We start from the raw sequence: 42,243 nt of genomic DNA, 5'->3' as shown, positions 1-42,243 counted from the left end.
ACCTCACAAACAAGCAGCAAAAGATTTAGCGAAAGCTAACCGAATGCGGAGCGGTAGTTCAGTCGGTTAGAATACCGGCCTGTCACGCCGGGGGTCGCGGGTTCGAGTCCCGTCCGCTCCGCCACTACTTAAAAAGCCCAGTCTAACGACTGGGCTTTTTTTCGTTTCCGATACCGCACTCCTTTTCCCTCTCATCAACACCGCTATCATCCGATCATCGCCCCTGAGAGAGGTTGCCGCTATAATGGCCGCCCTCAAGCAAGGTGGTGGTATGAAAGCAGAGTATCTACAGCGATTCGGGGGCATTGCCCGTCTTTATGGCCAGCGTGCCCTTGGCTCTTTCAGCCAGGCGAAAGTCTGCGTGGTCGGGATCGGTGGCGTCGGCTCCTGGGCGGCCGAGGCGCTGGCTCGGGCCGGCATCAACCAGATCACCCTGATCGACATGGATGATATCTGCATCACCAACACCAATCGCCAGATCCATGCCATGCAGGGCACCGTCGGCCGTCTCAAGACGGAGGTGATGGCCGAGCGTATCCGTGCCATCAACCCGGATTGCGAGGTGATCGAGGTGGATGACTTCGTCACCGCCGACAACCTGGGCGAGCATATCAAGCGGGAGTTTGACTATGTGGTGGATGCCATCGACTCGGTCAAGGCCAAGGTGGCGCTGATTGCCTTCTGCAAGCGCAACAAGATCCCGGTGATCGTGGCGGGCGGTGCCGGCGGGCAGATGGACCCGACCCAGATCACCGTGGCCGACCTGGCCAAGACCATTCAGGATCCGCTGGCCGCCAAGGTGCGCTCCGACCTGCGCCGACTGCACAACTTCAGCAAGAATCCGGCGCGCAAATTCGGGGTGGAGTGTGTCTTCTCAACCGAGCAGCTGAGTTATCCGGATGGCAATGGCGGCACCTGCCAGGCCAAGGCGGCCAGCGACGGCAATATGAAGATGGATTGCGCCTCCGGCTTCGGTGCCGTGACGCCGGTGACGGCCACCTTTGGCTTGGTCGCGGCTTCCCGGGTATTGAAGAAGATTGCAGAGCGGGGAGCCCGTGCCGAGAAAGAGGCCGGGAATGAAGACACAGGGTCGATTGGCGCAGCCTGATCGACCACTGGACAAGGCTGGTTAGACGGCCAGCCCCCGGATTGCCAACACGATAGCTCTGAGCCCGTTGCCCCGCGACGGGCTCAAGTGTTTCTCCAGCCCCAGTTCGGTGAAATAGTCCTCCATGTCGAAGGAGTGGATCGTCGCTGCGGGTTGGTGGTTGAGTGCGGCCAGCACGATGACAATCAGACCGCGCACGATGCGGGCATCGGAATCGCAAGCAAAGTGCCAGTTACCATCCTCACCTTTCTCCCCTTTCAACCAAGCCTGGCTCTCACACCCCTTGAGGCGAAATGCCTCCTGCTGCCATTCGCCGGGCAGTGCAGGCAGCAGTTTGCCGAGCTGGATGATGAGTCGGTACTGGTTCTCCCAGCCGTTTGCTGCCGCAAACTGCTGACGGATGCTATTTGCGTCGGGCTCAACGCCTATCCGGGTGTAGGTTGCGAGGCTGTTCATTGGATTGTCTGCCTTAGAAGAAGTCACGGAGTTTGTGCAGGGCGGCCAGCAGGGCGTCGACATCGTCCCGATTGTTGTAGCAGGCCAGCGAGGCGCGCATCGTGCCGCCGATACCGAGCGATTCCATCAGCGGCATGGCGCAGTGATGGCCGACCCGCAGGGCTATGCCCTGCATGTCGAGCAGGGTGGCGGCGTCCTGTGGGTGGATATCCTCCAGCAGGAAGGAGATGGCGCCGGCGCGCTGACCGGGTTCGCCGACCAGACGCAGCCCTGGCACCTGTTGCAGTCCGGCAACCAGATAGTCGGTCAGCGCCGCTTCATGGCTGGCCAATGAATCCTTGTCCTGCTCCATCATAAAGCCGATGGCTGCGGCCAGGCCGATGGCGCCGGCAATATGGGGGGTGCCTGCCTCGAATTTGAAGGGCAGGGTGTTGAAGGTGGTGCCGCTGAAGCTGACCCTGTCTATCATCTCGCCGCCGGCCTGCCAGGGGGGCATCCGCTCCAATAGCTCAGTGCGGCCCCACAGCACGCCGATCCCGGTCGGGCCATAGAGCTTGTGGCCGGAGAAGGCGTAGAAGTCGCAGCCGATAGCCTGCACATCCACCTCGAGATGGGCCACCGCCTGGGCGCCGTCGATGAGGCTCAGGGCCCCGACCGCCTTGGCCGCTGCCACCATCTCTTTGACTGGATTGACGGTGCCAAGGGCATTGGAGACGTGAGCCACGCTCACCAGTCGGGTACGTGGTCCCAGCATGGCCAGATAGGCAGCCATGTCGAGATCGCCCCGCTCATCGAGAGGGACGACCCGGATCACGGCGCCGGTGCGTTGGGCGATCAGCTGCCAGGGGACGATATTGGCGTGATGCTCCAGGGTGCTGAGCACGATTTCATCCCCCGCCCTCAGCTCGCTCATACCCCAGCTCTGGGCCACCAGATTGATCGCCTCCGTGGTGCCACGGGTCCATATCACTTCGTGGCTGCGAGGGGCATTGATAAAGCGGGCAACCGTCTTGCGGGCATCTTCGAAGGCGCGTGTGGCCCGGCCGCTCAGGGCATGGGCGGCGCGGTGCACGTTGGCATTGTCGGCCCGATAGTAGTGATTGATCGCATCCAGCACGGCTTGCGGTTTCTGGGTGGTGGCGGCGTTGTCCAGATAGACCAGAGGGTGGCCGTTCACCTCCTGCGCCAAGGCTGGAAACTGGCTGCGCAGCCGAGCGTGCTGTTGCTGGTTCATGCTCCCCTCATATCATCTGGAAAAGTCGGCCATGATCCGGAAAATGGCGGCCAAACACAAGGCGCAGTGGCGGGATATTGCCTGCGGTTTCGGCTGCCTGCGGGATCTCTGTTACAATGCCGCCCCTCATCATAAGCCAAGAGATCCGGCCCATGAAGCTCAACCCCAATCAGAACGAAGCGGTCAAGTTTGTCTCCGGCCCTTGCCTGGTGCTGGCGGGTGCCGGATCGGGCAAGACCCGCGTCATCACCAACAAGATTGCCTATCTGGTACAGCAGTGCGGCTACAGCGCGCGCAACATCGCCGCCGTCACTTTCACCAACAAGGCCGCGCGGGAGATGAAGGAGCGGGTCGGCCAGACCCTGGGTCGCAAGGAGGCGCGGGGGCTGATGGTCTCCACTTTCCACACTCTGGGGCTCGAGATCATCCGCCGAGAGCACAAGAGCCTGAACCTCAAGGCCAACTTCTCCCTGTTCGACGATACCGACCAGCTGGCGCTGCTGAAAGAGCTGACCGAGGCGGAGCTCGACAACGACAAGGACAAGCTCTCGGCCCTTATCAGCCAGATCTCCAACTGGAAGAACGACCTCATCCTGCCGGCTCGCGCCATGCGCATCGCCCGAGGCCCGGAAGAAGTGTTGCTGGCCCAGCTCTATGAGCGCTATCACCGCCAGATGGTGGCCTACAACGCGCTGGATTTTGACGATCTCATCGTGATGCCGACCCTGTTGCTCAAGAGCAACGAGGAGGTACGCACCCGCTGGCAGAACAAGATCCGTTATCTGCTGGTCGACGAATATCAGGACACCAACACCAGCCAGTACGAGCTGGTGAAGCAGATTGTCGGCGAGCGGGCCCGTTTTACCGTGGTGGGAGACGATGACCAGTCCATCTACTCCTGGCGTGGTGCCAAGCCGCAGAACCTGGTGCTGCTGAACGAGGATTTTCCCAGCCTCAAGCTCATCAAGCTGGAGCAAAACTACCGCTCCAAGCGGCGCATCCTCAAGTGTGCCAACATCCTGATCGCCAACAACCCCCACGTCTACGACAAGGCGCTCTTTTCCGAGCTGGACGAGGGGGTGAAGCTCAAGGTGCTGTTTGCCAAGAATGAGGAGCACGAGGCGGAGCGTATCGCCGCCGAGCTGATGGGCCACAAGTTCATGAACCGCACCCGGTTCAAAGACTACGCGATCCTCTATCGGGGCAACCATCAGTCGCGCATCTTCGAGAAGGCGCTGATGACCAACCGCATTCCCTACCGTATCTCGGGTGGCACCTCGTTTTTCTCCCGCACCGAGATCAAGGACATCATGGCCTATCTCAAGCTGCTGGTGAACCCGGATGAGGACACCGCCTTCCTGCGGGTGGTCAACTTGCCGCGCCGCGAGATAGGCCCCACCACCCTCGAAAAACTGGGCCAGTACGCCAACCAGCGTGGCAAGAGCCTGTTTGCCGCCAGTTTCGAGCTGGGGCTGGAGCAACACCTCTCCGGACGCGGTCTATCCGCCCTGCAGGCCTTCACCAACTGGCTGGTGAGGCTTGGCGATCAGGCGCTGCGCGGCAATCCGGTGGCGGCGGTACGGGACATGATCAAGGAGATCCATTACGAGGAGTGGCTCTATGAGACCTCCCCCAGTCCGAAGGCGGCGGAGATGCGGATGCAAAACGTCTCCACCCTTTATCGCTGGATCAGCGAGATGCTGGAAGGGGATGAGCTGGAGGAGTCGATGACGCTGGCTCAGGTGGTTACCCGGCTCACCCTGCGGGACATGATGGAGCGTAACGAAGGGGAGGATGAGGCGGATCAGGTGCAGCTGATGACATTGCACGCCTCCAAGGGACTGGAGTTTCCCTATGTCTACATGGTGGGCATGGAGGAGGGGCTGCTGCCCCACCAGACCAGCATCGACGAGGACAACGTGGAGGAGGAGCGACGCCTCGCCTACGTGGGGATCACTCGGGCCCAGACCGAACTGACCTTTACTCTCTGCAAGGAGCGCCGCCAGTTTGGCGAGTCGGTGCGGCCGGAGCCGAGCCGCTTCCTGCTGGAGCTGCCCCAGGATGACCTGGAGTGGGAAAACCAGAAGAAGGTGACGGCCGAGGAGCGCCAGCAGAAGGGGCAGGTTGGTGTCGCCAACCTGCGGGCCCTGTTCAAGAAGGATTGAGGTCGGAAGGCTTGGTCTCTCGAGAAGCCTGACCCAGCAGAGGGGGAATATCGGCTCCCGGCAGCGGGGGCGAGATGTGGCGCCCCTGCCCGAGGGCGCAGCCAAGCTCGATGAGCTTTTGCAACTGCTGCTGATTTTCGATCCCCTCGACCACCAGGGTGAAGTCGAGGTCCTGGCAGATGTCCCGCATGGCGCGGATAAGCGCCAGATCCTTGGGGGAGTTCAACATGCGATGGGTGAAGCTGTCGTCCACCTTGATGTAATCCACCGGGAAGTGAAACAGGGCGTTGAGGGAAGAGAAGCCGGTGCCGAAGTCATCCAGGCTGACCTGGATCCCTTTCGCCCTCAGTTCATGCAGGGCAGTGAGGGAGTCGGCACTCTGCCGGGAGAGCTCGCGTTCGTTGAACTCAAAGATGAAACATGCGGGGATGACACCCTCCTCCTCCATGATGGTGAGCAGTTGCATGATCTGCTCGTGGCTGGCCAGGTGCTTGCCGGAGAGGTTGATGGCTATCCTGAAACGACCGACCCCGGAGGCGGGTTGCCAAAGCTTCAGTTGCTGGCAGGTGCGCTTGAGGATCTGGCGGTCCAGATCCTGAATGAGGCCGCACTGTTCCGCCAGAGGAATGAAGTCGAATGCATCCTTGAGCTCCCCTTCCTCCGTTATCCAGCGCGCCATGACCTCCAGTCCGACCAGGCGGCTGTCACACAGCCTGATCACTGGCTGGAAGTAGGGCACAATCCGCCCTTCCCGCAAGGCTCTGAAGAGCCGCTCTTCCGGTGACCCCGCCTGTTCGGTACAGGCCTCCGAATACATGACGATGCGGCTGCGGCCGTTGCGCTTGGCCTGGTACATGGCGAGGTCTGCCTGGTGCAGCAGTTCACTGACATCGGCCGTTTGCTCCGTCACGCTGGCGACCCCCAGACTGACGGTGATGGTCAGTTCGTTGCCCTGGAGCCGGAACGGATGGCCGATACGGCCAATCAGGCGATTGAGCACGGGGCTGATGTCCTCTTCCCGCTGGCTGTTGTCCAGATAGATGACGAATTCGTCCCCTCCGAGCCTCGCCACCATGTCATTTTGCCGGATGCAGCCTTGCAGCCTGCTGCCCAGCTCCTGCAGCAACTGATCGCCAGCACTGTGGCCCAGGGCGTCATTGACCTGCTTGAAGTGATCCACATCGACGAAAATCAGGGTGAAGCCGGCTGTCTGGTAACGGCGGTAGCGGGTCATGGCATGATGCAGGTGATTCATCAGCAGCGCCCGGTTTGGCAACTGGGTCAGCGGGTCGTGCAGGGCATTGAACTGGAGCCGCCGCTCCAGCTCCTGATGATGCTTGAGCCGTTTCTGCAACCTCAAGTTGGTTTGGCGCAGCTGTTGGAGTCGCTGGTTGATGGACTCCTCCGAGTTGAGCTCATCGAGTTGCTGTCGCACCCTTTTGAGCTCCAGCAACAGGGTCAGCTGATGGCGCAGGAAATCGAGGAACAGCCTGTCATCGGTTTCCAGAGGCCGGGTCATGTTGAGGATGAGGTGGGCAAAATATTGCTGCTGCTGGCGCAGGGGCAGGCTGTACCAGTAAAGCCCCTCTTCATGGCGCTCTACGCTGTTGGTGCTGTGGCACATGGCCCGAATGATGTCATCGTCGTATGTCAGGTGTGGTGGATAGAGTCGCTCCAGTCGCTGGTTTTCCAGCCGGATCAGCAACATGTCGCTGACCGAGAGCATCTGGCGCAACACAGCTTCCAACTGGGCAAACAGGGCATGCTGAGGCAGGTTGTGAGCCAGGCGCATCACTCGGCCGATCTTCTCGATTTTCTCCTGCCACTGGGGATCCCGCTGCATGAGAGGGGAAGCCTGCCCCGCCAGCTGGGTACCGGTCTGGGTTTCGTGCAGGCGTTTGGCCAGGCACTCCAGCAGCAGCCTCAGGGTGGGTGCCTGATCCGGGGTGCTGCGTGCCAGCAACCACTGCACGTCGATATGCTCCACAGGCTGCACGCACCAGCCCTGACCTTCATCGAGCCGGGTGAGCTGTTCGGTGAGGCGAGGTTCTTCCCGTCCCAATTGTTGCTTGAACACGTCGGGAAGCTGATAGGTGTAGCGCCAGTTCAGCCCCCCGTCGGCCAGCCCCAGCATGGCGAAATGTTGCAGAGGGCAGAGTGTGTCCAGCATACCGACCAGTCGGGCGTAATCCTCGGGGGAGGCAATGCCGGGGGCGGGAAAATCCATGATGGAGGAGACGACCGCCAGCAAGGAGTGCGAGTCTGGCGGTGTGGTGGGCTGAACTGACATGCAACACTCCCGAAAAAACTTACCTTCAAGCGTAGTCGGAAGTGATGGGATTGAAAGGGCTGCAAGAGGAGCCCTTTCAATTACTTAGAGCTTGTCGATCATGTAGTGAATGGCGTTCTCGATCTCTTCGTCACTGCAGGTGGCGCAGGTCCCCCGCGGTGGCATCATGCCAGCCTTGCCGGTGAAGCCTTCGATGGCGTGTTTGCGCAAGGTGTCGAATCCCTGGGCGATGCGTGGCTCCCAGGCGGCCTTGTCACCTCGCTTGGGGGCGCCAGCGGCACCGGTATCATGGCAGGCGAAGCAGGCACCCTTGAACACGGTCTCGCCGTCACGTGGGCCGGAGGAGGCTGCCGCAGGCGCGGCCGCCGCGGTCGCAATGCCTTCCAGATCCTTGGCGGTATAAACCTGGCCAACCGGGGCAATACGCTCGGCGATGGCCTCTGTCGACATGTCATCGGCGGCAAGGACGGCGCCGGACAGAGTGGCGGCCACCATCCCGGCAGCCAGCAAATAGCTCAGTTTTTTCAACACGCTCATGTACTCCCAGCAGGCTCTTATTATCCCCAGAAAACGACGGGATTATAACCGAATAGTTACAGCCATTTAAACGCTTGTGTGTGAAGTGTTAAGCAATCTGCAAACAAAGTGGCAGAGCGGGAAGGGGTGATGCCAAATAAAAAAACCCGGCATACGCCGGGTGTAGTGAGGCTGAACAAAATAGGGCGCGCTGATTGCCCAGGCGCCCCTCGCGTGTCCTCAATCCCAGTTCAGGATCACCTTGCCGGACTTGCCCGAGCCCATGGCTTCGAAGCCCTGCTGGAAGTCATCGATATGGAAATGGTGGGTGATGATGGGGCTGAGATCCAGGCCAGACTGGATGAGGCTTGCCATCTTGTACCAGGTTTCGAACATTTCGCGGCCGTAGATCCCCTTGATGAAGAGTCCCTTGAAGATCACCTTGCCCCAGTCGATGGCCATGGTGGAGGGAGGAATGCCGAGCATGGCGATTTTGCCGCCGTGGTTCATCTTGTCGATCATGTCCTGGAAGGCGCTGGGTACCCCGGACATCTCCAGCCCCACATCGAACCCTTCGGTCATGCCGAGATCTTCCATGACATCGGAGAGCTTCTCTTTGGCCACGTTGACGGCACGGGTGGCGCCCATCTTGCGGGCCAGTTCCAGCCGGTATTCGTTGACGTCGGTGATCACCACGTGACGGGCGCCAACGTGACGGCAGACGGCAGCGGCCATGATGCCGATGGGGCCTGCGCCGGTGATGAGCACGTCTTCACCCACCAGATCGAAGGAGAGGGCGGTGTGCACGGCGTTGCCGAACGGATCGAAGATGGCGGCCAGCTCATCGGGGATGTTGTCCGGCAGCTTGAAGGCGTTGAAGGCCGGGATCACCAGGTATTCGGCGAAGGAACCCGGGCGGTTCACACCCACACCAATGGTGTTGCGGCACAGGTGGGTGCGACCGGCACGGCAGTTGCGGCAGTGGCCGCAGGTGATGTGGCCTTCGCCGGAGACGCGATCGCCGATGGAGAAGCCGCGCACTTCCTGGCCGACGGCGACCACCTCTCCCACATACTCGTGCCCCACCACCATGGGGACGGGAATGGTCTTCTGGGCCCACTCGTCCCAGTTGTAGATGTGCATGTCGGTGCCGCAGATGGCGGTCTTGCGGATCTTGATGAGCAGATCGTTGTGGCCGAGCTCGGGAGCCGGGACATCAGTCATCCAGATGCCGACTTCGGATTTGAGTTTGGAGAGTGCTTTCATGACAGATTCCTCACGGCGCCATGCCGGGTACAGAGGGTAATAAAATGGGGCCCAACCTTGGCCCCCGTTTTAATCAGCCAGCCATGTGATCAAATCACACCGAGCTCGCGACCGATGCGAATGAAGGCATCGATCGCCTTGTCCAGTTGCTCCCGGGTATGGGCGGCGGACATCTGGGTCCGGATGCGCGCCTGACCCTTGGGTACCACGGGGAAGGAGAAGCCCACCACGTAGATACCGGCGTCCAGCATGCGGCTCGCCATCTCGGCGGCCAGTTTGGCATCCCCCAGCATGACCGGAATGATGGCGTGATCGGCACCGGCCAGGATAAAGCCGGCGGCGCTCATGCGCTCGCGGAAGTAGGCACTGTTCTCCTTGAGGCGGGCACGCAGGTCGTGACCCTCGGCCAGCATGTCGATCACCTTGATGGTGGCCGAGACGATGGAGGGTGCCAGGGAGTTGGAGAAGAGGTAGGGACGGGAGCGCTGACGCAACCAGTCGATCACCTCTTTCTTGCCGGATGTGTAGCCACCGGACGCGCCACCCAGCGCCTTGCCCAGAGTACCGGTGATGATGTCGACCCGTTCCATCACCTCGCAGTATTCGTGGGTGCCGCGGCCGTTCTCGCCGATGAAGCCGACGGCGTGGGAGTCATCCACCATCACCAGCGCATCGTACTTGTCGGCCAGATCGCAGATGGATTTGAGGTCGGCGATGACGCCATCCATGGAGAAGACGCCGTCGGTGGCGATCAGCTTGAAGCGGGCGCCGTCGGCATCGGCCTGCTTGAGCTGGGCTTCCAGTTCGGCCATGTCGTTGTTGGCGTAGCGATAGCGCCTGGCCTTGCACAACCGCACCCCATCGATGATGGAGGCATGGTTGAGGGCGTCGGAGATGATGGCGTCTTCGGCACCGAAAAGGGTCTCGAACAGACCGCCGTTGGCGTCGAAGCAGGAGGAGTAGAGGATGCTGTCTTCGGTGCCGAGGAAGGCGGACAGCTTCTGCTCCAGTTCCTTGTGTTGGTCCTGGGTACCACAGATGAAGCGGACGGAGGCCATGCCGAAGCCGTGGCTCTCGAGCCCCTGATGGGCGGCGGCAATCAGGTCGGGGTGGTTGGCCAACCCCAGGTAGTTGTTGGCACAGAAGTTCAGTACCTGCTCGCCACCCACCGCAATCTGGGCCTGCTGGGCCGAGGTGATGATGCGCTCCTGCTTGTATAGCCCTTCCGCCTTGACCTGTTCGAGCTGTTCGGTCAGGTGACGATAGAATCCGTTAGACATCCTCGGTCCTCATTGCTGTATCGACTGTGTTATCAGGATCCCGGGCCGTGCAACCCGCACAGTTCGGCGTCGTCACGGTCGCGACGAAACGCCGACAGACCCTAGAATGGGCAACATTTTACTGTAATCCCTGCGTATAAATTCAAATTTTTATGCTGATAATCAACAATTGTGAAACAGATCTCACCCGGCTGGTTGGGCCAGTTGGTGATAATGTTGCTCCAGTTGATGTATCTGGGGGGCCACCTGTGGCTGCACGTAGGGGCGCAGCAAAAACAGCACCCGCAAGACCCCCTGGTAGAGCAGGGGTTTGGTGATGCGGGTGGCCGGGGCCTGGGCGATCTGGAATGGGATCCAGCAGGTGACGACCATCTTGATGGTCTGGCCGAGATCCGGCAGGTCTTCATCGCTGACGGCGATGATGCCGCCTTCGCGCAGGCTTCTGAGCAGCGTCTCCACGGTGGCACGGAGCTGCTCCTGTGCCTTGAGGTATTTCTGCTGCAGCAGCTCGTCGCGACTCAGGATGTCCGGCAGATTCGCGTAGAAGAAGCGGAACTGCCACATCAAATAGAAGATGGCATCCAGGTAGCCCATCAGATCCTCCAGCCGGATCGCGCTGCTGCGGATCGGAGTGAAGCTGTCGCTCAGGTGGCGGGCGTACTGATCGAAGATGGAGTGGATGATGTCTTCTTTGTTTCTGAAGTGGTAGTAAAGGTTGCCCGGGCTGATGCCAAGGTGTGCGGCAATGTGGTTGGTGGTGATGTTGCGCTCGCCCTGATCGTTGAACAGCTCGGTGGCGCTGTGGATGATCCTGTCTCTGGTCTTCATCGCTGGTCCCTCTGCCGGGCCCGAAGGGGAAAAGTCATCGAGGTCGAATCCCCTTGCGGCCCGTGATAAACTTTTCGGCAATTTCAAATTGGCCCACTATACACAGCTTTAACAGGCAGTCACACGGGGCCACAACGTACGCGAGGCAAACTCCATGATCGTAGTAACTGGCGGTGCTGGCTTTATCGGCAGCAATCTGGTCAAGCAGCTGAACGCTCAAGGACGGACCGATATCGTGGTCATCGATGACCTGACCGACGGCACCAAGTTCGTCAACCTGGTCGACCTCACCATCGCCGATTACATGGACAAGGACGAGTTCCAGGCGCGGATCGTCTCCGGTGACGAATTCGAGGAGTGGGATGACGGCATCGAGGTGATCTTCCACGAAGGCGCCTGCTCCGCGACCACCGAGTGGAACGGCAAGTTCATCATGGAGGTCAACTACGAGTACTCCAAGGATCTGTTCCACTACTGCATCGAGCGGGAAATCCCCTTCATCTACGCCTCTTCCGCCGCGACCTATGGCGGGCGCAACGACAACTTCATCGAAGATCCCCGGTTCGAGCAGCCCCTCAACGTCTACGGCTACTCCAAGCAGCTGTTCGATCAGTACGTGCGTCGCTGGATGCCGGAGATCAACTCCCAGGTGGTGGGTCTCAAGTACTTCAACGTCTATGGTCCCCGCGAGCAGCACAAGGGCTCCATGGCGTCCGTGGCCTTCCACCTCAATACCCAGGTGAAGCAGGGTGACAATCCCAAGCTGTTCGAGGGCTGTGACGGCTTCCCGGATGGCGGCCAGATGCGCGACTTCATCTACGTGGACGACGTCTGCAAGGTGAACCTCTGGTTCTGGCAGAATCCGCAGCACTCCGGCATCTTCAACTGCGGCACCGGCCGGGCTGAGCCGTTCCAGAACGTGGCGGAAGCCGTGATCAGGCATCACCAGAAAGGCGCCATCGAATACATTCCCTTCCCGGATCACCTCAAGGGTCGCTACCAGAGCTTCACCCAGGCGGATCTCACCAAGTTGCGCGGCGTCGGCTATGACGGCGAGTTCAAGACTGTGGCCGAAGGCGTGGCCGATTACATGGCCTGGTTGAACCGATGAACGCTCCGGCAAATGTGGTTGCGCCGGGTAGTGTATTGCAGATCTGCCTTTCTCAGGGTTGGGGGGGGTTGGAGATGTACCCTATCCGGGTCGGCAAGGGGCTGGTAGAGCGAGGTTGGCGTGTGTTCGGGTTGGCACTGGCAGGTAGTCGAGTTGCCTCAGATATGAAGGCCGCTGGTTTTGAGGTGTTTGAGGCGGCATCACGCAATCAGGCCATCTTGCGCCTGCCTGCGCTGCTGCGCTGGATGAAGCAAAGCGGCATCCAGATCGTGCACTGCCACAAGTCCAGCGATCTGCTGTTGGCCGCATTACTTGGCACTATTTCCTCGTTTCGCCTCATTTTCACCGAGCATATGGGCTCAAAACGACCTAAGAAGGATCCGTTGCATCGCTGGATCTACGGCAAGGTCGATAGGGTGCTCTCCATCAGCGACGAGACACTGAGGCGCAATCGCGCCGCCTTGCCGCTCCCCGCAGAGCGTATTCAGCGGCTGTGGCTGGGCACCGAGTTGACCTCTTGCGAGGAAGAGCCAGCCCTTATTCGCGGTGAGCTGGGTATTCCCACTGGCCCGCTGATCGGGATGGTCGGCCGTTTCAGTCCCGGCAAGGGGCAGCGTGAGCTGCTTGAGGCCTTTGCCCTGCTGCGTACCGAATTCCCCGACCTTCAACTGCTGCTGGTGGGGGGGACGCTTGCCACCGAGGGGGCTGATGAGCCCTTCGTCACTGAGCTGGAGTGCGACATTACCCAGCGGCAACTCGGTGGTGTCGTGCATTTTTCCGGCTTCCGGCGAGATACCGCCCGTATGTTGCAGGCGATGGATGTGGTGGTCATTCCTTCTCATAACGAGGCATTTGGCCTCACCGTGATCGAGGCGATGGCCGCCGGTAAACCGATCGTCGGGGCCACTACCGGTGCCGTGCCAGAGGTGCTTGGTGGTGTGGGTTTATTGGCCGAGCCATTGCAACCGCAAGTTATCGCTGCGCAGATCAAGGTACTGCTGCGAGATCCTGAATTAAGTGATCGCCTGGGGAAATTGGCTCGCGAGCGGGCCGAGCAAGAATTTGATATGTCTCAGCATCTGAAAGCCTTGTGTATGCACTATCGGCAAAGATGACTTTTCTAGGAATACACTTTCATGATATTGGCGAGCCCTATTATTTTGCCGTTGCGTATAAATATTCTTCACAACCTGGTTCAGGTGTCTGCATTTTTATTTGGCGCATTAGCATTAACCATTCCCAGTGGGTATTCCTACGGGCCTGCTATATTACTACTAGCAAGTATCACAGTTTGTTGGCGGCCATTTTATTGGGTGAATATGCCAAGGGAAGTAAAAATATTGGCATTGATTTTTTTCGCTTACGTTTTTGTGCAAGGCCTCTCTATATGGCTGGATGATGGCAAGTTACGTGAATTCGATCGTCCCAGTCGTGTCCTAATGGCGGCAATTACCTTACCTTTGCTCTCTCGGTATCCTGTTCGTCTCGTTAGCCTGATTTTTGGGGTTGCAGTGGGGGCTTGTATTGCTGGCTCCATCGCGATTTACGATAAGTTCTATCTAGGAATGGAAAGAGCATTTGGCGATATCATGCCTATTCAGGCTGGCAACATCAGCATGGCACCTGGCTCCCGGTCGCCATGTTCGAGAAGCACCTCAAGCTGATGAAGTGGCTGGGCTACGAGACGCTGACATTTGCCGACCTGGCGGAGAACGGGTTCATCCACCGGCTGCAGTACGGCAAGAAGTACCTGATGATCACCGTGGACGACGGCTATCGGGACAACCTCACCCGCATGCTGCCGCTGCTGGAAAAGTATGGCTACAAGGCGGTGGTCTATGTGGTGACCGGTGAGGATCACAATCGCTGGGATGTGGAGCACCCGACCCACCCCGATACCCCGGTGACCCTGATGACCCCGGAGGAGATCAAGGCGCTGGTGGCCTCCGGTCATGTGGAGATCGGGGGCCATACCCTGACTCACCCCCGCCTGAGTACGCTCCCCCCAGAGGAGCAGGCCCACCAGATCCAGGCCAACAAGGCCTGGCTGGAGCAGCTGCTCGGCCATCCCCTGATCTCGTTTGCCTATCCTTACGGGGATCTGAACGACAGTGCAAAATCCCAGGCCGTTGCCGCCGGTTATCGCTATGCTGTGGCCACCAACAGCGGCCCCAGAGCCATGCACCGGGATCCGTTCCAGATCCGCCGGATCGCCATCTTCCCCCGCACAGACATGTTCGGTCTGTGGCGCAAGATCCGTGGCAACTATGTCTTCCGAAAAACCTGACAGGGAATACACCTTGCTCCGTATGACAGATCATGACTCATCGACGAGTGACTATTTTCTCCGCATCTTTCACGGCCAGGCGTTCGGCAACTTCATCTTCCTGAATATTCTGGGTTACACCCTGTTCAAGGATTCAATTCAGCTGATCGCCGACGTCTGCCAGTCCATCATAGTGTTGGCCACCCTGATGGCCTTCTATGTGGAGAGGGCCTTCTTTACAAGGAACAGGATCTTTCAACTGCTCTGTCTGGCCTTGGTGGTACAGAGCCTGAGCTGGGTCGCATCCAGACAGTTCGTGCCCGACTATGCCCTCAAATACCCTTCTGTGAAGTCGATGGCATACCTCTTCTTCTTCCTTGGTCTCGCCTACTGGCTGAAGGGGGACCCGCGCCGCATCGTCATCACCCTGCTGACCTTCTGCCTCGGTGTCATTTTCACCTTTGCCTATCACTCCTCCTTCTTCTCCATCGTCGAGACAGGTCTTGATGGGGCCAGGGTAGATTTCAATTACCGCAATGCACAGCACGGCTCCCTGATCGCGGGTGCCTGCTTCCTGTTTTTTGTGCTCTTGTTGCTTACCTCGAAATTCAGGAAGCTGTCGCTGGGCAATGCCGGGATCCTGCTCGGCATCCTGTTGTTCGGGGTCTTCTCCGTCATTCTGCAGTCCCGTCAGTCCTGGCTGGCGATCTCGGCTTCGCTGGCCATCCTCCCCTTGCTGGGGGGAGGAGAGCACTGGCCAAGGCGCAAGGTGGTGTTGACCTACGCCATCTTGCTGATGACCATGCTGGCGCTTTATCAGGTTTCGTTCATCCGGGAGCGGTTGCTGGCCGGCTTCGTGCATCAGGGGGATGTGCATGCCATCCTGACGGGTAACTGGAACGAGGTACGGGACTTCAGCATCGGGGTGCGATTGAAGACCTGGCTGGAGGCCATCCAGTGGTTCCTGGCTCACCCCTTCTTCGGGACAGGCTATGGTAGCCAGTCGTTGGTGATCACCCTCTCCAAGACGCTGCCTGACTACATTACCCGGGAGTTTCGTCACCTGCACAACTCCAACATGGAAACACTGGTGTGCTGGGGGGTAGCCGGTTTCCTGGTGTTGTATGGCACGCTCTTCTCGGTGCTCCGCCAGGTGCTGTGCTGTCCGGTTTCGTCCCGTTTCATCAAGATGCTGGCCATCTCCTTCATCCTCTATTGGCTCATCATCAACAACTTCGAATCATTCTTCTACATGCGTTCCGGGCAGTGGGTATTCAGCGTCTTCATGGGCGCCATCTACTCGACCGCATTGCATTGGGAACTGAACAGGCTTGGAAAGGAAGGTCATGAAAATTTACGTCATTAGTCTGGACAGGGCTGTCGAGCGGCGCAGTCGTGTCGAGTCTGTGCTCTCTGCCAGAGGCATCCCCTTCGAATTTTTCAGCGCAGTGAACGGCTTTGAGGGGCTGCCCGAGCGGCTGCAGGCCCTGCCGGATGATCAGCACAGGATCCGGTTTCGCAGCAGACCGCTGACGCCCGGGGAAAAGGGGTGCTATGCCAGCCACTATCTGCTGTGGGAGAAGTGTGTCGAGCTCGACGAGCCCATCCTCATCCTGGAAGACGATTTCCTGCCCACCCAGTATTTTGAAGAGGTGGTGGGTACCCTGCCGAAGATCCACGAACAGTACGAGTACGTGAAGGTGGAACCCCAGATCGGTACCGCCACGGCCCTGACTACAGTGGACAACATGCAGCTCATGTTCTGGCACAACAACTCGTGCTGGACCACGGGATACAGCATCTCTCCCCAAGGGGCCCGCCGGTTGCTGGCCCACAGCCAGCGGTGGCTCTGTTCGGTCGACAACTTCATCGGTGAGTCCTATCGCACCGGGCTCATCTGTACCGGCCTGATTCCCTATGCCATCTACAGTCCGCGGGACATGGGCAGCGACATCCAGAATCAGGTCGTGCTGAAGAAAGTTCCGCTGGGATTCAAGTTGACCCGTGAACTCTATCGCTTCTACCGCTTCGTCAGGATGGCCCTGTGGAACATGAAACAGGCGGGGGGCAAGGCATGAGTGCGACCAACAGAACCATTCACGCCATCTGGCTCGGCAGCCGCTTGCCTCCTCTGGCGCACGTGTGTATCGATGACTGGCGCAAGCAGGGTTACGACTACAAGCTCTGGCTGGACACGGATCCGCAGGTCAAACGCTGGATACAGGAGTGCACCTTTGCCCGGGAGTGCTACCGGCGAGGCCTGCTGGCCTTCGTGACCGATTACCTGCGGCTCAAGATCCTCGCTCAGGAAGGGGGTCTGTATCTGGATACCGATGTTACCATCAACCAGGATCCCTTCCCGCTCTTCGAGTCCGTGGCCTTTGGCGTTGGCTACGAATCCGATCGGCTGATCGGCACCGCGGTCATCTACGCCAGACAAGATTCGGCCATGCTGTCCGAACTGGTGCGCTTCTATGAACAGGAGATCATGTCCTCTCCCATGTACATGGGGCCGGAGATAATGACACACCTGGTCTCGGAGAAGCTGGCATCATCAGGGGATACCGCCCTGATCGCCCCCGAGCACTATTTCTACAACTACCAGGGGGAGGCGATTCATTTCGAGCCGGCGGCAGAGCGCTACATGACCCACTGGTTCCAGCACAGCTGGAAACGCTCATCCGGTCTTGTGTTCCTGCGTGCCAAGGCCAAAGGCTGGTCAGGGTATCTCTATGAATGGCAGAAGGAGTTCTTCCGCCTGCGCAAATGACGGCGATATGGCATCACCGTGCTAGACAGTGGGCAGGGGAGCCATGTCTCCATCTGCCTGCTTGCCGGTGACGGGTGTGACTTGACTCCAAAGCTGATCCAGCTGCATCTGTACCTCGCGCACTTCCTGCTGCGGATCCTGACGACCCGTGTCGACGAAGCGATAACGGGGATGAGAGACGGGATTGGCAATGGCGGAGTGTCCGAGGGGAGAGACGATGGTGAGCAGGGGGATATCCAGCGCCTGCGCCATGTGGCGCGGTCCGGTGTCATTGCCGACGAAAAGCTGGCAATGGGCGAAGAGCCCCACCAGCTCCCGTACCGAGCGGGTCTGAACATGGTCAAACACGCTGGCCTGCAGCGCTTCTGGCAGCAGCGGCTTCAGCCCCCGGTTGTACTCCTCTTCCCCCGGTCCGCAATAGACCAGTATCTGGGCATTGTGCTCCTCGATGAGCCACTGGGCGACTTTGGCGAAGCAGTCGATGGGCCAGCGCTTGTAGTGACCGAGGGAGTTCACTCCCATGGCGATGAGTGGCCGGGTCGGGTCGACGCCAGCGGCCAGCAGGGTCTCGCGCCCCCGTTGTCTCTCCCCGTCGCTGAGCCAGAGATAGTAGTTGCGATCCTCCCTGGCGAGGCCGAGGGGCTTGAGCAGTGAAAATCGGTCGTCCACCAGGGTGCTGTTGCCCTGATGCTCGGTGTCATGGCGAAAGCGCACGATGCGGTTGTGGCCCAGGCGCCATGGGAAAGAGTCGAAGCCGATCCGCAGGCGGGCGCCGGAGAAGAGGCAGGTGAGCAGGCCTATCATCTGGCCCTGGCTGTTGATCACCACATCGTAGCGCTCGCGGCGAATGCCCAGCAGCAAATCCTTCATGTAGCGCCACTCGTTGCGGCGCGCCTTCTCGATGACGATCAACCGATCGATGTTGGGGTTTCCCTCTGCCATGCCCGCGCAGTAATCCATGACCAGATAGTGAACTTCCCCGGCAGGGTCGTGCTGCTTGAGGTTGTTGCACAGTGAGGTGGAGATCAGCACATCTCCTATCTGTTTGGTTTGTACTACCAGGTATTTCATGGAAAGGGCCTCGAGCGAGGTCGGGTTGAACGTCAGCGCATCAGCATATCGTACTCCCCTGTCAGATGCTACCGCTATGGGGTGAAAATCCGATCCAACGCACTGTGTTTGCACATATTTTCGACGTTGTTCGGGCTGGTGGGGCCCGGCTGGCAGTGCGGGAAGATGAGCGGGGGCATGGCACCGCTGGCCATGCCCCCGATGGGGAAGAGTGATCAGCGTACGATGAGGCCGAGCAGGATCCCCACCACACCGAAGTCGGCATCGCTGAAGGTGGTGTTGGCAAAGCCGAGATCCCCCAGTACCGGCAGCAGGAACACCGGCAGGAAGGTGATCAGCAGGCCGTTGGCGAAGGCACCGAGTAGAGCGCCGCGACGGCCGCCGGTGGCATTGCCGAACACCCCGGCCGCTGCACCGACGAAGAAGTGCGGCACGACGCCTGGAATGATGACGGTGAGCCCCAGCAGGTAGAGCAGCACCATGCCCACCAGACCGGCGGCGAAGCTCGACAGGAAGCCGATCAGCACCGCATTGGGGGCATAGGGGAAGACGATGGGGCAGTCGAGCGCCGGCTTGGCGTTGGGCACCAGCTTGTCGGAGATCCCCTTGAAGGCCGGCACGATTTCGGCGATGACCATCCGCACCCCCTGCAGGATGACGTAGACACCGGCGGCGAAGGTGATGGACTGCATCAGGGAGAACATGAACCAGTGCTTGCCCTTGGCGACGCTGGCGACGAACTCGGGGCCGGCGAAGGCGGAGGTGATGAGGAAGATGATGCCCATGGTGAAGGAGATGGCCACCGGGGTATCGCGCAGGAACAGCAGGCTCTTGGGCACCTGCACCTCTTCGCTGCTGTGGGCCTTGTTGCCGAATTTGGCGCCGATCCAGCCGGCCAGCACGTAGGAGCAGGTGGAGAAGTGGCCGAGTGCCACGTCATCGGAGCCGGTGATCTGCTTCATGTAGGGGTGGGCGAGGGCCGGGAACAGCACCATGGTGACGCCGACCACCAGGCTGCCCACCGCGATGAGCGGGATGCCGCTCATACCGCCGGCGGAGAGGATGGCTGCCACCATCATCGACATGAACAGGGTGTGGTGACCGGTCAGGAAGATGAATTTCCACGGGGTGAGCCGGGCGATCAGGATGTTCACCAGCATGGCGAAGAACATGATCATCGCCATCTCCTTGCCGAATGACTGCTGGGCGATGGAGACGATCGCCTCGTTGTTGGGGACGACCCCCTTGATGCCGAAGGCGTGCTGGAAGATGGTGGCGAAGTCGCCAAGGGAGTTCACCACCAGGGTGGCGCCAGCCCCCAGGATGACGAAGCCCATGATGGTCTTGACCGTGCCCTTGATGCACTCGGTCACCGGTTTCTTCTGGGCGATCAGGCCGATGAGGGCGATGAGGCCAACCAGCACGGCCGGCTCCGACAGCACGTCAAACATCAGAAAATTGAAAAATTCCATGGTCAGCTCCAAGCAGATGGAAGCGGCGGCTCACCAGCCGCCCAGACAGTCACAAAGGGGTTAGAGTGCGCCCAGCTCGTGCAGGGCGATGGCGAGTTTTTCTTTCATGGCGGCCTTGTCGACCATGTTGTCCAGCGATACCAGCCGACCGTTGACACCCATGCTGACCAGCTGTTCGGCGATGTCGCGGGTGGCGACAAAGATCTCGGCGCTCTCGCTGCCGGCGGAGGCGAGATCCCGGTGATCCACCTCGGCCGTCACGGCCAGCTCCTTGAGAATGCTCTTGATGCTCATCTCCATCATCAGGCTGGTGCCCAGGCCGTGTCCGCATACAACCAGAATTTTCATGCTCTCTTCCTCTGTCGGGCGCAGGGCGCCGCTCAATAACGCGCCAGGATGCGCAGGATGTCGTCTTTGCTGGTGGCCGCCATGATGGCCGCCACGTCTTCTTCATTCATGAACAGCTCGGCAAGCTGAGCGATGGTCTCCACGTGGGAGTTGCTGTCGCTGGCGGCCAGGGTGACCAGCAGCCGCACCGGGTCGTTGCCCTCGGAGCCGAAGTTGACCCCCTCCTTCAGCACGGTCAGCGCCAGTCCCAACCGGTTGACGCCGTCTTCCGGGCGGGCGTGGGGCATGGCCAGGCCCGGTCCCAGCACGTAGTAGGGGCCGAGCTCCTCGTGGGAGCGATAGAGCGCCGCCACATAGGAAGGCTCTATGGTGCCGTTGGCCAGCAGGGGGGCGGTGGCCAGCTCGATGGCGTGGCGCCAGTCGCGGGCGCCCGCTTCGATGGAAATGACCTCCTCGGTCAGCAATTGGGTCAGCATGGCAGTGTCCGGGCTGGATAGGATGGCGCCAATCTAGCGATCTTGCCTCTTGATAACTGTGAGCTTGATCGCGAAAGTTAGCGCTACCAGATAGCGCTAACATTGATCTGTGATAGCGCTATCATTTCTCTCACAGAAGGGATTCATCCTGCCCCTTATCGGCCTCAAAGAAGGTAAAATCCGGTTTGAGCAAATAGTCAGTGCCCCGCTTTTGCCTTAAAGTGAATGCCCGTATGCCGAGGAAGGGAAAGGATGTCAGAAGCGAAAAAACGCCGCAGCACGGGTCGGGTGACCCTCAACGACGTGGCCCAGTTGGCTGGCGTGGGAGCCATGACGGTGTCGCGCGCCCTGCGCACCCCCGAGCTGGTGTCCGACAAGATGCGCGAGCGCATCGAGGCGGCGGTGGATGAACTCGGCTATATCCCCAATCGGGCGGCGGGGGCGCTGGCTTCCGCCACTTCCCAGACCATAGTGGTCATCGTCCCCAGCCTGGCGGAGCGCGCCTGCGGTGATATGATTGCCGGGCTGCAGCAGACCCTGCTCGCCGAGGGCTATCAGATCATGCTGGGGGATGCCCAGCACCTGAAGCAGCAGGAGGCCAGCCTGCTCAGCAATTTCCTGCAGCACAATCCGGCCGCCGTGGTGTTGTTTGGGGGGGATCCCGGGGAGGTCATCCGGCAGCGCCTGCAGGCGGCCCGCTTGCCGGTGGTGGAGGTGGGAGCTATGGCGCGCCATCCCATCGACATGAACGTCGGGGTCTCCAACTTCGATGCCGGTTATCAGCTGACCCGCCACCTCATCGAGCGCGGTCATCGCAACATCGGCTTTCTCTGTGCCCGCCAGGAGCAGTGGATGCTGCAGCAGCGCATGCAGGGCTGGCAGAAGGCGCTGCTGGACAACTACCTCTCCCCGGACGCCATCATCAATACCTCTGAGCTGCCGAGTTTTAGCACGGGGGCGGCCATGCTGGGGGAGTTTCTGCTGCGCTGGCCCGAACTGGATGCGCTGATCTGCGTCAACGACGAGCTGGCGGCCGGGGTGCTGTTCGAATGCCAGCGCCGCCATCTGAGCGTGCCGGGCAAGCTCGCCATCGCCGGTTTCGACGATCTGGATGTGGCGCGCGCCTGTCATCCTGCGCTGACTTCGGTCAGGATCCCCTATCACCAGATGGGCAGGGAGGCGGCGGAGCTGATCCTGCGCCAACTGGCGGGAGAGGAGGTGGCCGGCATGAGCCTCGCCCTGGATTTTCAATTGCAAAAGCGCCAGAGCACCTGACGAGCGATGCCACGACAGGGCGAGGCAAGCATGTTCAAGGCGTTGTGACCGAAGACCAGGTCGGTGCACCGTCGCCCTGCGCGGGAACTGCCAGCCGACGTGTTCGCCCGGTCTGTCACCGGGTTGGATCAGAGCGTGGATGCCACCGGAGCCATGACTCCAGGTGGCTGGCTGCACCTTGGTAAAGCTCTGATCGGAACCACTGGCGAGCCCCATTATTCTGGATAGACTTTGTAGGCCGGTGCACTATCCAAGGAGAATGAGCATGGGTACGCAGACGCCTGATTTCGATCTCGATGATGACTGGGAGCCGGAATCTTGGGAAGACGAGCTGGAGGAGCTGGATGACGAGAGCTGGCAGGACTATGACCCTCTCGACGATCAGTGACTCCCTGTAACGCCTGAGGGCGGGCCTGGTGCCCGCCCGATTTTTTGTGTGGCGAGGGGGGCAGCCCTTGGTGAGAACGGGGCGGGCTGGTTAGAATGAACTGCTCAAATGACGCTGTACAAGGCAGGCAGCGGCTCAACAACGATTCCAACGACGCCAAGGATGAATATGCGCTCACTCGTCATCATGTTTTGTGCCGCCCTGCTCGGGGGCTGTGTTTCCAACTCCGACGACCCTTGCGAGAAGGTGTGGAGCGACGTGGGAGAGGCGGACGGCAAGCTCGGTTTTGCTGGCGATCGGGTGGCTTTTCACCAGACCCAGTGCGGGGAAAAAGTGGACGTTGCCCTTTGGGAGCTGGGTCGCCAGAAGGGGCTGGCCTGGTATTGCCGACCCGAGCATCTCTATCTGGCAGGACGGTCGGGAGAGGAGTATCGCGGCGTCTGTCCCAACGACGTGCAGGCCCGTCGCCTGTTTGAACAGGGTCGCCATGGCTGGACTGATCAATAAATCAGTCTTCCTCTCTCTTCTGAAATATTGCGTGAACCTCTTCGTGAGAAGAGGGACCTACCCTTCTTTATGCTTCAGCCGCAGCGGCTGGCACAGGTAATCCTTGTCATTGGCGCTGCGGGCACACTTGCCACACACGAATTTGGGTTTGCGCACAATCTTGCGCAGCGTCTTGAGATCGGCGGGGATCTCGTGACGGCGCCACTCACACAGCGTCTTGTGACCCATGACGTCCTCGACAGTGAATGCAACGGGTGAGAGGGGCAGGACCCCTCCCGGTGTGGTTACTGGTACAGGTATTTGGTGAAGATGAGCTCGCGGACCGCCTTCTTGCCCGTCTCCTTGACCAGCAGTTCGTTGACCTTGGCCTCACACTCCTTGCGCAGCTCTTCCCGGTTCACCAGGGACTTGATCTGTGCGCCCGTCTTGCTGCCAATCAGCCGGATGATGGCGTCGCGGATCAGGGGGTCGTGCTGCTCCAGCAACTTGAGGTCGGCAGCATCCGTGGCCATCAGCTCTACCGTCACCCGTACATAGCCGAGGGTTTTGCCGTCGCCAAGGTAGTTGGTGATGATGTCCGGATCCAGAGCGTGATAGGCGAATCCCGGCTGGACGGCGGAGGAGGCGGGATCGGTGGCCTCTTCCTCATTGGCGAAGGCCTGTATATTCAAGAGGGTACACCCCAGGGACAGCAGCAGAATTCTGAAGATCTTCATCTGGATGGCTCGGCAGCGACGGATGCCCCATTTTTGATGCTGCCATCGGGGCCGTCAAGCACGGATGTTCTTACAATTCGCCATTGATTTACGGATAATAAACCGGTTTTTAACCTGACAACGGAAATCTCCGGATGGTGAAGCTGTGAAGTCCGAGTTGACTGTTCCCCTCGTCCAGCTCGTCCCGTGGCGGGCGCCTGCAGAGTGCGAACCGCCCGAGGCGCTGCGTCCCTGGTTGCTGGAGGCCGATTCCATGACCCGGCGCCTGCGTCGTTACAATCATCACCTCTCGGTGCAACTGCTCGGCAATCGCGCCGTGTCGCTGACGGTGGACGAGCAGGCGCTGGTGGCGGTGTCGGCCCCCGTGGGCATGTGCCGCGAGGTGATCCTGCACGGTGATGGCGGGCCTGCCATCCTGGGTTGGACCCTGTTTGCCGAAGCGGCCTTGCAGGGGGGCGGTTTGCAGGATCTGGGAGAGCAGCCGCTGGGAGAGCGCATTTTCGGTGAGGCACCGGCGCGGCGGGATCACCTGCAACTGGCATGTTTCGAGATAGCGAGCAATCCCTGGTGTCCGGCCGCTACCGTCTGGGGGCGTCGTTCTCGCCTGTTTCTGGGGCAATGGCCACTGCTGGTCCATGAACTTTTCCTGCCCTCGCTATCGTCTCATTCGTTGCCATCGGATAAGGAGCTGGAGTGAAGCTGTTAACCAAGGAGCGGGGACTGGCCTATGCGCAGTTGGCCCGCATCGACAAGCCCATCGGTACCCTGCTGCTGCTGTGGCCGACCCTGTGGGCGCTCTGTCTGGCGGCTGGTGGCCTGCCTGACCCCTGGATCCTGACCGTGTTCGTGGTGGGCGTCTTTCTGATGCGCTCCGCCGGCTGTGTCATCAATGACTATGCGGATCGCAACTTCGACGGTCATGTGAAACGCACCGCCGGGCGACCGCTGCCCATGGGGCGGGTCGCCGAGCGGGAAGTGCTGGTGCTGTTCGCCGTGCTGGCGCTTCTCTCGTTCGCCCTGGTGCTGACGTTGAACCCGCTCACCATCAGCCTGTCCTTTGCCGGTCTGCTGCTGGCGGTCTGCTACCCCTTCATGAAGCGCTTCATCCCCATCCCCCAGCTGGTGCTCGGCATGGCCTTCTCCTGGTCCATTCCCATGGCCTATGCGGCCCAGGCCAATGCCCTGCCGCCGGAAGCCTGGCTGTTGTTTCTTGCCAATTTGCTGTGGACCATCGCCTATGACACCGAATACGCCATGGTGGACAGGGATGACGACCTCAAGCTCGGCCTGAAATCGAGCGCCATCCTGTTCGGCCGCCACGACAAGCGGATCATCGGCGCGCTGCAACTGGCGACCCTGCTGATCCTGCTGGGGGTCGGGCAGCTGATGGGGTTGGGATCCGGTTATTACTGGGGGCTGCTGGGGGCGGCGGCGCTGTTCGTCTACCAGCAGCGACTGATCCGGGAGCGGCAGCGGGAAGCCTGCTTCCAGGCGTTTCTCAACAACAACTATGTGGGGGCGCTGGTGCTGCTCGGGGTGATGGTTCACTACCTCTAACCCGCCCCCTTCCTTGATGAAAAAAGGCCGCATTATGCGGCCTTTTTGTTGACGGTTCGACGGTGATCAGAGCCGGTTGCCCGCCTGGATGGTGCGGCGGATCTTGTTGCTGAGCAGCGGCACTATGTTGTCGGCCAGCGCCTGGAAGCGGCCGAGATCCGGCTTGCAGCCCGGATCCAGATAGCCTTCGCTGCGCAGGGTGTGGATCAGGGTGCTGAACAGCTTCTGGTCGAAGAACTCGGGGGCGTTGATGCCGTGCAGGGTGCCGAGGCGCTCCGCCATCATCAGGCCGTCCGCTTCCAGTTGCTCCGCCTCGATGTGGGGCTGGGCCAGCATGCGGGTCAGCACGATGGCGTAGCGTTGCAGGGTCTCCTGAATGCTTTCGGCCAAGAGCAGCAGGCGCATCTGGTTGCCGGGGTTGACCCAGTAGCCGCCGTCGCGTGCCTCGACCAGTTGCTGGCGCAACAGCTCGGCCAGCAGGGCATCGATCAGTTCAGGCAGCTCGTCCTCTTCATAGCGCAGGAAGAGTTCGGTCTTGAGCAGGGGGTAGATGTCGACACAGCGGGCGACGATCTCGCTGCGGGAGATCCCCTCGCACCGCTCGATCAGGGCCGCCACCAGGGAGGGCATGGCGAACAGGTGCAGTATGTTGTTGCGGTAGTAGGTGAGCAGGATCGCCTGATAGCGGTCCAGGCTGATGATCTGGCCCAGCTTGTCCTCGCTCACCTCGAACTTGTTGAGCTCCATCGCCTGCTCCAGCAGGGTCCTGGCGTCCTCGCCCGGCATGGTGCTGTGCGGGCTGTAGGGCACCTGCTTGAGCAGGTCCAGATAGGTGTTGAGCTGGGCCTGGAGTTCGTCCCGGGTCAGGGCGTGGCGCTCGGCGGCCAGCAGGGCCAGGGCACTCAGGGTCAGGCCGTTGACGGCGGCGGCATCGTTGATGCGGGTCATCAGCAGCTCGGCCAACTGGTTGACGGTGGAGGCCATCCACTCGGGACGTTCCTCCCGGCCGATGCTCTCCTTCCAGGTGGGTACATGTTCGCCGAGGTAGCTGTTGAGGGTCAGCGGTTCGCCGAAATTGACGAAGCCACGGCCATAGTTGCGCAGCTTGCGCAGGATGCCGAGCACCTGCAGGAAGCTCTCCTTCTCCTTGCGGCTCCCCTTGAGTTCGTTGTGGTAGGTGTTCACCTCCATCACGTGCTCGTAGCCGAGGTAGACGGGGACCAGGGTCACCGGCCTGTCCAGCCCGCGCATCATGGCCTGCAGGGTCATGGCCAGCATGCCGGTCTTGGGGGGCAGCAGGCGACCGGTACGCGAACGCCCACCCTCGGTGAAGAACTCCACCGAGTAGCCCTTGGCGAACAGCAGGTTGAGGTACTCCCGGAATACCGTGCTGTAGAGCGGATTGCCCTTGAAGGTGCGGCGGATGAAGAAGGCGCCGCCGTGGCGGAAGATGGGGCCCGCCGGCCAGAAGTTGAGGTTGATGCCCGCCGCGATGTGGGGCGGCACCATGCCCTGGTGGTAGATGACGTAGGAGAGCAGCAGGTAATCCATGTGGCTGCGATGGCAGGGGACGTAGACGATCTCGTGCCCTTCCTGGGCCAGCTGACGCACCTGCTCTGCTCCGTTGACCGAGAGGCCGCGATAGAGCTTGTTCCACAGCCAGCCGAGGAAGCTTTCGCCGAGGCGGATCAACCGATAGGAGAAATTGGAGGCGATCTCGTCCATGTAGCCGTGGGCACGCTTTTGCGCCTTCTCCAGGCTGATCCCTTCCCGTCTGGCCTCCTCCTCGATGGCCTGCTGGATCACGCTCGAATCCAGCAGTTGCTTGAACAGCAGGTTGCGGTTCGGCAACTTGGGCCCGGTGGCGGCCAGCTGCTGGCGGCTGAAGTGGGTGCGGGCCACCCGCGCCAGCTTGTGTGCGATGGCCTCGTCGGTGCCGTGCTTGTCCGCCATGTAGCGCAGGGAGAGGGGCGGGGAGAAGCGCACCAGGTTCTCGCGCCCTTTCAGGATCACGATCAGCGCCTTCTTCAGGCGGTTTGGCGCCAGGCTGCTGATGATGTTCCAGCCGGAGGCCTCCTCGCCTTCCCGGCCCGGGGCGCGGCCCCAGAACAGGGTGACGGGTACTACCTGGATGTCCAGCGCCGGATCCTGCTTGTGCAGGTCCAGCAGCTGGTGGAACTCCTGCAGGAAGGGGAGCGGCTTGTTGCGCGTGCCGAACAGGGGAGGCGGACGATCCAGACAGACGTAGCGTGGCAGCAGTTGACCGTTCAGCTCCAGCGGCGTGAAGGGGCCGGGCAGGCCGAGATCCTCGCAGCACTGTTGCAGGGTCATCAGGTCGGTGATCGAACTGGTCTTCAAGGCATAGACGATGGGTCTGGCCGGATCCAGCTTGAGCTCGGTGATGGGGTTTTCCGGCAGGCTCTTGTGATTGACCAAGCCGCTGACCGGCCATTGCAGGATGGCTCTGGAAATCTTCTGTCCAAGGGACATGTGCGTCTGCTCTCCAAAAAAATGCGGCGTGAGCATAGCAAATCACCGACTGCTTGTCGCCGAGAGGTACGATGAGTCGGCACTTCAGGGCGGGGGGAGGGACAAATGTGCGTCGGGTCGCGACAAATGCCAGTTGCGCCTTGCCTTGGCCCCAGCACTGTATATACTGCCAGTGTGCTGTATAAAAAGACAGGTGCCCATGCTATGAAACCCCTTACCCCTCGCCAGGCTGAAGTACTCGAGCTCATCAAGGCGAACATGAACGAGACCGGCATGCCGCCGACTCGCGCCGAGATTGCCCAGAAGCTTGGCTTCAAGTCGGCCAACGCGGCCGAAGAACATCTGAAGGCCCTGGCCAAAAAAGGGGTCATCGAGATCATGCCGGGCACGTCCCGCGGCATTCGTCTGCTGCTCGAAGAAGAGGACGTGCAGCCTGAAGAAAACGGCCTGCCACTGATTGGCAAGGTGGCGGCCGGGGAACCCATCCTGGCTCAGGAACACATCGAGAGCCACTACCAGGTGGATCCCGCCCTGTTCCACCCGCGGGCAGACTTCCTGCTGCGGGTGCAGGGCATGAGCATGAAGAACATCGGCATCATGGACGGGGACCTGCTGGCGGTACACAAGACCCAGGAGGTACGCAACGGCCAGGTCGTTGTGGCACGTCTGGACGAGGACGTCACCGTCAAGCGCTTCCAGCGCAAGGGCAGCCAGGTGTGGCTGCTGCCGGAAAACGAAGAGCTCTCCCCCATCGAGGTGGATCTCGCCAGTCAGCACCTCACCATAGAGGGCCTGGCGGTCGGCGTGATCCGCAACGCCGACTGGATGTAAGCATCCGATGCGATGAAGAGGCCTCCTGCGGGAGGCCTCTTCATTTTCATCTGCCGATGGCATCTCCCTCCCCACCTTTTCGCTTCTCCTTCCTGTGCACACAGTCTCGCCGCACGACATGCATTTCGGATATATCCTTTGATAAGGCCCCTGTCATGGTCGGTGATCAGGGAAGGGGGAGTCGCACCGGGCAGTACGCCATGGCAGGGATGCATGATCGCCGGGTCGGTGCGCAGAAGGGAGAGTCGCCTCAGACTGGGGACTCGTACAGTCAGTACGCTGCCGTGGTTGGTTCGTCGTTGGGGACAAAGAGACCCGTCAGCGTGACCTGTTGAGCAAGGAGGACAGGTATGGCTTCAAGCTCGCCGTGGGATCCGGTGCCGGCCGCAGCGCCCGCATCTTCCATCACCCGATTCATCAAGGGCAGTCGGATGACATGGTTCTATGCGCTCTGGGTCTATCACAAGGGAGATGGCTGGACCATCTGGCTTGGGTGCCCCAAAGACAAGATTGTCCGCCTGGTTCGTCTGTTTCGCCGTCATCACGACATCGGATTGCCGGATGAGCCCTGGACTGCCCCCGTCATCCCGCTGCGCGTCCCCCTGAGACGTGCCCAGCCGCAGCACAGGCTGCGGCCCTGATCCCTCTTCCTGTACAGACAAGAGCCCCGCCAGAGCGGGGCTCTTGTTTTGGCGCCGATGCTGCTGATCCATGGCACAGACGCTTTCCCGCCGGGATGCAAGACTAGCCAGCGGCGGGGGCGGGCGGGTTACAATGACCCCTACCGGTTTTGCCCCCTGGGCTTCTAACATAAGCAAGGCTTTGTTTTATATGGTTAAACCACGCTTTTACCTGCTGCTGTTGCTGTTTATCGGCGCCATTGCGGCGGCTTATTACTGGAGTCAGCCCGCGGTGCCGGAACAGGCCGATTACTACCCGGCGGGGCGAGACATCAACCCGTTTACCCTCACGGATGCGGATGCACAGCCCTTTACCCCTGCCAACCTGACGGGACACTGGAGCTTTCTGTTCATCGGCTACACCTACTGCCCGGATGTCTGTCCGACCACGCTGGCGGATCTGCGCAGCGTCTATCCGGCGTTGAAGAAGATAGCCCCCACTAGCCAGGTGGTATTCATCTCGGCGGATCCCCAGCGGGATGACAGCGCCCGCCTGAAAAGCTATACCGCCTTCTTCGAGCCCGAGTTCAAGGCGGCGACAGCACCTCACAGTGCCCTCTTTCCTCTGGTCCGCAATCTGGGGCTGGTCTATTCCATCGTGGAAGGGGATCGCAAGGACTACCTGATCGACCACTCCGCCTCCATCGTGCTGATCAACCCCGAGGGGAAGCTGGTGGCCACCTTCCGACCCAAAGTGGCACCGGGTGAGGTGCCCCACGTGGACATGCAGGCCATGGTGGCCGACTTCGCGCGCATTGTGCGGCTGGCTGGCGAGTGATCCCGGCGCGCACCATGCTGATTCCCGCCTGGCTGAAGGATCCTCGCCGCCACAGAGCCGTCTTCGCCCTGGCCCTGCCCATGGTGTTCTCCAACGTCACCACGCCCTTGCTGGGGCTGGTGGATACCTGGGTGATCGGTCATCTTGGCCAGGCCTGGTTTCTCGGCGGCGTCTCGGTCGGTGCGACCTTCATCAATCTGCTGTTCTGGTTGCTTGGCTTCCTGCGCATGTCCACCACAGGGCTGACCGCCCAGGCTCAGGGTGCAGCCCATGCCGAAGGGCAGCTCGACACCCTGGCGCGGGCCCTGGGCTTGGCGATCGGACTGGGCATGGTGCTGTTGCTCCTGTTGTTGCCGTTCCTGCCAGCCATCATCGCCCTCGGCGGCGGCTCTTCCGAGGTACAGACCTATGCCGGTCAATATGTGTCGGTGCGGGTCTGGAGCGCCCCGGTGGCCTTGTGCAATCTGGTCATCATGGGGTGGTTGCTGGGCATGCAGGATGCACGCAGTCCCATGCTGCTGCTGATCCTGGGCAATCTCGTCAACATGGTGCTGGATGCCTGGTTCGTGCTGGGATTGGGCTGGCAGGTGAAAGGGGTGGCCGCAGCTTCCCTGCTGGCGGATTACAGCACGCTCGGGGTGGGGTTCTGGCTGGTGAGCCGGCATCTGCGCCGACTTGATCCCGGGGTGTGGCACAACGCCTGGCAGCGCTGGCGCCAGTGGCCGGCCCTGCTGCGGCTGCTCGCCCTGAACCGGGATATTTTCATCCGCTCCCTCTGCCTGCAACTCTGCTTCGTGTTCATGACTCTGCAGGGGGCCAGGCTGGGGGATGTGGCGGTGGCCGCCAATGCGGTGCTGCTCAATTTCCTGATGCTGATTTCCTACGGGCTGGATGGATTTGCCTATGCGGTGGAAGCCATGGTAGGGCGTGCCATCGGGCGGCGTGATCGGCCGCTGCTGCGGGAGGCCATCGTCCTCAATCTGGGCTGGGCGCTGCTGATCGCCCTGGCATTCACCCTCTCGTTTGCCCTGGGGGGACACTGGCTCATCCGCCACATTACCGACATACCGGCGGTGATCGCCGAGGCGCAACGTCAGCTCCCCTGGCTGGTGGCCATGCCGCTGCTGGCGGTCTGGTGCTTCCTGCTGGACGGAGTCTTTATCGGCGCCACCCGGGCCCGGGAGATGCGCAACAGCATGCTGGTGGCGGTGTTTGCCGGCTTCTTTCCCATCTGGTGGTTCTGCCAGGGATGGGGTGTGGCGGCCCTGTGGGCCGCCATGAGTGCCTTGATGGCCGGTCGTGGCCTGACGCTGGGCTGGCTCTGCTGGCGACTGGAGCGTGATGGACGGCTGCTGGCGGGGCAGGGGGCGGCGCAGTCAGTCTGAATCCTGGCCGTCTTGCCAATATCGTCAGCGGTCAGAGCGAGCCTGAATAGTCGAACTGTCGCCAGCTCTCGTAGACGAACACCGCGACGGCGTTGGCCAGATTCATGCTGCGGCTCTGGGGCAGCATGGGGATGCGCAGCCGCTGCTCGAATGGCAGGCTCTCGATGATCTCCATGGGCAGGCCTCGGCTCTCGGGCCCGAACAGCAGGGCGTCACCGGGGGCAAACCGGGCCGCCGAGTGGGCGGTGCGTCCCTTGGTGGTGCAGGCAAAGACCCGTTGGGGGGCGACGGCCGTCAGAAACGCCTCATAGTCAGGCCAGCGCTTGACGTCGGCAAACTCGTGATAGTCGAGCCCGGCCCGCTTGACCCGTTTGTCATCCCACTCGAACCCCAGGGGCTCTATCAGGTGCAACCGGTAGCCGGTATTGGCGCAGAGGCGAATGATGTTGCCGGTGTTGGGGGGGATTTCCGGTTGGTAGAGCACGATATCGAGCATGGAAGGATCCTGGGCTGGTGCGAAACGGGCGCCAGCATACCCAGCACCCGTGCCGATGAAAAGGGGGAGGTCAGGGCATGGGCAGACGGATGGTGATGACCAGTCCGGTCGGCTGATTGCTGCTGGCCCGGATGGTCCCCCCATGACGCTGGATCGCCTCGGCGGCGATGGCAAGGCCGAGACCCGTGCCCCCGGTCTTGGCGTTGCGGGCATCGTCCACCCGAAAGAAGGGCAGGAACAACCGGGGCTGCTGCTCCACCGGCACGCCCGGGCCGTCATCCCGTATGGTCATCACCCATTCCCGTCCCTCCCGGTACCAGTCCACCTTGATGAACTCGCGGGCATACTTGAGGGCGTTGCGCAGGGGATTTTCCAGGGCGCGCGCCAGCAGCTCCGGCCACATGGTGAGGGATTCGGCGGGCAGGGAAGGGAGCCTGAGCTGTTTGCCGTTCTGGTTTGCCTCGAACATGGCATCGTCCAGGATGGGCTCCAGCAGCTCCGCCAGGGGCAGCGTCACCGGCGCCTCCACATGTTGCTGCACCCGCGACAGATCCAGCAGATCCCCTATCAGCTTGTCGAGCCGGGCTATCTCCCCTTCGATGCGCGCCAGCTCGGCGCTGTCCCCCTGCTTGCGGCGGATCAGCGCCTGTGCGAGCTGGATGCGGGTCAGGGGGCTGCGCAGCTCGTGGGAGATGTCGGAGAGCAACTGCTTCTGCTTCTGGATCATGTCCTTGAGGGTGTCGACCATGCGACTGACATGTTCGGCCAGCTGGCCTATCTCGTCGCGCCGCCCCAGGTTGGGGATCTGTATTTCCAGGTTGCCCTGGGCGAGTTGGGAGACCGACTGCTGCAACTGCAGTATGGGGCGGGTCAGGCGCCAGGCGAGCAACAGACAGAGCGGGGTGCTGACCAGCATGGCGATGCCCAGGATCTGGATGGGGTGATCCAGGATCTGGATGAAGAGGAACAGGTAGGAGTTTTCGACGTTCAGACCGAAATAGACGTGATAGGTCTGGCCGTGATGGACCATCTGGAAGGGGCCGGCGATGGCGCGCTGGTGTTCGCTGCCCAGCATGGGCTTGGCCGGGTTGTCCGAGTCGAGCATGAAACGGATCACGAACTTGCTCAGCCGGGTGCTGGACTGCATCTGCCCCTTGGCATCGCGTAGATAGATGTTGTCCACCGGCAAGAGGCCCGCGGCATCGATGGCCTTGGCCAGATCGAAATCCTGCTCGGGATCCGCGCCCCGTTGCAGCGCCGCCAGGTTGTTGTTGAGACGGGTGATCTCGTGGGCCGGCAGCGGGATGATGTTGCGGGGGTCCAGGGTGGGGAGGATTACCACCGCGGCCACGACCAGCAGCAGGATGAACCAGAACCAGAGGAAGATCTGGGTGGAAAGGCCGTTGAAGGTGCGGGCCGATTTCATGCCTGCTCCAGCCACAGGTAGCCTCGTCCCCGCACCGTCTTGAAGCGGGGCTGGCCGTCAGCCCGCTCCGGCAGCTTCTTGCGCAGGTTGCTCAGGTGCATGTCGATGGCCCGATCGAAGGGTTCGAGCTTCTTGCCCAGCACCTGTTCGGAGAGCAGGCCCTTGCTGACGATCTGGCCCGGATTGCGCAGCAGGCACTCCAGCAGGCCGAACTCGGTGGCGGTGAGTTCCAGCAACTGATCGTCGCAGCGAGCCTGTTGCAGGCCGGGTTGCAGCACCAGATCCATGAATCTCAGCTCGTCCGGGGCTCCGCGCTGGGGAGCCTGGCTCTGGGTTCGACGCAGGATGGCGCGCACCCGGGCCAGCAGCTCCCTGTCGTCGAACGGCTTGGCGAGATAGTCGTCGGCACCGGCCTCCAGCCCGTTGACCCGATCCTGGCTGTCGCCACGGGCGGTCAGCATCAACACCGGGGTGTCGTGGGTCTTGCGCAGCCGGGTCAGCATCGCGAAACCGTTGAGTCTGGGCATCATGACGTCCAGCAGCACCAGGTCGAATGCCTGTTCTGCCAGTCGCTGCAATCCCTCTTCCCCATCCTCGGCGACGGTGACCTCAAACCCCTCCAGGGTCAGGATTTCGGTGAGCAGCTGGGTCAGTTCGAGATCGTCGTCGACCAGGAGTATTTTGTTCATCTGGGAGTCACTCTGTTGATTTTGCACGCCAAACTGACGTCCGGGTCAGGGTATAATAAGTTTTTACGCGTCGGAGGAAAGCCGGTTTTGAGCCACCAACACTATTCCCGCTGGGTCACCCTGGCCAGCATGGCCGCTGTGACCACCGCCACCCTGCTCATTCTGGGCAAACTGATCGCCTGGCTGATGACGGATTCATCCAGCCTGCTGGCATCCCTGACCGATTCCTTCATGGACATCAGCGCCTCTCTCATCAATCTGCTGGCCATCCGTTATGCGCTGGCCCCTGCCGACGAAGAGCATCGCTTCGGCCACGGCAAGGCGGAGTCCCTGGCGGGTCTGGTGCAGTCGGCCTTTATCTCGGGGTCCGCCCTGCTGCTGGTGATGCACGGCATCTCGTCGATGCTGAATCAGGTGCCCGTGGTACGCCTGGAGGCGGGGATCTGGGTCAGTGTCGGCTCCATCGTGCTGACTCTGCTGCTGGTGAGTTTCCAGGGCTTTGTCATCCGCAAGACCAACAGTGTGGCCATCAAGGCCGACATGCTGCACTACCGTTCCGACCTGCTGCTCAATGGCGGCGTGCTGGTGGCACTGGTGCTGGCGGGGCAGGGGTGGTACTGGGCCGACGGCCTGTTTGCCATTCTGATCGGTCTGTTCCTGGTGTGGGGGGCTGTCCATATCGGCTACGAATCGGTGCAGGCCCTGCTCGATCGTCAGTTGCCAGAGGAGGAACAAGCGAGAATAATGGCCCTCTGCTGCGCCGTAGAGGGGGTGCATGGCGTACATGACCTGCGTACCCGCCAATCCGGGCCGACTCGTTTCGTGCAGTTGCATCTGGAACTCGATGATCAACTGCCTCTGGTCAGGGCTCATCAGATAGCCGACGAGGCTGAACTGGCCGTCCGCCAGGCCTTCGAGCGGATGGATGTGATCATTCACATGGACCCCATCTCGGTGCTGGCAAAAGAACGACAAAGCACTCACCCTGAACAACTGTAGGCTGCAACATGGATGATCTGGTTGCCAGAACCTGGCAAAAAATTCAGCAGGAAGCGCAGAGCATGGCGGCCCAGGAGCCCATGCTGGCCAGCTTCTTTCATTCCACCATTCTCAATCACCGGGATTTGCGCTCGGCGCTCAGCTTCCAGCTCGCCAACAAGCTCGACAGCACCACCATGCCTGCCATCGCCTTGCGGGAAGTGATCGAGCTGGCCCTGCGCAGCGAACCCGAGCTGCTGGCCGCAGTGGCCGCCGACATCTGCGCGGTGCAGGATCGCGACCCGGCGGTCGACCTCTTCTCCACCCCGCTGCTCTACCTCAAGGGATTCCATGCTCTTCAGGGGTATCGGGTGGCCAACTGGCTGTGGCGTCAGGGACGCCGTGCCCTGGCGCTCTATCTGCAAAACCAGATCTCCGTGGTGTTCGGCGTGGATGTACACCCGGCCGCCCGCATCGGCAAGGGCATCATGTTTGACCATGCCACCGGTATCGTGGTCGGGGAAACCGCCGTCATCGAGAACGACGTCTCCATCCTGCAGAGTGTGACTCTGGGGGGGACCGGCAAGGAGAGTGGTGATCGTCACCCCAAAATCCGGGAAGGGGTGATGATAGGGGCGGGGGCCAAGGTGCTCGGCAACATCGAGGTGGGCGTCGGCGCCAAGATCGGTGCCGGCAGCGTGGTGATCAACCCGGTGCCGCCTCACACCACGGTCGCTGGCGTGCCTGCCAGGATTGTGGGCCGCCCCGAGTGCGACAAACCTTCCCTGGACATGGATCAGTGCCTCTGATCCCCTGACCGAGGCCGTTGTATGGTCAAGCGCTGGTCAGGCTTTCTGATCCTGGGGATGTGGCTGCTCAACCTGCTGCACCTTTATCTGGACTTCTCCCCCTGGCCCGCCGCCATCGCGGCCTGGGCCGCCTCCCTGCTCACCTGGCCCTGGCTGGTGGGGGCCGCACGGCGCCAGGCGCTGGCCCTCTACGGCGCGGCGCTCCTGCTGCTGCTCTTTTCCTGGTGGCGAGGGGCCAGCCTCAGCCCCGGTGACTGGCTCTTGCCGAACATCAACATGCTGACCATGTTTGCCGCAGTGAGCACCCTCAATCTGGCTACCTCCGGCCTCTTGACCGGCACCGCCTCCTGGTCCGGTCGCAAGGGGCTGTGGAGCACCATGGCCAGCCTCAATCTGCTGGGGGCCGTCATCAATCTTTCGGTGCTCTTCATCATCGGCGATCGGCTGGAGCGCAACGGGACGCTGGAGCGGCGTCAGGTCATGGTGCTGAGCCGGATCTTCTGTGCGGCTGCGTTTTGGTCCCCCTTCTTCGTCGCCATGGCGGTGGCCCTCACCTATGCACCGGGTCTGCAACTGGGCAGCATACTGCCTTTTGGCATACTGGCGGCCTTGCTGGCCATGGGGCTGACAGCCTGGCAGGTAGAGCGGCTCGGCGTGGAGACCTTTGAAGGCTATCCGCTGCGGCTCCAGACCCTGGGGCTACCGGTGACCCTGGCACTGCTGGTGCTGGTGATCCACCGTTTCTGGCCCGGACTCAGCATTCTGGCGGTGATCGCCCTGGTGGCGCCCTTGCTGGCCTTGCTGTTCATGCCGCAAGCGGGGCGAGGGGCTGCTCTCAAGCGCCAGGTGGTGGAGCGCTTCCCGGCCATCGGTGGCCAGCTGGTGCTGTTTCTGGGGGCCGGCCTGCTGGCGGCTGGCATCAACAGCGCGCTGTCAGTACTGGACTTTGGCAGTGGCCACGGCCTGCCGCTGTTCAACCACTTCGGCTGGCTGGAAGCCTGCCTGACCCTGCTGCTGATCTTCCTGGTGGCCATAGTGGGTGTGCATCCTCTCATCAGCATCTCGGGGGTGGCGCCGCTGCTCTGGCCGCTGGCACCGGATCCCAGCCTGCTTGGCATGTGCTTCCTCATGGGGTGGGGGCTGGCGACCGGGACGAGCCCGCTCTCCGGCTCCAATCTGGCGCTGGCGTCCCGCTACAACCTGAGCGCCGGGCTGCTGCTGCGCTGGAACCTGCTCTACGGCCTGTTGATGTACGCCGTGGCCTGTCTGATGATGGGGGGCTTCATCGCTTTGCATGGCTGATGACGGCATCGGCAGGAGGGCGGGTTATGCCACGGCGGACGCCCGGGATCGAGGTTCCTGCTGCCTGCGAGAAAAACCGACGCATATTTAAGCAATACCGGGCCGCAGGGCGCATTTTGCAACGTGCTGGCTTGTTTGTGCCGAGCGCATCAGGGTATGCTGGCTCCACGCGCTTGAATCGCCCTCTGTGGGGCATCGCAATTGAACATACAGGTATGCATATGTCACTAGAAGTCCTTGAGCAACTCGAATCCAAAGTACAATCCGCCGTCGACAACATCTCCTTGCTGAAGATGGAGCTGGACGAGCTGAAAGAGCAGAACAGCAAGCTGCAAGACGAAAACCACCAACTGCGCAACGAGCACGTTGCCTGGCAAGAGCGTCTGCGTGCCCTGCTGGGCAAGATGGACCAGATGGGCGATGCCATCTGAACCCGTCTAGACTGACCGGAATGAAAGCGGGCCGCTCCTTGAGCGGCCCGCTTGTTTTGGTCTGCCGGGCAATCAGAGTGCCAGCAGCTGTTTGACGGTCTTCTCGATGCCGTCCGCCGCCTCCACAATATTGTTGGCCAGCATGTAGGCAGGAGTGGAGATGACCTTGCGCTCCTGATCCACCACGAATTCGCTCACCGGGCAGTCGAGATGACTGCCACCCATGGCTTCGATGGCGTTGGCGGCGCCCTCGTCGTTGCCAATGGTGGCCAGGGTGCCGGCGCCATAGATGAGCGGGATCATGGCCGGTGCGATGCAGATGTAGGCGGCCGGTTTGCCTGCTCTGGCAAAGCTCTGGCAGGCCTTCAGCACATCCGGCTGGATACGGCACTCTGCTCCCTTGATGGCGAAGTCACACAGGTTCTTGGCGGCGCCGAAGCCGCCCGGCACCAGCAGGGCGTCGAAGTCGGCTGCATCCAGTTCAGCCACATCCCTGATCTGGCCGCGGCAGATGCGGGCCGCCTCGACCAGCACGTTGCGGCTCTCTCCCTCGCTGACCTCGCCGGTCAGGTGATTGATGACATGAAGCTGAGGGACATTGGGGGCGAAGCATTGAACGGATGCTCCCTGACGGGCCAGCGCCAGCAGGCTGATGACGGCCTCGTGGATTTCGGCGCCGTCAAACACGCCACAACCACTCAAGATCACGGCCACTTTTTTCATGACAGACTCCTCGTTGTTGAAAATGTGAGCCAGGGTAGATTGTTGTACTTTTGTATGGTTATCGTTCGACCTCCGCTGGTCAAGTCATCTCCCTGTGCTAGGATTGTTTCGTTTTGGATCCTGCCTCAGTACCCCCCTTGAATTTTTTTCCACATTGATCGAGATCATGATACGTGCGTCATGTTGAGTTTTCATGTTCTCAACGCAATGTTTTAAAAGATATTTTTTGTTTTAATCCACAGATTTGTCACGGCCGTGATGCAATGGTGCCATTTTTGAGCACAGAGTTATCCACAGCAATATGCCCCACCGGTGCGCCGGGGTGATGGTGGGAGTCCCCTTGGTGTGGTGCGGGCCCTGTGGCATCCTAGCGGCTGTTTATTCTTGGCAGGACGATTTTCATGGCCTCTAGCAATCCTCTTATTCTGGTCGACGGCTCTTCATATCTTTACCGCGCCTTCTTTGCCTCGCAGCAGGCCGATCTGCGCACCTCGACCGGCTTGCCTAGCGGCGCCGTCCGTGTCATGGCCAACATGATGCGCAGCCTTCGCAAGCAGTACCCCGACTGCCACGTGGCCGTGGTGTTCGACGCCAAGGGCAAGACCTTCCGTGACGACATCTATCCCGAATACAAGGCAACACGCGCCAGCATGCCGGACGATCTGCGCAGCCAGGTCGCCCCTATCCACCAGATGATCAAGGCAATGGGTTTCCCCTTCCTGATGGTCGAAGGGGTGGAGGCCGACGACGTGATCGGCACCCTGGCCCGTCAGGCGACCGAGAAACAGCTGCCTGTGCTCATCAGCACCGGCGACAAGGACATGGCGCAGCTGGTCTCCGACCATGTCACCCTGATCGACACCATGAAGGATGTGAAGACCGATCGGGAAGGGGTGATCGAGAAGTTCGGCGTACCGCCCGAGCTCATCATCGATTACCTGGCGCTGATGGGGGACAAGGTGGACAACATTCCCGGCATGACAGGTGTCGGCGAGAAGACCGCACTGGCCCTGTTGCAGGGGATAGGCAGCATCGACGAGATTGCCGCCAACCTCGACAAGGTGGCGGCGCTCGGCTTCCGCGGCTCCAAGGCGTTCGCCGACAAGTTCCGCGAGCAGGAAGAGCAGGTGCGCCTCTCCTATGTGCTGGCGACCATCAAGACCGACGTGGCGCTGGAACAGAGTCTGGAAGAGTTGCAGCTTGGCCCCATCGACAGGGAGGCTTTGCTGGCGGTCTACCGCGAGTACGAGCTGCGCAACCTGATCAAAGAGTTGGAGTCCGGCGGCGCTGAGGAGAGTGACGCCGAGGGTGATGATGAAGGTGCCGCCCCGGCAGTCACCATCAAAACCGACTATCGCTGCATCCTGGATGAGGCCGAATTCGATGAGTGGCTGGCACGGTTGCAGGCGGCGCCGCTGTTTGCCTTCGACACCGAGACCACCAGTCTCGACTATATGGAAGCGCGCGTCGTGGGCGTCTCCTTTGCCATCGAGCCGGGCAAGGCGGCCTACGTGCCCTTCGGCCACGACTATCTGGGGGCGCCGGTACAGCTGACCGAGGCCGTGGTGCTGGGCAAGCTCAAACCGCTGCTGGAAGATCCGACCCGTCTCAAGGTGGGGCAGAACCTCAAGTACGATCGCAACGTGCTGCTCAATCATGGTATCGAGCTGCAGGGCATCGCCTACGACACCATGCTCGAATCCTATGTGCTCAACTCCACCGCCAGCCGCCACGACATGGATTCCCTGGCTCGCAGATATCTGAATGCCGAAACCATCTCGTTCGAAGAGATCGCCGGCAAGGGGGTCAAGCAGCTCACCTTCAATCAGATCGAGCTGGAGCAGGCGGCTCCTTACGCGGCGGAAGATGCCGACATCACCCTGCGTCTGCATCAGGCACTGTGGGGCAAGCTCTCTGCCGAGCCGGGCCTTGCCAAGGTGTTCAGCGAGATCGAACTGCCGCTGCTGCCGGTGCTGGCGCGGATGGAGCGACTCGGTACCACCATCGAGCCCAAGCTGCTGCATCAGCAGAGCCAGGAGATCGAAGTGCGTCTGGCAGAGCTGGAGAAGCAGGCCCACGAGCTGGCCGGGCAGGAGTTCAATCTCTCCTCGCCCAAGCAGCTGGGTGAAATCCTCTTCACCAAGCTGGGGCTGCCGATCATCAAAAAGACCCCCAAGGGAGCGCCATCCACTGCGGAAGAGGTGCTGGCCGAGCTGGCGGAGACCTATGAGCTGCCGCGTCTGCTGATGGAGCACCGTGGCCTGGCCAAGCTCAAGTCCACCTACACCGACAAGCTGCCGCTGATGATCAAGCCGCAGACCGGGCGGGTGCACACCTCCTATCACCAGGCGGTGGCGGCGACCGGTCGACTGTCGTCCACCGACCCCAACCTGCAGAACATTCCGGTGCGCAACGAACAGGGGCGCCGCATTCGGCAGGCCTTCATTCCGTGCGCCGGTTACAAGCTGGTGGCGGCGGATTACTCCCAGATCGAGCTGCGCATCATGGCCCACCTCTCCGGTGACAAAGGGCTGCTGACCGCCTTTGCCGAGGGCAAGGACATCCACAAGGCGACCGCCGCCGAGGTATTCGGCGTCGCGCTCGATGCGGTGACCAGCGACATGCGTCGCAGCGCCAAGGCGATCAACTTTGGTCTCATCTATGGCATGAGTGCCTTCGGTCTGGCCAAGCAGCTGGGGATCGGTCGCGCCGAAGCGCAGAAGTACATGGATCTCTACTTCGAGCGCTACCCGGGGGTGCTGGAGTACATGGAGCGCACCCGCCAGCAGGCGGACGCCCAGGGCTATGTCGAAACCCTGTTTGGCCGTCGCCTCTATCTGCCGGATATCAAGTCTCGCAACGCGGGCCTGCGCAAGGCTGCCGAACGGGCCGCCATCAACGCCCCCATGCAGGGCACCGCTGCCGACATCATCAAGCGGGCCATGATCAATGTGGATGGCTGGATCCGCGGGATTGAAGACGAGTCGATCCGCATGTTGATGCAGGTGCACGATGAACTGGTGTTCGAGATCCGCGAAGAGAAGCTGGAAGAGTACATCGCCCTCATCAAGGAGAAGATGTCGTGTGCGGCCGAACTGGATGTGCCGCTGGTGGTGGAAGTGGGCACTGGTGTCAACTGGGATCAGGCCCACTGATCCTGACCACAGTGATTGGCTAGCTATATAAGCAGAGAAGCCCGGCATCATGCCGGGCTTCCTGTTTGTGGCTGCAGGGTCAGGCCTCTTGCAGGTATTCATCCTTGAGCAGCACATAATTGTCGGCCGAGGTCTTCAGGAAGGCGATCTCGGCCGGCTTGAGAGGGCGGGCCTGCTTGACGGGATTGCCCATATAAAGAAAGCCGGCCTCGAGCCGCTTGCCTGGTGGCACCAGGCTGCCCGCCCCGATCATCACATCGTCTTCAACGATCACCCCATCCAGCAGGATGGCACCCATGCCGACCAGTACACGGTCGCCTATGGTGCAGCCATGCAGCATCGCCTTGTGTCCGACCGTGACATCTTCGCCGATAAGCAGCGGATAGCCGCCAGGGTTGCTGGCACTCTTGCGGGTCAGGTGCAGCACCGTGCCGTCCTGAATGTTGCTGCGCGCACCGATGCGGATATGGTTGACGTCCCCTCTGGCGGCCACCATGGGCCAGATGCTGGCATCGTCACCCAGCTGGATATCCCCCACCAGGGTGGCGCAGGGATCCACATATACCCGTTTGCCCAGTTGCGGGCACTTTCCCTTGTAAGGTCTCAGTCGCAAGTCCATCTTGGCCTCCTTGTTTTCGGCCATTCTAGCAAGACGACACCGGTTTCTGTGGATAAGTTTGTATAAAAGCTGTGCTTGGATATGAATAACTAAAAAAGTGCCGATGTTTGCAATTTTATTGCAGAGGAGGGGTTGCCAGAACGAATTCGCTCCCTATAATGCGCCTCCATCGACAGGGCAAGCGGCAACGCAAAGCCTGAGTCGGTAGCCTCGAAAAGCCTGTAAAAATAAGGCTTGACTCGAGAAGGCGGTTGAGTAGAATGCCACTCCCGCAGCAGCCAAAAGCTGCGTCGCTCTTTAACAATTTGAATCAAGCAATCTGTGTGGGCACTCACAGCATCGAGCATCAAA

General features: G+C 61.0%; 42 protein-coding genes, 1 tRNA gene and 1 pseudogene. 24 read left to right on the top strand and 20 right to left on the bottom strand.

Annotated elements, in window-relative coordinates:
- Positions 1-47: 47 nt before the first annotated feature.
- Positions 48-124: transfer RNA gene (locus tag HKD46_RS16400), tRNA-Asp, on the top strand.
- A gap of 147 nt (positions 125-271) precedes the next feature.
- On the top strand, positions 272-1,108 hold the full coding sequence (gene tcdA, locus HKD46_RS16395) for a tRNA cyclic N6-threonylcarbamoyladenosine(37) synthase TcdA (RefSeq protein ID WP_049636414.1): 837 nt from the start codon (positions 272-274) through the stop codon (positions 1,106-1,108).
- 21 nt (positions 1,109-1,129) lie between these two features.
- Here tcdA and HKD46_RS16390 read toward each other — a convergent pair whose 3' ends face one another.
- Positions 1,130-1,564: a SufE family protein gene (locus tag HKD46_RS16390; protein WP_161470358.1), complete on the bottom strand. Its 435-nt coding sequence runs from the start codon at positions 1,562-1,564 to the stop codon at positions 1,130-1,132.
- A gap of 13 nt (positions 1,565-1,577) precedes the next feature.
- Complete coding sequence (locus HKD46_RS16385) at positions 1,578-2,798, bottom strand: aminotransferase class V-fold PLP-dependent enzyme (protein ID WP_161470359.1); 1,221 nt, start codon at positions 2,796-2,798, stop codon at positions 1,578-1,580.
- Positions 2,799-2,950: 152 nt separating this feature from the next.
- Here HKD46_RS16385 and rep point away from each other — a divergent pair, with 152 nt between their 5' ends.
- The gene (gene rep / locus HKD46_RS16380) at positions 2,951-4,963 is read left to right on the top strand and encodes a DNA helicase Rep (RefSeq protein ID WP_161470360.1); all 2,013 of its coding nucleotides are present in this window, start codon (positions 2,951-2,953) and stop codon (positions 4,961-4,963) included.
- On the opposite strand, the gene HKD46_RS16375 is transcribed toward rep, so the two are convergent.
- The 5 genes from HKD46_RS16375 to HKD46_RS16355 all read right to left on the bottom strand — a co-directional run bounded on the left by HKD46_RS16375 (position 4,950) and on the right by HKD46_RS16355 (position 11,143).
- Positions 4,950-7,253, bottom strand: coding sequence for a bifunctional diguanylate cyclase/phosphodiesterase (locus HKD46_RS16375; protein ID WP_050485234.1), 2,304 nt, complete (start codon positions 7,251-7,253; stop codon positions 4,950-4,952). The two genes, rep and HKD46_RS16375, sit on opposite strands and share 14 nt — an antisense overlap.
- An 84-nt stretch (positions 7,254-7,337) precedes the next feature.
- The gene (locus HKD46_RS16370; RefSeq protein WP_161470361.1) at positions 7,338-7,790 is read right to left on the bottom strand and encodes a cytochrome c5 family protein; all 453 of its coding nucleotides are present in this window, start codon (positions 7,788-7,790) and stop codon (positions 7,338-7,340) included.
- A gap of 219 nt (positions 7,791-8,009) precedes the next feature.
- A complete protein-coding gene (tdh, locus tag HKD46_RS16365) occupies positions 8,010-9,035 on the bottom strand; it encodes an L-threonine 3-dehydrogenase (RefSeq protein WP_161470362.1) in 1,026 nt (341 codons plus the stop codon).
- 89 nt (positions 9,036-9,124) lie between these two features.
- Complete coding sequence (locus tag HKD46_RS16360) at positions 9,125-10,315, bottom strand: glycine C-acetyltransferase (RefSeq protein WP_161470363.1); 1,191 nt, start codon at positions 10,313-10,315, stop codon at positions 9,125-9,127.
- A 183-nt stretch (positions 10,316-10,498) separates the two neighbouring features.
- Entirely contained in the window at positions 10,499-11,143 is a 645-nt protein-coding gene (locus HKD46_RS16355) for a TetR/AcrR family transcriptional regulator (RefSeq protein WP_103244028.1), read from the bottom strand.
- A gap of 154 nt (positions 11,144-11,297) precedes the next feature.
- On the opposite strand from HKD46_RS16355, the gene rfaD reads away from it, so the two are divergent.
- The 7 genes and pseudogenes from rfaD to HKD46_RS16320 all read left to right on the top strand — a co-directional run bounded on the left by rfaD (position 11,298) and on the right by HKD46_RS16320 (position 17,290).
- Complete coding sequence (rfaD, locus tag HKD46_RS16350; RefSeq protein WP_010672430.1) at positions 11,298-12,254, top strand: ADP-glyceromanno-heptose 6-epimerase; 957 nt, start codon at positions 11,298-11,300, stop codon at positions 12,252-12,254.
- Complete coding sequence (locus HKD46_RS16345) at positions 12,251-13,369, top strand: glycosyltransferase family 4 protein (protein WP_161470364.1); 1,119 nt, start codon at positions 12,251-12,253, stop codon at positions 13,367-13,369. Before rfaD ends, HKD46_RS16345 begins: the two co-directional genes overlap by 4 nt.
- A gap of 21 nt (positions 13,370-13,390) precedes the next feature.
- A complete protein-coding gene (locus HKD46_RS21445) occupies positions 13,391-13,918 on the top strand; it encodes a hypothetical protein (RefSeq protein ID WP_234887991.1) in 528 nt (175 codons plus the stop codon).
- Positions 13,870-14,541, top strand: a pseudogene (locus HKD46_RS16335) (polysaccharide deacetylase family protein); the annotation flags it as partial. The gene HKD46_RS21445 and the pseudogene HKD46_RS16335, both read left to right, overlap by 49 nt.
- A gap of 22 nt (positions 14,542-14,563) precedes the next feature.
- Positions 14,564-15,886: an O-antigen ligase gene (locus tag HKD46_RS16330; protein ID WP_234887992.1), complete on the top strand. Its 1,323-nt coding sequence runs from the start codon at positions 14,564-14,566 to the stop codon at positions 15,884-15,886.
- The gene (locus HKD46_RS16325; RefSeq protein WP_042864640.1) at positions 15,867-16,598 is read left to right on the top strand and encodes a glycosyltransferase family 25 protein; all 732 of its coding nucleotides are present in this window, start codon (positions 15,867-15,869) and stop codon (positions 16,596-16,598) included. Before HKD46_RS16330 ends, HKD46_RS16325 begins: the two co-directional genes overlap by 20 nt.
- The gene (locus HKD46_RS16320; RefSeq protein WP_119197083.1) at positions 16,595-17,290 is read left to right on the top strand and encodes a glycosyltransferase family 32 protein; all 696 of its coding nucleotides are present in this window, start codon (positions 16,595-16,597) and stop codon (positions 17,288-17,290) included. The genes HKD46_RS16325 and HKD46_RS16320 overlap by 4 nt, the downstream gene beginning before the upstream one ends.
- 21 nt (positions 17,291-17,311) lie before the next feature.
- Here HKD46_RS16320 and HKD46_RS16315 read toward each other — a convergent pair whose 3' ends face one another.
- The 4 genes from HKD46_RS16315 to HKD46_RS16300 all read right to left on the bottom strand — a co-directional run bounded on the left by HKD46_RS16315 (position 17,312) and on the right by HKD46_RS16300 (position 20,657).
- Positions 17,312-18,361: a glycosyltransferase family 9 protein gene (locus tag HKD46_RS16315; RefSeq protein ID WP_161470366.1), complete on the bottom strand. Its 1,050-nt coding sequence runs from the start codon at positions 18,359-18,361 to the stop codon at positions 17,312-17,314.
- A 215-nt stretch (positions 18,362-18,576) separates the two neighbouring features.
- Positions 18,577-19,833 (bottom strand): PTS ascorbate transporter subunit IIC, encoded by a 1,257-nt coding sequence (locus HKD46_RS16310; RefSeq protein ID WP_011704190.1) that lies wholly within the window; start codon positions 19,831-19,833, stop codon positions 18,577-18,579.
- Positions 19,834-19,893: 60 nt separating this feature from the next.
- The gene (locus HKD46_RS16305; RefSeq protein ID WP_161470367.1) at positions 19,894-20,181 is read right to left on the bottom strand and encodes a PTS sugar transporter subunit IIB; all 288 of its coding nucleotides are present in this window, start codon (positions 20,179-20,181) and stop codon (positions 19,894-19,896) included.
- 32 nt (positions 20,182-20,213) lie between these two features.
- The gene (locus HKD46_RS16300; RefSeq protein WP_005307534.1) at positions 20,214-20,657 is read right to left on the bottom strand and encodes a PTS sugar transporter subunit IIA; all 444 of its coding nucleotides are present in this window, start codon (positions 20,655-20,657) and stop codon (positions 20,214-20,216) included.
- Between the two features lie 252 nt (positions 20,658-20,909).
- Here HKD46_RS16300 and HKD46_RS16295 point away from each other — a divergent pair, with 252 nt between their 5' ends.
- The 3 genes from HKD46_RS16295 (at position 20,910) to HKD46_RS16290 (ending at position 22,827) form a co-directional block, all read left to right on the top strand.
- Positions 20,910-21,932 carry a LacI family DNA-binding transcriptional regulator gene (locus tag HKD46_RS16295; RefSeq protein ID WP_041212112.1) on the top strand — a complete coding sequence of 341 codons (1,023 nt, stop codon included), beginning with the start codon at positions 20,910-20,912 and terminating at the stop codon, positions 21,930-21,932.
- A 265-nt stretch (positions 21,933-22,197) separates the two neighbouring features.
- Positions 22,198-22,320 (top strand): hypothetical protein, encoded by a 123-nt coding sequence (locus HKD46_RS21440; RefSeq protein WP_010672437.1) that lies wholly within the window; start codon positions 22,198-22,200, stop codon positions 22,318-22,320.
- Between the two features lie 162 nt (positions 22,321-22,482).
- Positions 22,483-22,827: a DUF2799 domain-containing protein gene (locus tag HKD46_RS16290; protein ID WP_080560357.1), complete on the top strand. Its 345-nt coding sequence runs from the start codon at positions 22,483-22,485 to the stop codon at positions 22,825-22,827.
- A gap of 57 nt (positions 22,828-22,884) precedes the next feature.
- Here the strand turns inward: HKD46_RS16290 and HKD46_RS16285 are convergent, their stop codons facing one another.
- Positions 22,885-23,055, bottom strand: coding sequence for a hypothetical protein (locus HKD46_RS16285; RefSeq protein ID WP_010672439.1), 171 nt, complete (start codon positions 23,053-23,055; stop codon positions 22,885-22,887).
- Between the two features lie 56 nt (positions 23,056-23,111).
- A complete protein-coding gene (locus HKD46_RS16280) occupies positions 23,112-23,543 on the bottom strand; it encodes a flagellar basal body-associated FliL family protein (RefSeq protein ID WP_045522520.1) in 432 nt (143 codons plus the stop codon).
- A gap of 145 nt (positions 23,544-23,688) precedes the next feature.
- Between HKD46_RS16280 and HKD46_RS16275 the strand changes: the two genes are divergently transcribed.
- Positions 23,689-24,240 (top strand): chorismate lyase, encoded by a 552-nt coding sequence (locus tag HKD46_RS16275; protein ID WP_042879173.1) that lies wholly within the window; start codon positions 23,689-23,691, stop codon positions 24,238-24,240.
- Positions 24,237-25,100 carry a 4-hydroxybenzoate octaprenyltransferase gene (ubiA, locus tag HKD46_RS16270; protein WP_010672442.1) on the top strand — a complete coding sequence of 288 codons (864 nt, stop codon included), beginning with the start codon at positions 24,237-24,239 and terminating at the stop codon, positions 25,098-25,100. The genes HKD46_RS16275 and ubiA overlap by 4 nt, the downstream gene beginning before the upstream one ends.
- A 66-nt stretch (positions 25,101-25,166) precedes the next feature.
- Here the strand turns inward: ubiA and plsB are convergent, their stop codons facing one another.
- Positions 25,167-27,590: a glycerol-3-phosphate 1-O-acyltransferase PlsB gene (gene plsB, locus HKD46_RS16265; RefSeq protein ID WP_171865675.1), complete on the bottom strand. Its 2,424-nt coding sequence runs from the start codon at positions 27,588-27,590 to the stop codon at positions 25,167-25,169.
- Between the two features lie 204 nt (positions 27,591-27,794).
- On the opposite strand from plsB, the gene lexA reads away from it, so the two are divergent.
- From lexA to HKD46_RS16245, 4 genes are all read left to right on the top strand, one after another.
- The gene (gene lexA, locus HKD46_RS16260; RefSeq protein ID WP_010672444.1) at positions 27,795-28,421 is read left to right on the top strand and encodes a transcriptional repressor LexA; all 627 of its coding nucleotides are present in this window, start codon (positions 27,795-27,797) and stop codon (positions 28,419-28,421) included.
- Between the two features lie 350 nt (positions 28,422-28,771).
- Positions 28,772-29,062: a hypothetical protein gene (locus tag HKD46_RS16255; RefSeq protein WP_010672445.1), complete on the top strand. Its 291-nt coding sequence runs from the start codon at positions 28,772-28,774 to the stop codon at positions 29,060-29,062.
- A 190-nt stretch (positions 29,063-29,252) separates the two neighbouring features.
- A complete protein-coding gene (locus HKD46_RS16250; RefSeq protein WP_045522510.1) occupies positions 29,253-29,879 on the top strand; it encodes an SCO family protein in 627 nt (208 codons plus the stop codon).
- A gap of 14 nt (positions 29,880-29,893) precedes the next feature.
- On the top strand, positions 29,894-31,264 hold the full coding sequence (locus tag HKD46_RS16245; protein ID WP_171865674.1) for an MATE family efflux transporter: 1,371 nt from the start codon (positions 29,894-29,896) through the stop codon (positions 31,262-31,264).
- Between the two features lie 31 nt (positions 31,265-31,295).
- On the opposite strand, the gene trmL is transcribed toward HKD46_RS16245, so the two are convergent.
- The 3 genes from trmL to HKD46_RS16230 all read right to left on the bottom strand — a co-directional run bounded on the left by trmL (position 31,296) and on the right by HKD46_RS16230 (position 33,875).
- Positions 31,296-31,760 (bottom strand): tRNA (uridine(34)/cytosine(34)/5-carboxymethylaminomethyluridine(34)-2'-O)-methyltransferase TrmL, encoded by a 465-nt coding sequence (trmL, locus tag HKD46_RS16240; protein ID WP_103244035.1) that lies wholly within the window; start codon positions 31,758-31,760, stop codon positions 31,296-31,298.
- 70 nt (positions 31,761-31,830) lie between these two features.
- The gene (locus HKD46_RS16235; RefSeq protein WP_039041147.1) at positions 31,831-33,186 is read right to left on the bottom strand and encodes an ATP-binding protein; all 1,356 of its coding nucleotides are present in this window, start codon (positions 33,184-33,186) and stop codon (positions 31,831-31,833) included.
- Positions 33,183-33,875 (bottom strand): response regulator, encoded by a 693-nt coding sequence (locus HKD46_RS16230; protein WP_069651467.1) that lies wholly within the window; start codon positions 33,873-33,875, stop codon positions 33,183-33,185. The genes HKD46_RS16235 and HKD46_RS16230 overlap by 4 nt, the downstream gene beginning before the upstream one ends.
- Positions 33,876-33,962: 87 nt before the next feature.
- On the opposite strand from HKD46_RS16230, the gene HKD46_RS16225 reads away from it, so the two are divergent.
- The 4 genes from HKD46_RS16225 (at position 33,963) to HKD46_RS16210 (ending at position 37,395) form a co-directional block, all read left to right on the top strand.
- Positions 33,963-34,874 carry a cation diffusion facilitator family transporter gene (locus tag HKD46_RS16225; protein ID WP_052815550.1) on the top strand — a complete coding sequence of 304 codons (912 nt, stop codon included), beginning with the start codon at positions 33,963-33,965 and terminating at the stop codon, positions 34,872-34,874.
- An 8-nt stretch (positions 34,875-34,882) separates the two neighbouring features.
- Complete coding sequence (cysE, locus tag HKD46_RS16220) at positions 34,883-35,662, top strand: serine O-acetyltransferase (protein ID WP_010672452.1); 780 nt, start codon at positions 34,883-34,885, stop codon at positions 35,660-35,662.
- Positions 35,663-35,683: 21 nt separating this feature from the next.
- The gene (locus HKD46_RS16215) at positions 35,684-36,964 is read left to right on the top strand and encodes a hypothetical protein (RefSeq protein WP_010672453.1); all 1,281 of its coding nucleotides are present in this window, start codon (positions 35,684-35,686) and stop codon (positions 36,962-36,964) included.
- Between the two features lie 221 nt (positions 36,965-37,185).
- Complete coding sequence (locus HKD46_RS16210) at positions 37,186-37,395, top strand: cell division protein ZapB (RefSeq protein ID WP_010672454.1); 210 nt, start codon at positions 37,186-37,188, stop codon at positions 37,393-37,395.
- A 72-nt stretch (positions 37,396-37,467) separates the two neighbouring features.
- On the opposite strand, the gene elbB is transcribed toward HKD46_RS16210, so the two are convergent.
- Positions 37,468-38,118, bottom strand: a complete 651-nt coding sequence (elbB, locus tag HKD46_RS16205) for an isoprenoid biosynthesis glyoxalase ElbB (protein WP_042878992.1) — start codon at positions 38,116-38,118, stop codon at positions 37,468-37,470.
- A 401-nt stretch (positions 38,119-38,519) separates the two neighbouring features.
- Here elbB and polA point away from each other — a divergent pair, with 401 nt between their 5' ends.
- The gene (gene polA, locus HKD46_RS16200) at positions 38,520-41,273 is read left to right on the top strand and encodes a DNA polymerase I (RefSeq protein ID WP_171865673.1); all 2,754 of its coding nucleotides are present in this window, start codon (positions 38,520-38,522) and stop codon (positions 41,271-41,273) included.
- A gap of 79 nt (positions 41,274-41,352) precedes the next feature.
- Here polA and HKD46_RS16195 read toward each other — a convergent pair whose 3' ends face one another.
- Entirely contained in the window at positions 41,353-41,892 is a 540-nt protein-coding gene (locus HKD46_RS16195) for a gamma carbonic anhydrase family protein (RefSeq protein WP_052815561.1), read from the bottom strand.
- Between the two features lie 89 nt (positions 41,893-41,981).
- A partial coding sequence (locus tag HKD46_RS21200) for a hypothetical protein (RefSeq protein ID WP_221413916.1) occupies positions 41,982-42,243 on the bottom strand: 262 nt, incomplete at its 5' end.

The organism is Aeromonas sp. TW 6 (genome assembly GCF_013168745.1).
GTDB lineage: Bacteria > Pseudomonadota > Gammaproteobacteria > Enterobacterales > Aeromonadaceae > Aeromonas > Aeromonas caviae.
This window is presented reverse-complemented; position numbering and strand designations above follow the sequence as displayed.

Coding starts and splice junctions, on each gene's coding strand:
- tcdA (WP_049636414.1), top strand. CDS start 272: ATGAAAGCAGAGTATCTACAGCGATTCGGGGGCATTGCCCGTCTTTAT.
- HKD46_RS16390 (WP_161470358.1), bottom strand. CDS start 1,564: ATGAACAGCCTCGCAACCTACACCCGGATAGGCGTTGAGCCCGACGCA.
- HKD46_RS16385 (WP_161470359.1), bottom strand. CDS start 2,798: ATGAACCAGCAACAGCACGCTCGGCTGCGCAGCCAGTTTCCAGCCTTG.
- rep (WP_161470360.1), top strand. CDS start 2,951: ATGAAGCTCAACCCCAATCAGAACGAAGCGGTCAAGTTTGTCTCCGGC.
- HKD46_RS16375 (WP_050485234.1), bottom strand. CDS start 7,253: ATGTCAGTTCAGCCCACCACACCGCCAGACTCGCACTCCTTGCTGGCG.
- HKD46_RS16370 (WP_161470361.1), bottom strand. CDS start 7,790: ATGAGCGTGTTGAAAAAACTGAGCTATTTGCTGGCTGCCGGGATGGTG.
- tdh (WP_161470362.1), bottom strand. CDS start 9,035: ATGAAAGCACTCTCCAAACTCAAATCCGAAGTCGGCATCTGGATGACT.
- HKD46_RS16360 (WP_161470363.1), bottom strand. CDS start 10,315: ATGTCTAACGGATTCTATCGTCACCTGACCGAACAGCTCGAACAGGTC.
- HKD46_RS16355 (WP_103244028.1), bottom strand. CDS start 11,143: ATGAAGACCAGAGACAGGATCATCCACAGCGCCACCGAGCTGTTCAAC.
- rfaD (WP_010672430.1), top strand. CDS start 11,298: ATGATCGTAGTAACTGGCGGTGCTGGCTTTATCGGCAGCAATCTGGTC.
- HKD46_RS16345 (WP_161470364.1), top strand. CDS start 12,251: ATGAACGCTCCGGCAAATGTGGTTGCGCCGGGTAGTGTATTGCAGATC.
- HKD46_RS21445 (WP_234887991.1), top strand. CDS start 13,391: ATGATATTGGCGAGCCCTATTATTTTGCCGTTGCGTATAAATATTCTT.
- HKD46_RS16330 (WP_234887992.1), top strand. CDS start 14,564: ATGACAGATCATGACTCATCGACGAGTGACTATTTTCTCCGCATCTTT.
- HKD46_RS16325 (WP_042864640.1), top strand. CDS start 15,867: ATGAAAATTTACGTCATTAGTCTGGACAGGGCTGTCGAGCGGCGCAGT.
- HKD46_RS16320 (WP_119197083.1), top strand. CDS start 16,595: ATGAGTGCGACCAACAGAACCATTCACGCCATCTGGCTCGGCAGCCGC.
- HKD46_RS16315 (WP_161470366.1), bottom strand. CDS start 18,361: ATGAAATACCTGGTAGTACAAACCAAACAGATAGGAGATGTGCTGATC.
- HKD46_RS16310 (WP_011704190.1), bottom strand. CDS start 19,833: ATGGAATTTTTCAATTTTCTGATGTTTGACGTGCTGTCGGAGCCGGCC.
- HKD46_RS16305 (WP_161470367.1), bottom strand. CDS start 20,181: ATGAAAATTCTGGTTGTATGCGGACACGGCCTGGGCACCAGCCTGATG.
- HKD46_RS16300 (WP_005307534.1), bottom strand. CDS start 20,657: ATGCTGACCCAATTGCTGACCGAGGAGGTCATTTCCATCGAAGCGGGC.
- HKD46_RS16295 (WP_041212112.1), top strand. CDS start 20,910: ATGTCAGAAGCGAAAAAACGCCGCAGCACGGGTCGGGTGACCCTCAAC.
- HKD46_RS21440 (WP_010672437.1), top strand. CDS start 22,198: ATGGGTACGCAGACGCCTGATTTCGATCTCGATGATGACTGGGAGCCG.
- HKD46_RS16290 (WP_080560357.1), top strand. CDS start 22,483: ATGAATATGCGCTCACTCGTCATCATGTTTTGTGCCGCCCTGCTCGGG.
- HKD46_RS16285 (WP_010672439.1), bottom strand. CDS start 23,055: ATGGGTCACAAGACGCTGTGTGAGTGGCGCCGTCACGAGATCCCCGCC.
- HKD46_RS16280 (WP_045522520.1), bottom strand. CDS start 23,543: ATGAAGATCTTCAGAATTCTGCTGCTGTCCCTGGGGTGTACCCTCTTG.
- plsB (WP_171865675.1), bottom strand. CDS start 27,590: ATGTCCCTTGGACAGAAGATTTCCAGAGCCATCCTGCAATGGCCGGTC.
- lexA (WP_010672444.1), top strand. CDS start 27,795: ATGAAACCCCTTACCCCTCGCCAGGCTGAAGTACTCGAGCTCATCAAG.
- HKD46_RS16255 (WP_010672445.1), top strand. CDS start 28,772: ATGGCTTCAAGCTCGCCGTGGGATCCGGTGCCGGCCGCAGCGCCCGCA.
- HKD46_RS16250 (WP_045522510.1), top strand. CDS start 29,253: ATGGTTAAACCACGCTTTTACCTGCTGCTGTTGCTGTTTATCGGCGCC.
- HKD46_RS16245 (WP_171865674.1), top strand. CDS start 29,894: ATGCTGATTCCCGCCTGGCTGAAGGATCCTCGCCGCCACAGAGCCGTC.
- trmL (WP_103244035.1), bottom strand. CDS start 31,760: ATGCTCGATATCGTGCTCTACCAACCGGAAATCCCCCCCAACACCGGC.
- HKD46_RS16235 (WP_039041147.1), bottom strand. CDS start 33,186: ATGAAATCGGCCCGCACCTTCAACGGCCTTTCCACCCAGATCTTCCTC.
- HKD46_RS16230 (WP_069651467.1), bottom strand. CDS start 33,875: ATGAACAAAATACTCCTGGTCGACGACGATCTCGAACTGACCCAGCTG.
- cysE (WP_010672452.1), top strand. CDS start 34,883: ATGGATGATCTGGTTGCCAGAACCTGGCAAAAAATTCAGCAGGAAGCG.
- HKD46_RS16215 (WP_010672453.1), top strand. CDS start 35,684: ATGGTCAAGCGCTGGTCAGGCTTTCTGATCCTGGGGATGTGGCTGCTC.
- HKD46_RS16210 (WP_010672454.1), top strand. CDS start 37,186: ATGTCACTAGAAGTCCTTGAGCAACTCGAATCCAAAGTACAATCCGCC.
- elbB (WP_042878992.1), bottom strand. CDS start 38,118: ATGAAAAAAGTGGCCGTGATCTTGAGTGGTTGTGGCGTGTTTGACGGC.
- polA (WP_171865673.1), top strand. CDS start 38,520: ATGGCCTCTAGCAATCCTCTTATTCTGGTCGACGGCTCTTCATATCTT.
- HKD46_RS16195 (WP_052815561.1), bottom strand. CDS start 41,892: ATGGACTTGCGACTGAGACCTTACAAGGGAAAGTGCCCGCAACTGGGC.